The sequence below is a fragment of the Brachybacterium subflavum genome (assembly GCF_009299795.1).
Taxonomy (GTDB): domain Bacteria; phylum Actinomycetota; class Actinomycetes; order Actinomycetales; family Dermabacteraceae; genus Brachybacterium; species Brachybacterium subflavum.
Map to the genome: position 1 here is coordinate 225418 of NZ_VIGP01000002.1, position 57017 is coordinate 282434.

Annotated in this window: 49 protein-coding genes (2 of these 49 only partly in view); 15 read left to right on the forward strand and 34 right to left on the reverse strand. The window is 73.1% G+C overall.

Going from position 1 to position 57017, the window contains the following annotated elements; genetic code table 11:
• The 6 genes from FHG10_RS04890 to FHG10_RS04915 all read right to left on the reverse strand — a co-directional run.
• Positions 1-1219, reverse strand: the 5' portion of a protein-coding gene (locus FHG10_RS04890) for a pyrophosphatase (protein ID WP_152352208.1). The gene continues 1481 nt to the left of window position 1, outside the view; 1219 of the gene's 2700 nt are visible here — the first part of the coding sequence; it begins with the start codon at positions 1217-1219; the stop codon falls past the left edge of the window.
• A gap of 150 nt (positions 1220-1369) precedes the next feature.
• A complete protein-coding gene (locus tag FHG10_RS04895) occupies positions 1370-3361 on the reverse strand; it encodes a thioredoxin-like domain-containing protein (protein WP_152352209.1) in 1992 nt (663 codons plus the stop codon).
• 180 nt (positions 3362-3541) lie between these two features.
• Positions 3542-4255 (reverse strand): HAD family hydrolase, encoded by a 714-nt coding sequence (locus tag FHG10_RS04900; protein ID WP_152352210.1) that lies wholly within the window; start codon positions 4253-4255, stop codon positions 3542-3544.
• Complete coding sequence (locus FHG10_RS04905) at positions 4252-4956, reverse strand: HAD family hydrolase (RefSeq protein WP_152352211.1); 705 nt, start codon at positions 4954-4956, stop codon at positions 4252-4254. Before FHG10_RS04905 ends, FHG10_RS04900 begins: the two co-directional genes overlap by 4 nt.
• A gap of 180 nt (positions 4957-5136) precedes the next feature.
• Positions 5137-6450, reverse strand: a complete 1314-nt coding sequence (locus FHG10_RS04910) for a bifunctional o-acetylhomoserine/o-acetylserine sulfhydrylase (RefSeq protein ID WP_152352212.1) — start codon at positions 6448-6450, stop codon at positions 5137-5139.
• A gap of 200 nt (positions 6451-6650) precedes the next feature.
• A complete protein-coding gene (locus tag FHG10_RS04915) occupies positions 6651-8330 on the reverse strand; it encodes an ABC-F family ATP-binding cassette domain-containing protein (RefSeq protein WP_152352213.1) in 1680 nt (559 codons plus the stop codon).
• 307 nt (positions 8331-8637) lie between these two features.
• Here FHG10_RS04915 and FHG10_RS04920 point away from each other — a divergent pair, with 307 nt between their 5' ends.
• Complete coding sequence (locus FHG10_RS04920; RefSeq protein WP_152352214.1) at positions 8638-9624, forward strand: aldo/keto reductase; 987 nt, start codon at positions 8638-8640, stop codon at positions 9622-9624.
• Between the two features lie 367 nt (positions 9625-9991).
• Here the strand turns inward: FHG10_RS04920 and FHG10_RS04925 are convergent, their stop codons facing one another.
• From FHG10_RS04925 to FHG10_RS04955, 7 genes are all read right to left on the reverse strand, one after another.
• Positions 9992-10858, reverse strand: a complete 867-nt coding sequence (locus FHG10_RS04925) for a MurR/RpiR family transcriptional regulator (RefSeq protein ID WP_152352215.1) — start codon at positions 10856-10858, stop codon at positions 9992-9994.
• A gap of 34 nt (positions 10859-10892) precedes the next feature.
• Positions 10893-11960, reverse strand: a complete 1068-nt coding sequence (locus FHG10_RS04930) for an N-acetylmuramic acid 6-phosphate etherase (RefSeq protein ID WP_319803202.1) — start codon at positions 11958-11960, stop codon at positions 10893-10895.
• Entirely contained in the window at positions 11957-13360 is a 1404-nt protein-coding gene (locus tag FHG10_RS04935) for an anhydro-N-acetylmuramic acid kinase (RefSeq protein ID WP_227488038.1), read from the reverse strand. Before FHG10_RS04935 ends, FHG10_RS04930 begins: the two co-directional genes overlap by 4 nt.
• Positions 13357-14829: a glycoside hydrolase family 3 N-terminal domain-containing protein gene (locus FHG10_RS04940; RefSeq protein ID WP_152352216.1), complete on the reverse strand. Its 1473-nt coding sequence runs from the start codon at positions 14827-14829 to the stop codon at positions 13357-13359. The genes FHG10_RS04935 and FHG10_RS04940 overlap by 4 nt, the downstream gene beginning before the upstream one ends.
• Entirely contained in the window at positions 14826-15662 is an 837-nt protein-coding gene (locus FHG10_RS04945; protein WP_152352603.1) for a carbohydrate ABC transporter permease, read from the reverse strand. The genes FHG10_RS04940 and FHG10_RS04945 overlap by 4 nt, the downstream gene beginning before the upstream one ends.
• Positions 15663-15748: 86 nt before the next feature.
• The gene (locus FHG10_RS04950; protein ID WP_152352217.1) at positions 15749-16738 is read right to left on the reverse strand and encodes a carbohydrate ABC transporter permease; all 990 of its coding nucleotides are present in this window, start codon (positions 16736-16738) and stop codon (positions 15749-15751) included.
• Positions 16735-18033 (reverse strand): sugar ABC transporter substrate-binding protein, encoded by a 1299-nt coding sequence (locus tag FHG10_RS04955; protein WP_152352218.1) that lies wholly within the window; start codon positions 18031-18033, stop codon positions 16735-16737. Before FHG10_RS04955 ends, FHG10_RS04950 begins: the two co-directional genes overlap by 4 nt.
• A 215-nt stretch (positions 18034-18248) precedes the next feature.
• Here FHG10_RS04955 and FHG10_RS04960 point away from each other — a divergent pair, with 215 nt between their 5' ends.
• From FHG10_RS04960 to FHG10_RS04970, 3 genes are all read left to right on the forward strand, one after another.
• Complete coding sequence (locus FHG10_RS04960) at positions 18249-19283, forward strand: N-acetylglucosamine kinase (RefSeq protein ID WP_227488039.1); 1035 nt, start codon at positions 18249-18251, stop codon at positions 19281-19283.
• Positions 19280-20146, forward strand: coding sequence for a DUF1345 domain-containing protein (locus FHG10_RS04965; protein WP_152352219.1), 867 nt, complete (start codon positions 19280-19282; stop codon positions 20144-20146). Before FHG10_RS04960 ends, FHG10_RS04965 begins: the two co-directional genes overlap by 4 nt.
• 161 nt (positions 20147-20307) lie before the next feature.
• Positions 20308-21777 (forward strand): flavin-containing monooxygenase, encoded by a 1470-nt coding sequence (locus FHG10_RS04970; RefSeq protein ID WP_152352220.1) that lies wholly within the window; start codon positions 20308-20310, stop codon positions 21775-21777.
• Between the two features lie 113 nt (positions 21778-21890).
• On the opposite strand, the gene FHG10_RS04975 is transcribed toward FHG10_RS04970, so the two are convergent.
• The 7 genes from FHG10_RS04975 to FHG10_RS05005 form a co-directional block, all read right to left on the reverse strand.
• The gene (locus tag FHG10_RS04975; RefSeq protein ID WP_152352221.1) at positions 21891-23555 is read right to left on the reverse strand and encodes a CopD family protein; all 1665 of its coding nucleotides are present in this window, start codon (positions 23553-23555) and stop codon (positions 21891-21893) included.
• Complete coding sequence (locus tag FHG10_RS04980) at positions 23552-23989, reverse strand: fluoride efflux transporter FluC (RefSeq protein WP_152352222.1); 438 nt, start codon at positions 23987-23989, stop codon at positions 23552-23554. Before FHG10_RS04980 ends, FHG10_RS04975 begins: the two co-directional genes overlap by 4 nt.
• Positions 23986-24882 carry a fluoride efflux transporter FluC gene (locus FHG10_RS18190; RefSeq protein WP_227488040.1) on the reverse strand — a complete coding sequence of 299 codons (897 nt, stop codon included), beginning with the start codon at positions 24880-24882 and terminating at the stop codon, positions 23986-23988. The genes FHG10_RS04980 and FHG10_RS18190 overlap by 4 nt, the downstream gene beginning before the upstream one ends.
• 34 nt (positions 24883-24916) lie before the next feature.
• Entirely contained in the window at positions 24917-26440 is a 1524-nt protein-coding gene (locus FHG10_RS04990; RefSeq protein ID WP_152352223.1) for a dihydrolipoamide acetyltransferase family protein, read from the reverse strand.
• An 88-nt stretch (positions 26441-26528) separates the two neighbouring features.
• Positions 26529-27512, reverse strand: a complete 984-nt coding sequence (locus FHG10_RS04995) for an alpha-ketoacid dehydrogenase subunit beta (protein ID WP_152352224.1) — start codon at positions 27510-27512, stop codon at positions 26529-26531.
• Entirely contained in the window at positions 27509-28714 is a 1206-nt protein-coding gene (locus tag FHG10_RS05000; RefSeq protein ID WP_152352225.1) for a thiamine pyrophosphate-dependent dehydrogenase E1 component subunit alpha, read from the reverse strand. Before FHG10_RS05000 ends, FHG10_RS04995 begins: the two co-directional genes overlap by 4 nt.
• A gap of 80 nt (positions 28715-28794) precedes the next feature.
• A complete protein-coding gene (locus FHG10_RS05005) occupies positions 28795-30234 on the reverse strand; it encodes a hypothetical protein (RefSeq protein ID WP_152352226.1) in 1440 nt (479 codons plus the stop codon).
• Positions 30235-30296: 62 nt separating this feature from the next.
• On the opposite strand from FHG10_RS05005, the gene FHG10_RS05010 reads away from it, so the two are divergent.
• Entirely contained in the window at positions 30297-31235 is a 939-nt protein-coding gene (locus FHG10_RS05010) for a spermidine synthase (protein ID WP_152352227.1), read from the forward strand.
• Positions 31236-31293: 58 nt separating this feature from the next.
• On the opposite strand, the gene FHG10_RS05015 is transcribed toward FHG10_RS05010, so the two are convergent.
• Together FHG10_RS05015 and FHG10_RS05020 are read right to left on the reverse strand one after the other, a co-directional pair.
• Positions 31294-32421, reverse strand: a complete 1128-nt coding sequence (locus FHG10_RS05015) for a histidinol-phosphate transaminase (RefSeq protein ID WP_152352228.1) — start codon at positions 32419-32421, stop codon at positions 31294-31296.
• A 210-nt stretch (positions 32422-32631) separates the two neighbouring features.
• Positions 32632-33036, reverse strand: coding sequence for a phage holin family protein (locus FHG10_RS05020; protein ID WP_152352229.1), 405 nt, complete (start codon positions 33034-33036; stop codon positions 32632-32634).
• A gap of 193 nt (positions 33037-33229) precedes the next feature.
• Here FHG10_RS05020 and purB point away from each other — a divergent pair, with 193 nt between their 5' ends.
• Together purB and ppdK are read left to right on the forward strand one after the other, a co-directional pair.
• Positions 33230-34636 (forward strand): adenylosuccinate lyase, encoded by a 1407-nt coding sequence (purB, locus tag FHG10_RS05025; protein ID WP_152352230.1) that lies wholly within the window; start codon positions 33230-33232, stop codon positions 34634-34636.
• A gap of 185 nt (positions 34637-34821) precedes the next feature.
• Positions 34822-37521 carry a pyruvate, phosphate dikinase gene (ppdK, locus tag FHG10_RS05030; RefSeq protein WP_152352231.1) on the forward strand — a complete coding sequence of 900 codons (2700 nt, stop codon included), beginning with the start codon at positions 34822-34824 and terminating at the stop codon, positions 37519-37521.
• Between the two features lie 67 nt (positions 37522-37588).
• On the opposite strand, the gene FHG10_RS05035 is transcribed toward ppdK, so the two are convergent.
• Together FHG10_RS05035 and FHG10_RS05040 are read right to left on the reverse strand one after the other, a co-directional pair.
• A complete protein-coding gene (locus FHG10_RS05035) occupies positions 37589-38329 on the reverse strand; it encodes an SDR family oxidoreductase (protein ID WP_152352232.1) in 741 nt (246 codons plus the stop codon).
• Positions 38330-38333: 4 nt separating this feature from the next.
• Complete coding sequence (locus FHG10_RS05040; RefSeq protein WP_227488041.1) at positions 38334-39053, reverse strand: peptidyl-tRNA hydrolase; 720 nt, start codon at positions 39051-39053, stop codon at positions 38334-38336.
• Between the two features lie 91 nt (positions 39054-39144).
• Between FHG10_RS05040 and FHG10_RS05045 the strand changes: the two genes are divergently transcribed.
• Together FHG10_RS05045 and FHG10_RS05050 are read left to right on the forward strand one after the other, a co-directional pair.
• Positions 39145-39936: a CPBP family intramembrane glutamic endopeptidase gene (locus FHG10_RS05045; RefSeq protein ID WP_227488042.1), complete on the forward strand. Its 792-nt coding sequence runs from the start codon at positions 39145-39147 to the stop codon at positions 39934-39936.
• Between the two features lie 81 nt (positions 39937-40017).
• Complete coding sequence (locus FHG10_RS05050; RefSeq protein WP_152352233.1) at positions 40018-41247, forward strand: D-arabinono-1,4-lactone oxidase; 1230 nt, start codon at positions 40018-40020, stop codon at positions 41245-41247.
• 244 nt (positions 41248-41491) lie between these two features.
• On the opposite strand, the gene FHG10_RS05055 is transcribed toward FHG10_RS05050, so the two are convergent.
• The 10 genes from FHG10_RS05055 to mshD all read right to left on the reverse strand — a co-directional run bounded on the left by FHG10_RS05055 (position 41492) and on the right by mshD (position 51728).
• Entirely contained in the window at positions 41492-41818 is a 327-nt protein-coding gene (locus tag FHG10_RS05055; protein WP_152352234.1) for a rhodanese-like domain-containing protein, read from the reverse strand.
• A gap of 128 nt (positions 41819-41946) precedes the next feature.
• Complete coding sequence (locus FHG10_RS05060; protein ID WP_152352235.1) at positions 41947-43305, reverse strand: FtsX-like permease family protein; 1359 nt, start codon at positions 43303-43305, stop codon at positions 41947-41949.
• On the reverse strand, positions 43302-44078 hold the full coding sequence (locus FHG10_RS05065; RefSeq protein ID WP_152352236.1) for an ABC transporter ATP-binding protein: 777 nt from the start codon (positions 44076-44078) through the stop codon (positions 43302-43304). Before FHG10_RS05065 ends, FHG10_RS05060 begins: the two co-directional genes overlap by 4 nt.
• 92 nt (positions 44079-44170) lie before the next feature.
• Complete coding sequence (gene pstB / locus FHG10_RS05070) at positions 44171-44950, reverse strand: phosphate ABC transporter ATP-binding protein PstB (protein ID WP_152352237.1); 780 nt, start codon at positions 44948-44950, stop codon at positions 44171-44173.
• A 158-nt stretch (positions 44951-45108) separates the two neighbouring features.
• Positions 45109-46275 (reverse strand): phosphate ABC transporter permease PstA, encoded by a 1167-nt coding sequence (gene pstA / locus FHG10_RS05075; protein WP_152352238.1) that lies wholly within the window; start codon positions 46273-46275, stop codon positions 45109-45111.
• 19 nt (positions 46276-46294) lie between these two features.
• The gene (gene pstC, locus FHG10_RS05080) at positions 46295-47299 is read right to left on the reverse strand and encodes a phosphate ABC transporter permease subunit PstC (protein WP_152352239.1); all 1005 of its coding nucleotides are present in this window, start codon (positions 47297-47299) and stop codon (positions 46295-46297) included.
• A gap of 124 nt (positions 47300-47423) precedes the next feature.
• Positions 47424-48539 carry a phosphate ABC transporter substrate-binding protein PstS gene (gene pstS / locus FHG10_RS05085; RefSeq protein ID WP_152352240.1) on the reverse strand — a complete coding sequence of 372 codons (1116 nt, stop codon included), beginning with the start codon at positions 48537-48539 and terminating at the stop codon, positions 47424-47426.
• A gap of 322 nt (positions 48540-48861) precedes the next feature.
• Positions 48862-49575 carry a DUF4190 domain-containing protein gene (locus FHG10_RS05090; protein ID WP_152352241.1) on the reverse strand — a complete coding sequence of 238 codons (714 nt, stop codon included), beginning with the start codon at positions 49573-49575 and terminating at the stop codon, positions 48862-48864.
• Positions 49576-49710: 135 nt separating this feature from the next.
• A complete protein-coding gene (locus FHG10_RS05095) occupies positions 49711-50661 on the reverse strand; it encodes an NUDIX hydrolase (protein WP_227488043.1) in 951 nt (316 codons plus the stop codon).
• Positions 50658-51728, reverse strand: coding sequence for a mycothiol synthase (gene mshD, locus FHG10_RS05100; RefSeq protein WP_152352242.1), 1071 nt, complete (start codon positions 51726-51728; stop codon positions 50658-50660). The genes FHG10_RS05095 and mshD overlap by 4 nt, the downstream gene beginning before the upstream one ends.
• Before the next feature lie 243 nt (positions 51729-51971).
• Here mshD and FHG10_RS05105 point away from each other — a divergent pair, with 243 nt between their 5' ends.
• The 6 genes from FHG10_RS05105 to FHG10_RS05130 all read left to right on the forward strand — a co-directional run.
• The gene (locus FHG10_RS05105; RefSeq protein WP_152352243.1) at positions 51972-52721 is read left to right on the forward strand and encodes a hypothetical protein; all 750 of its coding nucleotides are present in this window, start codon (positions 51972-51974) and stop codon (positions 52719-52721) included.
• Positions 52722-52961: 240 nt separating this feature from the next.
• The gene (locus FHG10_RS05110; RefSeq protein ID WP_152352244.1) at positions 52962-53603 is read left to right on the forward strand and encodes an FABP family protein; all 642 of its coding nucleotides are present in this window, start codon (positions 52962-52964) and stop codon (positions 53601-53603) included.
• A gap of 1 nt (position 53604) precedes the next feature.
• A complete protein-coding gene (gene ygfZ / locus FHG10_RS05115) occupies positions 53605-54837 on the forward strand; it encodes a CAF17-like 4Fe-4S cluster assembly/insertion protein YgfZ (RefSeq protein ID WP_227488044.1) in 1233 nt (410 codons plus the stop codon).
• 103 nt (positions 54838-54940) lie between these two features.
• Positions 54941-55423: a hypothetical protein gene (locus FHG10_RS05120; protein WP_227488045.1), complete on the forward strand. Its 483-nt coding sequence runs from the start codon at positions 54941-54943 to the stop codon at positions 55421-55423.
• Positions 55420-56742 (forward strand): FUSC family protein, encoded by a 1323-nt coding sequence (locus FHG10_RS05125; protein WP_152352245.1) that lies wholly within the window; start codon positions 55420-55422, stop codon positions 56740-56742. Before FHG10_RS05120 ends, FHG10_RS05125 begins: the two co-directional genes overlap by 4 nt.
• 75 nt (positions 56743-56817) lie before the next feature.
• Positions 56818-57017, forward strand: the 5' portion of a protein-coding gene (locus tag FHG10_RS05130) for a DUF2516 family protein (protein ID WP_152352246.1). Its footprint extends 127 nt past the window's final position; only the first 200 of its 327 coding nucleotides appear in the window; it begins with the start codon at positions 56818-56820; the stop codon falls past the right edge of the window.

Sequence of the window (57017 nt, forward strand, 5' to 3'; positions counted from 1 at the left end):
TGATCTGGCTCTGCAGGTCGCTGCGCGGCACCGGGGAGTCGGAGCCCGTGAGCGCCTTGTCGGTGAAGCTGCCCATCCCCACGGCGGTGAAGCGCAGGTTCTGGTAGCTCGAGGGCAGCCAGAGGGCGACGCCCGCGATCATCCCGCCGACGCCCAGCAGCGCGGGCACGAGCTGCCCGGCGCGCAGGGCCGTGCGCTCGCGGCCCTCGCGACCGGTGTGCGGGAACAGGGCCACGACGAGCGCGACCGCGACGGCGACCGTGAGGGCGAGGATCGTGATGCCCAGGCCGTGCGTGGCGAAGACCGGCACGGAGACGCGGATGCCGGCGGCCGCGAGGGCCGCCGTGAGGGCGACCAGCGTGGCCGCGCGGGCGGGACCGCGGCGCAGCAGCTGCGCGAGGCGCAGGTGGGGTCCTCCCGGGTTGGTCTCGTCCTCGGCGTGGATCTCGTTCTCGTCGGAGCCGACGAGCATCGTCGCGGCGTGCCCCGTGCCGTGGGCGAGGGAGGCGATCGCATGCAGGGCGAGCGCGTAGAGCGCGGCGCCCGCGGCGTAGGCGATGATCGGCGAGGCCGCGGCCTCGCGCATGAAGTACACGGACAGCACGACGGGGAGTGCGCCGATGCCCAGGGCCGTCGCGACGAACAGCCCGCCGAAGCGGGAGATCGCGCGCGGACGGTCGCTCGGCGCGATCCCGAAGGCGCTCATCATCATCCCGCTCGCGCGCCAGGCGGCGAGCGCACCGGCCATCAGGCCGATGAGGAAGAAGCCGATGCGCAGGATGCGCACATCGGACGAGCCGGGGACGAGCAGCAGCAGGAGTCCCGCGGGCACTCCCACCCAGCCGGCGACGACGGTCGCCGTGGTGACGAGCGAGCCCAGTCGGCGCCCCAGGTTCCGGTCGACCGCGGGGTCGCCGGTGTCCGAGTCCTCCTCGGTGAGCAGGTCCGGGTCGTCCTCGTCGGCCGGGGCGATGCCCTCCTCGTCCTCGTGCACCTCGAGGTCCTCGGCGCTCTCCGTGCTCGCTGCGTCGGACGCGCGAGCCGACCCCTTCCCGCTCGCGCGGGACTCCGCGCGGCGGCGGGCCACGGCCGCACCATGATGGGCGAGCCGCGGCGGGATGATCGCGCCGAGCACGATCGCGGCGACGGCGAGGACGCCGAGCACGACGAGCAGGACGGCGCTGTCCTCTCCGAGAGCGAAATCGGTGATGAACTCCACGGGGTCTCCTGCCTGGTGGGACGGGCCCGGCGGGCGGGCCCGTCGGATCATGCCTGACGGATCGTGCCTGGGGAGGCTGGGGAGGGGCTGGGCCGTGTCGGGCCGGGTCGCGCCGGCTCCGGCCGGCGTGGGCCGGACCGGGTCAGTCCATCAGCCCAGCAGCGAGAGGTCCAGGACGTCCGGGGCGCCGGCGACGACGCGGATCGGGACGCCCCAGTCCTGCTGGTGCATGTGGCAGGCCGGGAACTCGACCGACGGATCCGCGTCGCACGAGGCGGCGCGCGCGTTCACGTGCAGCACGCCGTCCGAGTACGCCGGGTCCAGCACCACCGTCCGCTCGAGAGCGGTCGAGGTGCCCGAGCCGGAGGTGAGCATCGAGGTGGGCGTCGTCGAGATCGACACCTGGGTCGAGGGACCCAGCGAGTCGTCGAGCTTGTGGCCGGGCGGCGGGGTGAACAGCACGCGCACCGTGAGGGCGCCGGGACCCACCTCGGTGACCGGGCGCGAGGTGCGCTGCGCGCCCTCGTCCAGGACGCGCTCGGCGGCGCGCGCCACGGGCACCCAGGTGAGGCGGTGGGCGCCGGACTCGACGACGATGAGCTGGCCGATGCCGTCGATCGGCGCGCCGATCACCGCGCCCGAGGGCTCGGCGAGATCGGTCGCGACGGTCACCACGGTGCCCCTGCCCTCGTCGCCCGTGAGGTCGATGAGGCGGATCGCGCCGTTGTAGGTATCGCAGACGGCGAGGCGGCCGTCGGGCAGCGCGGTCACACCCAGCGGGTGCTGCAGGCGGGCGTGGTCCGCGGGGCCGTCGACGTGCCCGAAGTCGAACAGGCCCTTGCCCACGACGGTGCGCACGGTGAGGGTCTGCGGGTCCAGCAGGCGGATCGCGGAGGACTCGGAGTCGGCGATCGCGAGGGTCCCGTCGTCCATCTCGTCGATCCCGGAGGGCTGCGCCCACCAGGAGGACACCAGGGCGCCGTCGACGAGGCCCTCCTGGGTGGTGCCCGCGAGCACGGCGAGCGAGCCTGTGCGCGGGTCGAACGTCCAGATCTGGTGGATGCCGGCCATGGTGATCACGGCGCGGTCCAGGGCGTGGGACCAGGTGATGTCCCACGGGGTGGAGAGCGCGAAGCCGAGCGGGTCGCCCTCCCCCGTGGGCAGGGCCTGTCCCTGCATCCACTGCGCGCCGCCGCCCGCGACGGTGCCCACGATGCTCGTGGTGCGCGAGCGCAGCAGGCGGCTGCGGCCGAGCTCCACCGAGCGCAGCAGATGGTTGGCGCTGTCGGCGACCAGGACCTCGTAGCCGGCCTCGTCCGCGACCTCCGTCGGGAGGACGAGCACGCCGTTGGGCTCGGCGAAGAGGGCGTCGGGCGCGTCGCCGTCGGCGCGGCCCCGTCGGCCCTCCCCGATGACCTCGGAGACCGTCGAGCCGTCGGGCTCGAAGACCACGAGGCGGTGCTGGCCGGCATCGGAGACGATGAGGCGGCCGTCATCGAGGGTGGAGACCTTCGAGGGGTAGCGCAGGGTCTGGGGGACGCGGTCGGCGATGACCGTCGGCGCGGGGCCGCGGCGCAGGGAGCCATCGGCCTCGCCCTCGGTCACGAGCTGCGCGGCGAGCGCGTCGATGGTGTCCGCATGGCCCTCACCGGAGAGGTTCGCGGCGATGCGGCCGTGGGTGTCCAGCACGGTGAGGGTGGGCCAGGCGCGCGCCCCGTACTCGCTCCAGGTGCTGAGCTCGGGGTCGTCGAGCACAGGGTGGGTGATCTCGTAGCGCTCGATGTTCGCGGCGAGGGCGTCGGCGTCCTTCTCGAACTCGAACTTCGGGGAGTGCACGCCGACGACGACGAGCTCGTCGGCCCACTTCTCCTCGATCGGCCGCAGCTCGTCGAGGACGTGCAGGCAGTTCACGCAGCAGAAGGCCCAGAAGTCCAGGACGACGACCTTGCCGCGCAGATCCTCGAGGTCCAGCTCGACGCCGCCGGTGTTCAGCCAGCCGCGGCCGCGCAGCGCGCTGCCGTGCACGCGGACGTCGCGCGCGGCGCCCCCGACGGGGCCGGACGGGGGGCCGCCCGCTGGCGCTGCGGACGCAGATCCGTCACTGCTGGCAGGTCCGTCGGTCGCTTCGCCTGATGAAGTCATGGGGGCAAGTCAACACCGAGCCGCGGCGCGCGTGCCAGTCAAGCTCGCCATGCCGACGGGTCGGTCACACCCTGAGCGCGCCGACCTGGGCGTACGTCGGAGTGTGACGACGGGGTCGACGGGCCGGCAGAGCCGGCGAGGTCGACGGGCCGGCAGAGCTGTCGAGGCCGACGGACCGGCTCACCAGCTCTCGATCCAGCTCAGCAGGCCGGGGTCGGCGAGGGTGCGCAGGGAGAGGTCGGCGGGCGGGGCCTCGCCGTCCTGCGGGATCGTGATCAGGCGCAGGCCCGCCGAGCGCGCGGCCTGAGCGCCCGTGTGGGAGTCCTCGAAGGCGAGGGCCTGGGCGGGCTGGGCGCCGAGCGCGCGCGCTCCCGCCTCGTACATGTCGGGGAACGGCTTGCCGCGCTCCACGGTGTCGGCCGACTCGAGCACCCGGAAGTAGTCGCGCAGACCGGCGCGGCCCAGCTTGTCCTCGAGCATCTCGTGCCAGGAGTTCGAGGCGCACGCGATCGGCACCCGCGCGCTCGTGGCCGCGAGGACCTCGTGGACGCCCGGCAGCACGTCCAGGTCGCCGGCGACGTCGGCGCTGAAGCGCTCGCGGGTGGCGGCGAGGACCTCCTCGTAGGGGGCGTCCGCGAGGTCGGCGATCACGCGGGAGGCGTCCTCGACCGTGAGGCCCAGCGGCAGGGCGCCCTCGGCGGCCGCCGGGTCCACGCCGTAGCGGGCGAGGATCGCGGGCTGGGTGCGGTGGCTCCACGCGGTCTCGGTGTCCAGGAGCATCCCGTCGCAGTCGAAGACGACGGCACGCGGCGTCCAGTCGCCGAAGGCCTCGCGGAAGCGGTCGAGGCCGGTGGCGGCGGCCGAAGGGGTGGGCGTCGGGGCAGGGGTGGTCATCGGGCTCTCTCCCAGGTGCGGATCCAGGCATGCAGGGCGGTGTCCTCGAGGCTCGCCAGGGTGCGGTCGGCGACGGGTCGCTGCCCGGGGATCGAGGGGACGGCGATGAGGGGCAGCCCGGCCGCACGGGCGGCCGTCGCTCCGGTCTCGGAGTCCTCGAAGGCGAGGGTGTCGGCGACGCCGGCGCCCAGCCGCCGGGCGGCCTCGACGTAGATGTCGGGCGCGGGCTTTCCCTCGGCGACGTCGTCGACGCTCACGGCGGTGAGGACGACGTCCGCGATCCCCAGGCCCTCGAGGGCGTCGTCCAGGAGGTCGCGCGGGGAGTTCGAGGCGATCGCCACCGGCACACGCGCGGCGACCGCGCGCACGGTCTCTACGGCGCCGGGCAGGACGGCGACGGCATCGGTGAGCGCCTCGCGGTGCAGGACCATGAGCTCGTCGGCCGCTGCATAGGGGTCCTGGCCGGTGCGGGCCGAGAGCGCGCGCACGACGGTCTCGATGCTGCGACCCGTGAGCGACCTGCGCGTCTCCTCGTCGATCGTCGCGTGGTGCGCGGCGAGGTAGCGGGCCTGGGTCGCGAGCCATTCGGACTCGGTGTCCACGAGCAGCCCGTCGCAGTCGAAGACGACGGCGCGCGGGCTCCAGCGCGGCGGCCAGGTCGCCAGCGGGCCGGTGTCAGGAGCGGAGGGGGTGGGACTCACCCCTCAAGGCTCTCACGTCCCTGCCCGCACGGACGATGCGAACCCGGCGTCCGCGGGCCGTGGGAGCAGGTCGTGACCAGGCAGAGAACCGGATGTTCACGCGTTGTTCCGGGCCCCGTTCACCTGGCCGTCAGGAGTGGGCGGGGCGGGCCGGACGGAGGCGACCGGCCCGCCTCCGTCTCAGAGCTCGGCGACCGCCGCGAAGCCCTTCTCGAGGTCGGCGAGGATGTCGTCGATGTGCTCGAGGCCCACCGAGAGCCGCACGAAGCCGGGCTCCACGCCCGCGGCGCGCTGCTCCTCCACCGTGAGCTGCGAGTGGGTGGTCGAGGCCGGGTGGATGACGAGGCTGCGCACATCGCCGATGTTCGCCACGTGCGAGTGCAGCTCGAGGGCGTCGACGAAGGCCACGCCCGCCTCGCGCCCGCCCTCGAGCACGAAGCCCAGCACGGAGCCGGCGCCCTTCGGGAGGTACTTCTGCGCACGGTCGTAGTAGGGCGAGTCGGGCAGGCCCGCGTAGGCGACGGAGACGACGCCGGGCCGGGCCTTGAGGTGGTCCGCGACCTTCCGGGCGTTCTCGACGTGCCGCTCGAGGCGCAGCGGGAGGGTCTCCAGCCCCTGCGCGATGAGGAAGGCGTTGTGGGGCGAGACTGCGGGCCCCAGGTCGCGCAGCAGAGCCACCCGGGCGCGGATCGCATACGGGGGCAGGTCGGGTGCGAGCGAGGAGTAGACGAGCCCGTGGTAGGCGGGATCGGGCTCGTTCAGCAGCGGGAACTTCTCGGAATCGGTCGAGAAGTCGAAGCCCCCGCCGTCCACGATCACGCCGGCGATCGCGGTGCCGTGGCCGCCCAGGAACTTGGTCGCCGAGTGCACGACCACGTCGGCCCCGTGCTCGAGCGGCCGCAGCAGGTATGGGGTCGCGATGGTGTTGTCGACGATGAGCGGGACGCCCGCCTCGTGCGCGATCGCGGAGACGTTCTCGATGTCCAGGATGTCCTGGCGCGGGTTCGGGACGGACTCGGCGAAGAACGCCTTGGTGTTCGGGCGGACCGCCGCCCGCCAGGAGTCGAGGTCGTCGGGGTCCTCGACGAAGACCGTCTCGATGCCCAGCTTGCTGAGGGTGTGCTTGAGCAGCGAGTAGGCGCCGCCGTAGAGGCTCGGGGAGGCGACGATGCTGTCGCCGGCCTGCGCGACGTTGAGGATCGACAGCGTGATCGCGCTCTGCCCCGAGGCGACGAGGAGCGCGGCGACGCCGCCCTCGAGCGCGGCGATGCGGTTCTCGACGGCCTCCTGCGTGGGGTTCGTCAGACGCGTGTAGATCGGCCCGAGCTCGGCCAGGCCGAAGCGGTCGGCGGCCGACTGCGCGCTCGGGAACACGAAGCTCGTGGTCTGGTAGATCGGCAGGGCGCGGGCGCCGGTATCGGAGTCGGGCGCCTGACCGGCGTGGATCGCGAGGGTCTCGAAGTGCGGGGCGGGGGCGGTGTCGTTGTCGGGCATGGGGACACCGTCGGCGAGCGCCCTGTCCGAGCGCAAGGCTCGCGCGCGAACGTGAACGGGTGTGACGCGGCGACGGGCGGGTGATGGCCCCGTGCGGGAAGTGCCGCCAGGTGCTCCACGACATCGACCCGGGCATCCGCCTCGTGGTGCGCGACGCCTCCAGCGCACGCGATGCCCCCGCCTCACGCGATGCCCCCGCCTCACCCCAGCTCGAGCGTCCGCCCCGTCCAGCGCCTACGCAGCCAGCGGTCGTGGGAGGCGATGACCACGGTGCCCTCCCACTGCCCGATGGCGCGCTCGAGGCGGGTGGCGAGGTCGAGGCTCAGGTGGTTCGTCGGCTCGTCGAGCAGCAGGAGCGCGGGCGGGTTCGCGAGCAGGGAGGCGAGCGCCGCGCGGCGCTGCTGGCCCCGGGACAGCTCGCCGAGCGGCCGGTCCAGATCGCGCGGATGGACGAGCCCCATGAGGTCCGGGACGCTGTCGCCCTCCGGGGTGCCGCCGAGCATCCGGCGCACGCTCGTGCGCTCGTCGATCTCCTCGTCCTGGGCGAGCAGAGCGCGGTCCCGGGTCACCGAGACCGTTCCCCGATCGGGTGCGAGGAGCCCTGCGAGCAGGGACAGCAGCGTCGACTTTCCCGAGCCGTTGGGCCCGGTGATCAGCAGCTTCTCCCCCGCCGAGACGCTCAGCGACGTCGCGGGCAGACGGCTTCCGAGCCCGGCTCCGGCGACCGAGACGAGCACCTCGCCGGCGGCACGGCGCCTCGCCGCGTCCGGCAAGCCGGTGAAGTGCAGCTCTGCCGGGGGCTTGCGGATCTGGTTCTCCTCGAGCTCGGCGAGGCGCCGCTCGGCGTCGCGCACCCGCCGCGAGACGACGGCGGCGTTGCGGTCCGCGTAGAACTTCTTCGACGCGCGGGCCTCGGTGCGCGGACCGCGACCCTCGTGGCCGACGCTGTGGCTGGACGCCACGGTCTCCCGCAGCCGGTCCAGCTCCTCCTGCTCGTCGCGGAACTGCTTCTCCCAGCGCTCGCGCGCGTCGAGGCGCGCATGCAGGTAGTCGGTGAAGGTGCCGGTGTACGCCGTGAGGCCGCCGACCTCCTCCCCCAGCGGCGTCGGCGAGGGATCGAGGTCGAGCTGGGCGCCCGTGGCCTGGTCGAGGAAGGCGCGATCATGGCTGGCCACGAGCACCGGGCCCGGGTGCTCGGCGAGCAGGCGCGCGAGGAAGTCGGCGCCCGCGTCGTCGAGATGGTTCGTCGGCTCGTCGAGCAGCAGGGTCGTCGGCCGCGTGATGAGCAGATGCGCCAGGGCGAGGCGCCCGCGCTGTCCGCCGGAGATCTCGGCGAGCAGCCGGTCCGACGGGACGTCGGCCAGGCCGAGTCCCGCGAGGACCTCGGCGGCGCGCGTCTCGGCGTTCCAGACGTCGGCCAGCGTCGCGCGGGCGAGCAGGGCGTCGTAGCGGGCCGCAGCACGCGGCGAGTCGTCGACCGCGAGCTCAGCGCCCGCCTCGGTGAGCGACTCCTCGAGCCGGCGCGCATGGGTGAGCGCCTCCTCGACGACCTCGGCGAGCGTCGTCGCGGTCGGATCGTGCGGGAGCTCCTGGCGCAGCAGGCCGACGGGGCCGGGCGCCTGCACCTCGCCGGATTCCGGCTCCTCCTCGCTCGCGAGGATCCGCAGCAGCGTGGACTTGCCCGATCCGTTCTCCCCGAGCAGCCCGGTGGGCGTGCCGACAGGGACGGTGAGCGAGATGTCGGTGAGCACCCGGCGGGCGCCGTAGCGGTGGGAGATCCCGTCGGCCCGCAGGTGGAGGGCGGAATCGGCACGGGGGACCGCGAAGGCGGAATCGGTGGCGGTGTCAGTGGCGGCGGTGCGCGGGGTGGATGAGGTCATGGATCGGCTCCGGGGTGTCGTCGGGACGCGGACGGGGATGCCGATCAGATGCTCATGGCGATCACGCTAGCCCGGGGCGGGCGGCGGCGACAGGGATTTTCCGCGCGCGGAGGCCGGGCGTGAGGGCGGGGACCGGGCGTGGGGGCGGGGACCGGGTGTGTGGGCGGGGACCGGGAGTGGGGCGCCGCGGGGGTACTGCCAGGGACTGCCAGGAGCCGGCCGACGGGCGGAGCATGGATATCGCGGACGGCGTCGGCGCCCACGTGGCCGGCGCCCGCCGCACCCGCTCATCCACGAGGAGGATCAGATGCACACCAGGACACTGGGACAGGGACTCGAGGTCTCCGCGATCGGACTGGGGGCGATGGGCATGTCGCAGTCCTACGGCCCGAACCCCGGCAGCCGCGAGGACATGATCGGCGTGCTGCGGTTCGCCGTCGAGCACGGGGTCACCTTCATCGACACCGCCGAGGTCTACGGGCCGTACGACAACGAGCGCCTGGTGGGAGAGGCCATCGCCCCGATCCGCGACCAGGTCGTGGTCGCCACGAAGTTCGGCTGGAACATCGTGGACGGGACGATGCAGGGCACCGATTCGCGTCCGCAGCAGATCCGGAAGGTCGCCGAGGAGTCCCTGGAGCGGCTCGGCATCGAGCGGCTCGACCTCTTCTACCAGCACCGCGTCGACCCGGACGTGCCGATCGAGGAGGTCGCGGGGACCGTCGGCGAGCTGATCGCCGAGGGGAAGGTCGCCCACTTCGGCCTCTCCGAGGCCGGCGCCGAGACCATCCGCCGCGCCCACGCGGTCCAGCCCGTGACCGCCGTGCAGAGCGAGTACTCCCTGTGGACCCGCGACCCCGAGCCGGAGGTGCTGCCCGCCTGCCACGAGCTCGGCATCGGCTTCGTGCCGTTCAGCCCGCTCGGCAAGGGATTCTTCACCGGCACCGTCACCGCGGACCAGGACTTCGGCGACGGCGAGATCCGCGCTCGCGTCCCGCGCTTCGAGGCCGAGAACCTGCGTCGCAACCAGGCGCTCCTGGACCACGTCACCCGGCTGGCCGACGAGCGCGACGCCTCCCCCGCCCAGATCGCGTTGGCCTGGCTGCTGGCGCAGTCCCCGTCGATCGTCCCGATCCCGGGCACGCGCCGCCGCGAGCGGGTCGTCGAGAACGCGGGCTCGACGCAGGTGCGGCTCTCGGCCGACGACGTCGCCGCGCTCGACGCCCTGGCCGCGCACGTGGGCGTCGCCGGCGACCGCTACGACGAGAACGGGATGCGCATGGTCGGGCTGTGAGCGGCGCGGCGCCGGCACCTCGGTGACGGACCTGTGCCCGGTCCCGTGCGGTCCCCGATCCTCAGCGGGTTCCTTTGCCGTGCAGACCCCCTGTCCTGAGCGGGTTCGCTGTCTTCCGTCGGCCTATGCGCGACATCCGTGTCTCATACGGCACGGATGTCGCGCATACGCCGTTCCATGACCGCCGCCCTTGGCCTCGCGGGACGGGAGTTCGGCAAGCGCGGGGGTCGGCGGGCCGATCATCCGGGGGCCGGGAGGCTCGCAACCGGACCGATCGGCGGGGCCGCCGACCGGTGGGGCCGCGTGCTGCGCCGCGTGCCGCGTGCCGCGTGCAGCGGGTCGGCGGACGGTGCAGGCCGGGACCGGGTCAGTGCACGCGGCGGTCGTCGACGGCGGCGCGGGTGCGGCGCAGGGCCTCGCGGCCCAGGTCCGGCACGCGCGTCGCGACGGCGACGAAGATGCAGTCCACGACCGTGAGCTGGGCGATCCTGGAGGCGGTCGCCCCCGAGCGCAGCTCAGACTCGACGGCGGCGGTGAGCAGGACGTCGTCGGCCGCCTTCGCGAGCGGGGAGCCCGCGGCGCCGGTGACGGCGACCACCCGGACGCCCGCCTCGCGGGCGATGCGCGTCGCGTCCAGCAGCTCCGCGGTGCGGCCCGAGTGGGAGAAGGCGATGAGCACGTCGTCCGAGTCGAGCAGGGCGACCGCGGGCAGACCGTTGTGGGCCTCGGTGTGCACGACGGCCGGCAGGCCGAGCCGGGCGAGCTTCTGCTGCTCGTCCGTGGCCGCGAGCCCCGAGGCGCCGACGCCGAAGAGGACGATGCGGCGCGCGGGGGCGACGGCGTCGGCCACCCGGGTGAGCGCCTCGAGGTCCAGTCCGCGCACGGTGTCGTGCACCGCGCGGGAGTCCGCCGCCGCGATCTTCCCGGTCATCGTGGCGATGTCGTCCGAGGGGTCGATGTCGCCGTCGCTGCTGTGGTCCTCCCCGGCGGTCGCCGCGGCGACGGCCTCCTCATGGAGGCGGAAGCGCAGGTCACGGTAGCCGCGGAAGCCGAGCTGGCGCGCGAAGCGCACGACGCTCGCCTCCGAGCAGTCGGCCTCCCGGGCGAGGTCGCCGATGGTCATCGAGGCGACGCCCGCCGGATCGGAGAGGATGAGATCGGCGATGCGGGCGAGGGCCGGCTTGAGGTCGCCGCGCAGGCTGCGCAGCCTCAGCAGGAGCGGCGGCGTGCTCATCGCCGGTCCGTGGACGGACTGTCCGGCTGCAGGCTCATGGTGACTCCTTCGTCGTGAGGCTCGCGACCGCGCTGCGGATGCCCGCCGGGTCGCCCCGTCTCCCGGGATCCTTCCCGAAGCGTACTGCGGCGACCTCCGCATCCGTGACATCCGCATGCGCGAGGAGCGCCACCAGGGCGACGCGCACGCGGCCGCCCGCCTCCTCCAGCACCCCGGCGGCCCGCTCGGGCGACTCGCCGGTGGCCTGGACGAGCATCCGCACGGTGCGCGCGACGAGCTTCGCGTTCGTCGGCCGCACGTCGATCATGAGGTTCTGGAAGGTGGTGCCGAGCCGCACCATCGTCGCCGTCGACAGGGCGTTGAGCACGAGCTTCTGGGCGGTCGCGGCCTTCATGCGGGTCGAGCCGGTGACCGCCTCGGGGCCGACGTCCACGAGCACCGCGACGTCCGCGAGGCGCGCGAGGGGCGCCTGCGGATTGGCCGCGACCAGGCCCGTGGACAGGCCCCGCTCGCGGGCGGCGGCGAGGGATCCGCGCACGAACGGCGTGCGACCGCTCGCGGCCAGGCCGATCACCACGTCTCCCTCGCCGCACTGCTCGGCGACCAGGTCGGCGCCCGCGTCGGCGTCGTCCTCCGCCCCCTCGACGGCGCGGGTCATCGCGGCGATGCCGCCCGCGAGGTGCGCGGTGACCATCTGCTCGGTCGCGCTGTAGGTGGGGAGGAGCTCGACGGCGTCGAGCACGCCCAGGCGGCCCGAGGTGCCCGCGCCCATGTAGTGCACGGTGCTGCCGGCGGCGATGGCCTCGACGCACAGGTCGACGAGGCGGGCGATGGGCGCGGAGACGGCCTGCACGGCGCCGGCCACGCGGGCGTCCTCCGCGAGGATCGTGTCGACGAGCTCGGGGGCGTCCAGGGTGTCGAGCTCGTGCGTGCGCGGGTTCCGCTCCTCCGTGGGCGAGGCGAGCGCGATGAGGTCCTGCCAGCGCTCGGCGGGCTCAGCACGGACGGCCGGCTCGGTGGGGGCGGCCGGCTCGGTGGGGACGGCCGGCTCTGCGTGCGCGGCCGGCTCGGTGGGGGCGTCGGGCTCGGTCTGCTCGGTCAACGGGCACCTCCCGGGGTGCGGTGGTCGGGTCCGAGCAGCCGCAGGCGCCGGGGGCGCGGGCGCGCGGCGGGAGCGTCGGACGGATCGGACGTGCCGCGCGGGGCGGCGCGGCACGGATCGAGGCCGGTGACGGGCACCGGCGGGGTGAGGGAGCCCAGCACGGCGGCGCCGCGGGCGCCGGTGACGGGCCCTCCGTCGGGGCCGACGGGCAGGGCGGGGATGCCGTGGACGGAGAACCAGCCGATGACGGCCATCAGCAGCGCCTCCTTGGCATCGGAGGGGACGCCCAGGTCATCGCTCGGGCGCAGCGGGACCGGGGCGAGGAGGGCGGCGAGGCGAGCGCGCAGCACGGGGTTGCGCATGCCGCCTCCGGAGGCGAAGACGACGGATGCGCCGGAGTCGTGCACGATGTCGGCGACGGTGCGGGCCGTGAGCTCGGTGAGCGTGGCCAGCAGGTCCGGCAGGTCGAGCCGGGCGGCGCGGGGGCTCATGCGTTCGACGTACGCGGCGTCGAAGTGCTCGCGGCCCGTCGAGCGCGGCAGCGGGAGCGCGAAGAAGGGGTCCGCGAGCAGCTCGGCGAGCGCGCGCTGGTCGACCGTGCCGGAGGCGGCGAGGCGGCCGTCCTCGTCGCAGTGCATGCGCCCGCCCGTCGCCCGGCGCACGGCAGAGTCGAGGAGGGCGTTGGCAGGGCCGACGTCGCCGGCGCGCACGGTCGGCTCGGTGGTCCCGGCGGTCCCCCCGGTCCCGGAGGTGCCGTCGGCCTCGGAGGAGCCGCCCGACCCGGCGGCCTCGACGAGCGTCACGTTCGCGATCCCGCCGAGGTTGAGCACGGCTCCGCCCTCCGCCCCCGCGAGCATCACATCGAGGACCGGGGCGAAGGGGGCGCCCTGACCGCCGCGGGCGACGTCCGCGCTGCGCAGGTCGTGCAGGACGCTCGTCCCCGTCGCCTCCGCGATGCGGGCGGCGTCCCCGATCTGGAGGGTGCCCTGCACGCGTCCGTCCGCAGCGGCCCAGTGGTGCAGGGTCTGGCCGTGGGAGACGACGAGGTCGGCGCCCGCGCGGTCCGCTCCGTCAGCGCCGCCCGTGCGCCCGAGCACCCGCGCGGCGACCTCGCCGAGATGGGCGCCGATCTGCGCGTGCAGCATGTCCCAGGCGGCGACGTCGCTGACCGCGGGCGGGAGCACGTCCAGGATCGCCTCGCGCAGCGGGCCCGGCCAGGGATGCTCGTCGACGTCCAGCAGCCGTGCCGTGAGCACGTCGGGGTCCGACGGGTGGCGCGCGAGGTCCACCAGGACGGTGTCGACCGCGTCGGCCGAGGTGCCGGACATCATGCCCAGGACGCGCATCGTGACGGGCTCGCTCAGCGTGCTGGGCTCGCGCATCGTGACGGGCTCGCTCATCGCGGCTCCCGCCCGGCGCGCAGCAGCAGGTCGACGGCGGCGCGCATCATCGTCAGCGAGCTGCCCAGGGTGCTCACGCTCCCCCGGTGCTCGAGGGCGGCGTCCGGGACGCCGGTGTGGACGAGGATCGCGTCGGGCCGCTCGCGCAGCGCCTCGGCGACGCGCTGGGACTCCGCGGCGTCGGAGCGCGGGAGCCGGGTGACCACGAGGACCTCGGCGGCACCGGAGAGATCGCCGGGGCACTGGGCCTCGGTGACGTCCACCCCGCGCTCCCGCAGGGCGGTGACCAGGTGCGGGCTGCGGGAGCCGGAGGCGTGGTCGGCGCGCACGCGGGCGTCCGCGACCACCACCGGTCCCCCGCTGAGAGCGGCATGGCGGGCGGTGACCGCGCGGCGCGCGGCATCGGCCCCGATCTCGTCGAGGTCGCGCAGGGTCTCCGGGATGCTCCGGCGCGGCTCGACGCCGCGGCGGATCCGCAGCGAGCGGATGGCGGCGCGGGTCTGCGCGGCCCGTCGGCCGATCTCCTCCTGGTCCAGACGCCCGCTCTCGAGCGCGGTGAGGATCGCGTCGTGCGCTTCGCGGACCATCTGCGCGGCGTCGCGGCGCAGCGAGGTGCCCAGGCACAGCAGGTGCGCGCCCGCCTCGAGCGCGCGCACGGCTGCCTCCCCGAATCCGGGATCGGCGGCGACGGCGGCCATGTCCAGGGCGTCGGTGATCACGAGCCCGTGGAAGCCGTTCCCGGAGACCTCGTCGAGCAGCGTCGTCGACCAGCGTGAGAGCGAGGCGGGGCCCTCACCCAGGGAGGGCACGAGGATGTGGGCGGTCATCACCGCATCGAGCCACGGGGCGATCTGGAAGGGGGCGAGGTGCTCGCGGCGCACGTCGCGCGCGGCGAGGTCGATGCGGGGCAGGGCGGTGTGGGAGTCGACGGAGGTCGCGCCGTGCCCCGGGAAGTGCTTGCCGGTCACGCCCAGTCCGGCGCTGCGCAGGCCGCTGGCCATGGCCCGGCCGTGGCGCGAGACGCGGTCGGGGTCGTCGCCGTACGAGCGGGTGCCGATCACGGGGTTCGCCGGGTCCGTCGAGACGTCGAGCACCGGGGAGAGCACGAGGTCCATGTCGCAGGCGGCGAGGAGCTCGCCGAGGGCCTCGCCCGCACGGGTCGTGAGCGCGACCTCGTCGATCTGCCCGAAGGCCCAGGCGCTGGGCAGGGACGAACCGGTCGCGGCCTGCAGGCGGGAGACGTCCCCGCCCTCCTCGTCGATCGCCACGAGCACCTCGTCGCGGCGCTCGTGGATCGAGGCGGCGAGCGCGGCCGCGGTCTCGGGATCCGGCGTGTTGTACCCGAACAGGATGATCGAGCCGAGGCCCGCGTCGAGTGCCTCGCCCGCCCAGTCCGGGAGCGTCGTGCCCTCGAGCGGGGCCATCAGCAGGGTGAGGACGTCGCGGTCCCAGGCGGGCGTCCCACTCATCCCTTCACCGCGCCCTGGGTGAGGCCGCTCGCGAGGTTGCGCTGGACCAGGACGAAGAAGATCACCACGGGCAGGGCGATGATCGTCGAGGCGGCCATCACGGCGCCCCAGTTCGCCGTGTTCTGGGTGAAGAAGCTGCGCAGCCCCACGCCCACGGTGTACTTCGAGCTGTCCTGCATGAAGGTCAGCGCGAAGATGAACTCGTTCCAGGCGGTGATGAAGCTGAACACGCTGGTCGCGACGAGGCCCGGGGCGACCAGCGGGAAGAGGATCGAGCGGAACATGCGCAGCCAGTTCGCGCCGTCCACGTAGGCGGCCTCCTCGAGCTCCTTCGGGACTGCCGCGACGAAGCCCCGCAGGTTCCAGATCGCGAAGGGCAGGGAGAACGCGAGGTAGACGATGATCAGGCCCAGCATCGAGTTCAGCAGGTGCAGGTTGCGGGCCTGCAGGAACAGGGGGATCACGAGCGCCTCGAGCGGCACCATCTGCACGAGCAGCACGAGGATCAGCACCTGGGTGCGCAGGCGGAAGCGGAAGCGGGCCACCGCCACGGCGGCCAGAAGCGCGATCGCCCCGGAGATCAGCACGGTGCCCAGCGCCACGATCGCCGAGTTCTTCACGTAGTCCAGGAATCCGGCATTGACCAGCACGAAGCGGAAGTTCTTCAGGGTGAACCCGGTGGGCAGCCAGCTCGCGCCGCGCCCCAGCGGATTCGGGTCCACGGCCGTGGAGAGCATCCAGTAGAAGGGGAACAGCGAGAACATGAGCACCGCCGCGATGCCGACGACCTTGCCGATGGCGGCCGCGATGCGGCGCGGGCTGCGGCGACGGATCGCCGCGCGCTGCGCGGTGCGCTCGGCGGCGCTCGGCGCGGGGCCGACGGGGGCCGCGGGGGCGGTGCGGGCGGAGGGGGCGGTGCTCACAGCTCGTCCTCCTTCATGAGCGAGCGCATGTAGATCACGGAGATCACCAGCAGCAGGAGTGTCAGCAGTACGGCGATCGCCGAGCCGCGTCCGTACAGCCCCTGGGCGAAGGACTCCGAGTAGGACCACACGCCCAGGTTCATCACGTCGCGGTTGGTGCCGTTGCCGCCGGGCATCAGGTAGATCTGCGTGAAGACCTTGAAGTCCCAGATGGTCGACAGGATGATGCAGACCGCGAGGATCGGCCGGATGCCGGGGATGGTCACGCTGCGGAAGCGGGACAGGGGGCCGGCGCCGTCGAGCGCCGCGGCCTCGTAGAGCTCCTTGGGCACGGTGCCGAGCCCGGCCAGCACGGTGACGGCGATGAACGGGAACCCGTGGTAGACGACGTTCGCGGTCGCGATGGCGTAGAACGCCCAGCGGTTGGCGAACCAGTTCCAGGAGCCGGCCTCCATGATTCCCAGCTGGTCCAGGGTGCTCGCGACCAGCCCGTTCAGGGGGTCGAAGAGCCAGACGAACACATAGGTGCCGGTGATCGCGGGCACCGCCCAGGCGACCATGATCGCGGTGGTGCAGATACTGCGCCACCAGGTGCCCAGGGTGTTCAGGAACAGGGCGACCACGATCCCGACGACCATCGTGAGCACCACGCACACGATCGCGAAACCCACCGTGTTGGGCAGCACCGTGCCCCACAGGAACGGATCGGAGAGGATCTCGGTAAAGTTCGTCAGGCCCGTGTAGTTCGAGTCCCCGCGGATGAGGTTGCGCAGCCGGTAGTCCTGCACCGACAGGTTCAGCACCCGCACCAGCGGCCAGAGCAGCAGGACCGCGAGGGTCACCAGTCCCGGGGCGAGCAGCAGCCAGGGAGCGGAGCCGCGCTGGAGGCGTCGGCGCACCGGGACCCGTCGGCGTGCGAGGGTCCCGGTGGCGTGCGCGGTGTTCTCGTGCGCGGTGTTCTTCGGGGAAGAGGTGCCAGCGCTCATCCGCCGAAGATCTTGTCCATCTCGGTGGCGGCGGCGTCGGCGGCCTTCTGCGGATCGGTGCCGCCGAGGATGTCGCTGAACAGGGTGGACAGGGTCTTCTTGCCCTCGATCTGACCCCAGGCCGGGGTCACGGGAACGGTGGTGCCGCCCTCGGTCATCTGCTGGGCGAAGACCTTGGTGAGGTCATCGCCGTCGGAGACGACCTGGTCCAGCGCCTTCTGCTCGCCCGGGAAGTAGTTCGTGTCCTTGGCCCACTGGGTCGCGAACTCACCGGTGGACATGAGCTTGATGAGCTCGAAGGCGAGCTCGGGCTCCTCGGTCTCGGTGAAGCGGCACAGGAGCGAGCCGCCCAGGAAGGAGGGCGCGACGGCCTTGTCCTTCGCGGGGATCGTGAAGGCGACGAGGCGCTTGTAGAGGTCCTCGTCGTCGGCCTTGATCGTCGCGGGCACCCACGAGCCGGTGATGAACATGGCGACCTTGCCCTGCTGGAAGGCGGCCAGGGAGTCCGTCTCGAGCCAGCTCGAGGCGGCAGCGGTCGACGAGTCGTGCTTCAGCGCGAGATCCGTGTACCAGGTGATGCCCTCGACCGACTCGGTGGAGTCGATCGCGGCCTTCCACGTCCCGCCGGACTCGGTGGCGATGTCGCCGCCCGCGCCCCAGACGAAGGGCATGCCGGCGAAGGTCGAGCCGCCCGCGATGGGGAACGGGATGATGTCGGGGTTCTTCTTCTTGAGCGTCTCGATCATGGACAGCAGGTCGTCCCAGCTGCCGGGCTGCTCGGTCACGCCCGCGTCCTCGAGGATCTTCTTGTCCGCGAGGATCGAGCGGACGCCCGCGTACCAGGGCATGCCGTAGAGCTCGTCGTCCAGGGTGCCGGCGTCCACGAGGCCCTGCACGAGGCCGTCGCCGATGCCCGCCTTCTCGACGTCCTCGGTGAGGGGGTCGAGGCCGCCGGCGTCGGCGAACTCGGGGACCCAGGTGGTGCCGACCTCGGCCACGTCCGGGCCGGTGCCGCCGCTCATGGCGGTCACGAACTTGTCGTGCGCGCCGTCCCAGGGCTGGACCTCGACCTTGAGGGTCGCCCCGGTCTTGTCCTTGAAGGCCTTGCTGATCGCGTCGACGTACTCGTCGGTCTTCGCGTTCGTGCCCTGCATGATCCACAGGGTGATGGTCTTGTCGGCGTTGGCCTCGGTGTCGGTCGGGTCGCTGCCGCCCGAGCCGCCCGAGCAGGCGGCAAGGCCCAGTGCGGCGGAGCCGGCGGCTCCGGCGGAGAGAACACCTCGTCGTGAGATCATCGGAACTCCTCACAGCTGTCGGGTCGGCACGTGCCGGGCGGCACTGTGGATATCGTCTCGTCGTCGAGCGATGCGGGAACCGCGTCGAGAAGCAGCGTCATCGAGGATCCGGGGATCCGGGATGACACCCTCCGGGATCGCTCCCGGAGCCGAACGTCAAGAAAACTTCCCTCGCCGATCTTCTATGCTGAAGTTACCACGATGAAGGAGGTCCCGTGCAGGCTCCCCAGGACCGTGACCGAGCTGTGACGTCGCCCGTCGTGCTGGTGGCGGACGTCGGCGGCACCCGCAGCAGACTCCTCGTCGCGCCGGTCGATCCGGACGATCCGCCGCTGATGGCCGAGCCCGTCACGGGGCCCGGTGCGAACCTGCGCTCGAGCGGCCCCGGAGCGCTCGCGGCGCTCGCCGAGCCGGCCCGTCGCGCCCTCGAGGCGGCAGGGATCGACGGTCCCGCGGCCGCGCAGGAGCGCGTGGGCGCCGCGGTGCTCGGCCTCGCGGGCAACGGCGCGGCCCGCCGGCGGGAGATCACCGCCGCAGTGGCCGAGACGCTCGCTCCGCTCGGCATCGAGCCGGGCCGCCTCACGGCGACCGACGACCATCTCACCGCCTTCCTCAGCGCGGGCGTGGGCGAGGACGGCCTGCTGCTGCTCGCCGGCACCGGTTCGGTGTGCGTGCGCTTCGAGGGCCGCCATCCCGCGGAGCGCTGCGACGGGATGGGGTGGCTGCTCGGGGACGTGGGCTCCGCGGTCTGGCTGGGGCGCGCCGTGCTGCAGGCCGTCGCCGCGGACATCGACGGCCGCGGACCGCGCACCGGCCTCACCGAGGCGCTCGGCGACGTGCTCGAGCTCGATCTGCGCGACGGGCTCGTGCCGCGCTCCGCCACCGGCGATCCGCGACAGGACCTGGTCGCGGCGATCGATCCCCTCTCCCCCGCCGACCTGGGGCGCTTCGCTCCGCTGCCCGGATCGCTGTGCGAGGACCAGTTCGACGAGGTCGCGCGAGGGATCCTCGATGGCGCGGGCCGGCATTTCTCCCGCACCGTGCAGCGTCTGGACCCCGAGGCTGCGCTGCCCGTGGTGCTCGCCGGCGGCGTGCTCACGACCCCTGGGCCCATCCACGACGACCTCGTGACCTGGCTCGAGTCGGCGGGGCGCACCGTGGCCCCGGTCCAGGACGGTCTCGCCGGGGCGCTCCTCCTGGCGCGCGAGGCGGCGGGCGGGCCGGGCGGTCCCATCGGCCCGATCCGATGAACGCTCCCGCGGAGGACTCGGCGCGCGATGACTCCCGTGCGCCCGACGACCCCCGTGCAGAGGCTCGCGCACGCGCGAGGGATGCCGCAGAGGCCTCGGCGCGCCGCCGACGCGAGCGTCTGGCCCGCGCGCGGGAGCGACGTGCCCGGCGGGTCGACCGCGCGGCGGATCTCGCGCTCCGTCTGCGTTCCGAGGATCGCCGCAACACGATCGCCCTCACCGTCACCGTCGTCCTGTCCCTGGCCGCCACCTTCGCGCTGAGCGCGCTGTTCCCGAGCGAGCGGGAGCGTGAGGCGATCTCCCTCCCCGGTGCCTTCGCCGTCATCGCGATCACCGTGTACACGGCGAGCTTCGCGCTGCTCACGCACTGGTCCTTCCACCGCCTCCCCCGGCGGGACGTCGTGATCGCCGCGCGCCTGGCGCGGGCGCGGCGCGCCTCCGCCTGGCTGCGGTGGGTGTCGGGGCGCGGATCGGTCGGCGCCGAAGCACTGGGGCTCGTGCTGCTCGCGGTGCTCGCGATCGTGCTGCTCCTGCTCAGCGAGTCCGGCCCCTACCGCGTGGTGCTCCTGGTGACGACGATCGCCGCGATCCTGTGCACCTGGTACTCGACGGCGGTCACCCTCGCCGTCGAGTACGCGGCGGAGGACGGCCATGGCGACGCCATCGAGCTGTCCGCCCCGCAGCGCGGCTTCGACGAGTACCTCTACGTCTCCATGATCGTGCAGGTCTCGGGCTCGGCGAACGAGAGCGTCCCGCTCACCAGCAGAGCCCGCCGACTGGTGCGGCTGCAGGCCCTCCTCGGGCACGTGATGACCTCGGTGGTCGTCGCGCTCGGGATCTCCGTGGTGATCACGGTCGTGTGATCGCCGCAGGATGATCGCCGCGCGCTGGGACCCCGCGGACGGGGTCGCGGATAGGATGGCCGCGCCCCACGGCGTCGGCGCCCCGCCCGGACCCTCGCGTCCGACGGGACCGGTGCGCCGGGGGCCACGTTCCGCAAGCCCCGATCGGAAGGCCCTCCGCGATGTCCCACGCCTCCGCCACGCAGCAGACCTCCGTCGAGGACGCCGGCGTCGACGTCCCCAGTCGCGAGAAGGTCCTGGTCGTCGGCGCGGGCCCCGCAGGCCTCGCCGCGGCGGCCGCCCTGAAGGCGCTCCGCGTGCCCTTCGACCTGGTGGACGCGGGCAAGGACGTCGGCGGCATCTGGAGCACCTCGCGCGAGGACTCCCCCGTCTGGCCGGCGATGGAGATGATCTCCTCGACGCAGTTCACGCAGTACGAGGACATGATCCAGCCGGTCTCCTTCCCGAGCTTCCTGCGCCCCGCGCAGATGTCGAAGTACCTGCGCGCCTACGCCGCCCGCTACGAGCTCACCGACCATTTCCTGCCGCGCCTCGCGGTGCGCACCGCCGCGCCCTTCGAGGAGGGCGTGTGGCAGGTCGAGTTCTCCGACGGCCGCGTCACGATCTACCGCGCGATCATCGCCGCCCATGGCGTCTCCTCACGCCCGCACCTGCCGGAATGGGCCGGTGACGTGCCCGGGAGCATCCGCACCCTGCACTCCTCGGAGTGGACGGGCAGCGATGGGCTCGAGGGCAGGCGGGTGCTCGTGGTCGGCTCCGGCCAGTCCGCGGCCGACATCGCCGTGGACGCCGCCCGCCGCGCGCTCGAGGTGCGCTGGTCGGTGCGCACCGGCCACTGGATCGTCCCGCGCACGATCGGCGGACAGCCGGGCGACGTCGCCGCGTCCCGCGAGCCCTCCGTGCTGGGCTCCCTGAACGAGAAGATCGCCGAGCAGGTCGTCCGCCGCGCCGTCGGCGCCCCGGAGTCGCTGGGCCTGCCCAGGCCCGCCGCTCCCCTGCTCGAGGACGCCGTGATCGTCTCCGACGAGATCGCCCCGCGCATCCGCGACGGGCGCGTTACCCCCACGGGCGACGTCGAGGCGATCGACGAGGACGGCACGGTGTCCTTCACCGGCGGGAACCGCGCCCACGCGGACTTCGCGCCCGACGTCGTCGTCTTCGCGACGGGCTACGAGCAGGGCGCCGACTACCTCCCCGACGACGTGGTGCCCCGCACCGCGAGCGGCGGCCTCGACCTGTTCCTCGGCGCCTTCCCGCGAGGTCGCGGCGACCTCGTGCTGCTGGGCCAGCAGCGCGTGAACGGCGGCGTGCTGCCCCTGCTCGTCGAGCAGGCCGACGTCGCCGCCTACGCCCTGCACGCCGAGCGCGAGGGCACTGCGCAGGCCGCGCAGTTCCGGCGTCTGCGCGAGGGCTCGGACGCCCAGGTGCCGCTGCCCGGCGAGTCAGGTCTGCGCGGCCGCCTCGGCGCGCTGCTGCCGCCGCGCCGGGAGGACCGTCGCAGCGCGGGGGCGGGCGCGTCGGGCTCCGGTGCATCGGGCTCCGCGGCGGCCGAGGATAGCGCCCTCGTCCCCTTCGTGGATCGCGACCTGCTGCTCGCCCGCCTGCGGTCCGTGCGCGCGCTCTTCGACTGATCGGCCGGGACGACTGAACGGTCAAGACGACTGATCAGTCAAGACGACTGATCGGTCGGGGCGACTGATCTGCCCGGTGCTCGGCCGACGGGCCGGATCGCAGGACGACCCGGTCAACCGCCCGTGCGGGCACCGAGGCGCGCCGCCCGGGACGCGACGCCCCGGGCTGCGACGCCCCGGGCCGCGAGCGCGATCCCTGCGAGCACGGCGAGACCCACGAGGATCCAGCCGCCCGTCTGCTGGTCCGCGAGGGCGTCGGCCCGCCAGGTGCGCCCCGTCGCGCCGAAGCGGTCCGAGGCCAGCAGCGTGCTGCCGAGCGCGACGGCCAGGCCGCTCGCCGCGAGCCCCGCGACGGGCAGGGCGAGAAGAACGACGCGCCACGCGCGGAGGCGACCGACGGGCTCCCCGGGATCTGCGCCCTCGCCTCCGTCCCGCCACGCACCTGCGCCCGGGTCCACGGTCCACCAGGTGAGGGCACCCAGCACCACCGGGGCCAGGAGCAGCAGCTCGTGCCCGGGGATCGTCGCGAGCGCCGGGCCCAGCATCCACGGCGTGGCATGCACGAGGACGAGCAGGCCCGTCGGCCCGAGCGCGAGCAGCGGGGCGACCCACGGGTCGCGGTGCAGCAGACGGGCGAGACCGCCGGGCGTGGGCACGGCGCCGGCGAGGAGGGGCCCGACGACCACGAGCAGGAGGCCCTGCTGCAGCAGGTGCGCCGAGCTCAGCACCGGGCCGTAGACACCGAGAGGTCCGCAGACGACGAGCGCGAGGAGCACGGCCCCGACGACGATCCGCGCCCCGACCGTGCGCGCAGGTCGCGCCGAGCGGGGTCCTGTGCGCGGGAAGCGGAGCGCCCACACGAGGCCGAGGGCGAGGGCGATCACCAGGGCGTCGGGCCGCCAGGACGTCAGCAGCGCGGCCGCGCTCGGGGCGGGCGGCAGGGCGTGGCCGGTGAGCTCCGCCGCCGGGCCCGTCGCCGCCGCGCCGCCGAGGGGGCCGGGGGCCGGCAGGAGCGCGAGGAGCCCGCCGAGGGTCACGGCGACCACCATCAGCACGAGCTCGATGCCGGCGAGGCGGACGAGCGGACGCCCCGGCCCGTCGGCCCCCATCCCCGTCGCCAGACGCCTCCGCTGGAGCGCGCCGAGGACGCCGAGCGCGAGCAGGAGAACGATCTTCGCGAGCCCCACGAGCCCGAAGGACGTGGTCACGAGATCCAGCGGCGAGCCGAGGCGGGTCAGCAGCGCCCACAGCCCGCTGAGCGCGAGCACGCACCACGCGAGCTGCGCCAGATGGGAGAAGCGGGCGATGACGGTCGGCGCGTCCGCGAGCGGGGCGCGGGCGCGCAGCAGCAGGATCGCGCCGAGTCCGCCCAGCCACACGGACATCGCGAGGACGTGCACGAGCACCGGCACGGCCGCCCCCGCCTGGGGGAGCAGGAATCCCTGGTCGCCGAGCACCCGGATCGTGATGCCGAGGACTGCGAGCACGCCCGTGAGCAGGCCGACGCTCCGGGCACGGGCGCCGGCGCCGAGGCCCGCCGCGAGCAGCGTGATGAGGGCGGCGACGGCGGCGACGAGCGCGGGCAGCAGGCGCGGGGCGGGCAGGAGGACCAGCAGCTGGGTGAGGGTCCAGACGCCGCCGAGCACCGCGATCGGGGTCATCGGGCGCGCACGATCCGCGGGCGCGACCAGCAGCAGGCCGACGAGCAGGGAGGCGCCGAGCGCGCCGGCGGCGGCGAGGTCCTCGATCGCCCCCAGGAGGACAGCGAGTGCGCTCACGCGCCCGCCGAGCCCATGCCCTGGGTGACGAGCACGCCGACCCAGAGCGCCGCCATGCCGAGCGCCGCGGTCACCAGCAGGTAGCCGACCGTGATCACCGGGGTGCCGCGACGCGCGAGCTGGACGGCGTCGAGGGCGGCGCCCGCGAGGGTCGACAGTCCGCCGCACACGCCGGCTCCGAGCAGCAGGAACAGATAGCGCACGGCACCCGTCGGCTCCGCGCCGATCCGGGTGACGACGATGCCCAGCAGGAAGCACGCGACGACGTTCGCGATCATCGTCGGCCACGGCACGACCTCGAGGAGGATCGAGGGGCTCTCACGCCGATCGATGGCACGCGAGAAGCTCTCGCGCACGGCCCAGCGCGCGGCTGCGCCGATGCCGCATCCGGCGCCGACGGCGAGCACGGAGAGGATGCCCAGCAGGATCGTCATCGTCCCTCCCCCTCGCCCGGGCGACGGGGCGGTGGCGCGGCCGACCGCGGGCTCGGGCGCGAGGGCGAGCGGGGGCTCGGGGCCGCGGGCGTCGCGGAGGAGAGCGTCGTGTGCACCTCGGCGTCGCCCGGGGCGTCGAGAGCGGGCACTGGCGCGGGGGCGTCGGACGCGTCGGACTCGGGCGTCAGGGCCTCGGCGCTCCCGCTCCCGGGGCCCGCGTCGCCTCCCGCTCCGGTCCCGGAGGCGGATCCGGTGGCGGTGGCGGATGCGGCGGCGCCCACGCGGGAGAAGCGGCGCGCACGGGCCGGGGCCGGGGCGTGCGCGGCGCGGACGCCTCCGAAGAGCCGCTCACCGAGCCGGATCCCGCGACGGTGCAGCAGTCCGGCGAGGCCCAGCCCGAGCAGCACCCCGCAGATCGCGCCGAACAGCGTGATCGCTCCGTACACGAACGCGAGCGCCGGGAAGTCGGCGCCGATCATCGCGGAGCCCTCGAGCACCACTCCGGAGTAGATGGTGAAGCCCTCGAGGAAGCCGATGCCCAGCAGCGGGCGCATCCAGCGCGGTGCGTCGGGCTGGCGCTCGAGCAGGCCCGTGAGGATCCCGAGGCCCACGCAGCCCAGCACGTTCACCAGCAGCGTCGAGCGCGGCACCTCGATCAGCGTGGGCGTCTGGATCGTGGGCATGAGCAGCGTGAACAGTTCGCGCAGCACTCCGCCGGCGACGCCGCCGCAGGCCACGAGCAGCATCGTGCGCTGCCAGGACAGCGGAGGCAGCCCGGGGCCCGAGCTGAGGGTCTCGCCGTCCTCCTCCTCGGCGGTGACGCTGACGGCCTCCATCTCGACGGTGCGCATGCGCGGATCGTCGCGGCGGCGCGGTGCGGGAGACGTGGTCACCGCACCAGGGTACCGAGGAGAAGGCGGCCGGGGCTCAGCCCCACACGAGGCCCAGCTGGGGCTGCTCGAGCACGGCGGAGATGTCGCGCAGCAGCTCCGAGCCGAGCGCACCGTCGATGAGGCGGTGGTCGAAGCTCAGGGCGAGCTGGGTCACCTCGCGGATCTCGATCCTCCCGTCGACCGCCCAGGGCTTCTGCTTGACCGCGCCCATGCCCAGGATCACGGACTCGCCCGGGTTCAGGATCGGTGTGCCCGAGTCGATGCCGAAGACGCCGAAGTTCGTCACCGTGATGGTGCCGTGGCGGGTCGCGGACAGCGGCGTCGACCCGGAGCGCGCGGTCTTGGCGAGGTCGTTGATGCCCTCGGCGAGCTCCTTGAGGGTGAGCAGGTGGGCGTCCTTGATGTTGGGCACGATGAGGCCGCGCGGGGTGGCCGCGGCGATGCCCAGATTCACGAAGTGCTTGTAGACGATCTCCTGCGCCGCCTCGTCCCACGAGGCGTTGACCTCGGGGTTCCGGCGGATCGCGACGAGCAGTGCCTTCGCGACGATCGCGAGCGGGGAGATCTTCACGTCGGCCCACTCGCGGGAGGCGCGCAGCGAGCGCACGAGATCCATGGTCGCGGTCATGTCGACCTCGTTGAACACGGTCACGTGCGGGGCGGTGAAGGCGCTCGAGACCATCGCCTCGGCGGTGCGCTTGCGCACCGAGCGGATAGGGACCCGCGTGGTGCGGTCGTCGCTGGTCACGCCCGAGAACGACTGCTGGTCCATGGGCTGGCTCGTCGCCGACTTCATGGTGCCGTGCAGCGAGGCGGGCGCCTGCGGGGACTCGTCCGGGAAGTAGTCCCCGTCGCCGGGCATCTCGTCGCCGATCGCGCGCTGCTGCGCGGCGAGCACGTCCTCGCGGGTGACGGTCCCGCCGGGGCCCGTCGCGAAGACGTCGGCGAGCGCGATGCCGAGGTCGCGGGCGAGCTTGCGCACGGGCGGCTTGGCGAGGATGCGGTCGATCGGGACCTGCGGGTCCCCGCCCTCCTGCGCGGCGGCGCGGCGCCGACGGCGGGCGCTCGCCGGGCGCGCGCCGTAGCCCACGAGGTTCTTGGGCTGCTCGTCCTCGGCGGCGGGGGCGGTGGCAGTGGCAGTGGCGGATACGGTGTCGCCGACGGGCTCGGCGGTCTCGCCGGTCGCCTCCTGGGCCTGGATCGCGAGCTCCTCGGCCGACGGGTCCGGCTCGGCGGCGGCGCCGTCGGGCGATGCGGCAGCAGCGGGACTCGCACCGTCGGCCGATCCGGCGGGCGCGGGGCTCGCACCGTCGGCATCGGTGTCCACCTCGATGAGCGGGGCGCCCACCTGCACCTCGTCGCCCACGGCGACGAGCACGCGGGTGACGCGGCCGGCGATGTGGCTGGGCAGCTCGACGGCGGACTTCGCGGTCTCGACCTCGATGACGGGATCGTTGATGGCGACCGCGTCGCCCACGCTCACCTTGATGTCGAGGATCTCGGCCTCGGTGAGTCCTTCGCCGGGGTCGGTGAGGGTGATCATGACGAGAGTGCTCATCGTCGGGTCCTTCCGTGCACGCCGCTGTCGGGGCGCTGGTCAGTGGGCGAAGGGGACATCGCAGGGAGGCGGAGGCGGCGGGGCGCCGTCAGTATGCGAGGGAACGGTCGACGGCGTCGAGCACGCGGTCGAGGTCGGGCAGGTAGGCCTCCTCCATCCGCGCCGGCGGGTAGGGCGTGTGATAGCCGCCCACGCGCAGCACGGGGGCCTCGAGGTGGAAGAAGCACTGCTCGGAGACGCGGGCGGCGACCTCGCCGCCCATCGCCCCGAAGACGGGGGCCTCGTGGACGATCACCAGACGGCCGGTGCGCTTCACCGACTCGACGACCGTGGGGACGTCGAAGGGCGAGATCGAGCGGGCGTCGATCACCTCGAGGTCCAGGCCGTCCTCGGTCGCGGCCTCGGCGGCCTCACGGGCCACGGAGACCGAGGGACCCCAGGCCAGCAGCGTCGCGTCGTTCCCGGGGCGCACGATCTTCGCGCTGTGCATGCCGGTCGCGGGCCGCACGTCGGTGTCGACGTCGCCCTTGATCCAGTACTGCTTCTTGGGCTCGAAGACGATCACCGGGTCGTCGGACTCGATGGCCTCGCGGGTCATCCAGTAGCCGTCCTGCGCGTTCGACGGGGTGACGATGCGCAGGCCCGCGGTGTGGGCGAACAGCGCCTCGGGGCTCTCCGAATGGTGCTCGACCGCGCCGATGCCGCCGCCGTAGGGGATGCGGATGACCATCGGCACCCGCACCTGCCCGCGGGTGCGGTAGTGCATCTTCGCCAGCTGCGTGGTGATCTGGTTGAAGGCGGGGAAGACGAAGCCGTCGAACTGGATCTCGACGACGGGCCGGTAGCCGCGGTAGCACAGACCGATGCCGGTGCCCACGATGCCCGCCTCGCCCAGCGGGGTGTCCACGACGCGGTCGCCGCCGAACTCGGCGTGCAGCCCGTCGGTGACGCGGAAGACACCGCCCAGCAGACCGATGTCCTCGCCCATCAGCATGACCTTCTCGTCGGCCCGCATGGCGTCGCGCAGGCCCGCGGTGATCGCCTTCGCGATCGGAAGCTTCACGGTGCTCATCGACGGCCCTCCTCGGCGGCGGAATCAGCAGCGGCGGAGTCGGCGGCGGACACCGCATCGGCCTGGTCGCCAGAGTCCTCGAACTGGGAGCGGTAGCGCTCGAACTCCTCGCGCTCGGCCTCGACCAGCGGGTGCGGATCGGCGTAGACGTGGCTGAAGATCTCGATCGGGTCGGGATCGGCCATCGCATGGATCTCGTGGTGCAGGGCCATCGCCAGATCGTGGCCCTCCTCCTCGCAGCGGCCGACGAACTCCTCGTCGACCTCGTCCCGCGCCTCGAGGTAGCGGCGCAGACGGTCGATCGGGTCCTTCGCCGCCCACTCCTCCTCCTCGGTGCGGGCGCGGTAGCGCGTGGGGTCGTCGCTCGTGGTGTGCGCGGCCATCCGATAGGTGAGCGCCTCGATGTAGCGCGGCCCCTCCCCCTCGCGGGCGGCATCGAGCGCGAGGCGCACGGCGCCGTAGACGGCCAGCACGTCGTTGCCGTCGATGCGGACGCTGGGGATGCCCCATCCGCGCGAGCGCTGGGCGAGCGGCACCCGGGACTGCACGGTGGTGGGCACGGAGATCGCCCACTGGTTGTTCTGCGTGAAGAAGACCGTCGGCGCCTGGAAGGAGGCGGCGAAGGTGAAGCCCTCGCTGACCTCGCCCTCCGAGGAGCTGCCGTCGCCGAAAAGGGTGAGCACCGCGGTGTCGGACTCGAGGTCGCCGGTGCCCACGAGCCCGTCGCGCTGCAGTCCCATCGCGTAGCCGACGGCCTGCGGGACCTGTGCGCCGAGCACGAGCATGTAGGGGTGGGTGCGCAGCTCGTAGGGGTCGTAGCTGCCGTGGGCGATGCCGCGCCAGACGTCCAGCAGGCGCCAGGGCTCGATGCCGCGCGCCCAGGCGATGCCGTGCTCGCGGTAGGTGGGGACCAGGTAGTCCTGGGTGCGGGCCGCATGGCCGGCACCGATCTGCGCGGCCTCCTGCCCCAGGGCGCTCGCCCACAGGCCCAGCTGCCCCTGGCGCTGCAGGGAGGTGGCCTCGAGGTCCGCGGCGCGGATCATCACCATGTCGCGGTAGTAGCGGCGCAGGTCCTCGCCCGTGAGGTGGGCGACGGCGGCGTCGAGCTCCTCGTGCGGGGTGCGGGTGCCGTCGGGCGCGACGAGCTGGATCAGGGGCTCGTCGTCGGCGTGCTCGGGAATGGTCGTGCGGAAGACGCTCACGGGGACGAGGTTAACCTACGGAGCCGTAAGTTCCAACGGGATCGCCGTGAGCGGGTCGCCACGACGACGAACGGGCCGCGTCAGTCCCAGGTCACCGGGCGCTTGTCGTCTGCCAGGTCGACAGAGGGCGTGCCCAGGCTGCCGCCGTAGAGCAGGTCGCAGGTGCCCGTCTGACCGCCCTTGGTGCACTCCATCTTCGTGTCCACTCCGCCGATGGAGTCCTTCGCGGTCACGTAGGTGACCTCGTCGTACCCCGGCTCGGCCGTGAGCTTGTCGAGCTTGCGCTTCGTGGACCCGGGCAGGGAGCGCTCGACCGTCTTGTCCTTGGCCTTCCAGCCGTCCGAGGACGTGCCCTGGATCTTCTGGAGGCCGCAACCGGCCTTGAGCGTGTTCTGCTCCACGCACGTGTCGACCGACTTCTTCACGGCCTCGCGGAACGCCTTCTGGCCGTCGTCCGAGAGCTTCGCCTTCGGCCAGTCCGGGTAGTCGTCGCCCCGGCCGTAGACCAGGGTCTTCTCCCCGTCGAGGCCGAACAGCTCCTCGTCCATGCCCACCGTGTACGAGCCCGGCAGCGCGGAGTACTCCGTGCCCGGCTCCACCTCGGCGCCGTTGACCGTGAGGCCCAGGCCGGAGAAGCCCTCCGGCACGTCCATGTACGACTCGAGACCGGTGACCACCTCGTAGGTGCCGTCGTCGTCGTAGTCCTGCATCGAGATCTCGCCGCTCGCGGGCTCGCCGCCCACCGTGTAGTCGACCATCACCTTCCCCGAGAGCGACGACATCTGCGGCTCGCCGATGGTCACGTCGGCGACCGGCGCCACCTTGAGCGCCTTCGCGTAGGCGTCCTCCTCGAGGGTCTCCTGGTTCGAGTGGTCCTGGGCCTGGATCACCTCGAGCGCGGGCTGGGGATCCCCGTCGACCAGGGAGTCCATGTACTCCTTGCCGAGCGCGCTCACCTGCTCCTCGGGCGAGGCGGTCTTCGCGGCGCCCCCGCCGCCTCCCGCGTCGTCGCGCCTGCCCAGGCCGACGACGACCGCGATCACCACCACGAGCACGATCACGAGGACGAAGGCGACGGCGGCGATGACCAGACCGATGATCAGTCCGGTGCGGCTCTTCCGGGGCGGCTGGTTCGGGTCGCCCGGGCCGCCGAATCCGCCCGGCTGACCTGGCCCTCCGGGGCCGGTCGGCCCTTCGGGACCCGAGCCGCCGTACGGCGCACCTGCGCCGCTCGCCCCGGCGGCGCCCTGCGCGCCCGGGTACTGCGGCGCCGGGGAGCTCGGGCCCGACGGCCACGAGGCGGAGGACTGCGGCGAGCCGCCCTGGTTCTGCGAGAAGTCCTGGCTCTGCGAGAAGTCCTGGCTCTGCGAGAAGTCCTGGTTCTGGGAGAAGTCCTGACTCTGCGCACTCCCCTGCCCCTGCGCGGGATCGGGGTACTGCTGCCGCCAGGGCGAGGCCTCACCCTGTCCGTCCTGGTGCGGCTGGCCGTTCTGCGGGCCCTCGGGCATAGGTCCGGTCATGGTCTCCCCCTCCGCCGCGTCCGTGATCCGCGGCACTCCTCACCTGAGTCTAGGCTGAACGCGTGACCCACCGCGCGCCGCGTCCAGCCGCCAGGAGCGCGCGTCTGTCGCACTCGGACCTCCTCGCCAGGATCCGCCCCGACGGCTACAGCGAGCACGGCTTCGCGCTCGACGTCGGGGGCATCGAGCAATCGCACGTGGACATCGAGGATCCGACCGCGATCCGCCACGAGTACCTGCGGCGCATCGCCCACGTGGTCGACTCCGGGGCAGAGCCCGGAGCGCCGGTGCGCGTGCTGCACCTCGGGGCGGGCGCACTCACGCTGGCGCGGTACGTGCAGGCCACGCGTCCCGGCTCCCCGCAGGTGGTGGTCGAGATCGAGCGGGAGCTCCCGGACCTCGTGATCTCCGCGCTGCCCCTGCCGCGCGGCACGGACCTCGAGGTCCGGATCGGCGATGCGGCCGAGGAGCTCGCGGCGATGGGGTCGGACGGATCGGTCGGGCCGGTCGGGCCGGGAGGATCGGTCGGGCCGGACGGGTCAGTCGGGTCGGGCGGATCGGCCGGGCCGGACGGGTCGGGCGACAGGGGCGGGTTCGACGTGATCGTCGTCGACGTGTTCAGCGGGCAGAGCACGCCGGCGCACCTCACCCGCGAGGGATTCTTCGCCGACGCCCTGGAGCACCTGTCCGAGCTCGGGGTGATGGCGGTGAACGTGGGCGACGACGCGGGCCTGCGCTTCTTCGCGGCGCAGGCCCGGGCTCTCGATGCCGCGACCGAGGCGGCGGGTCTCGCGGGTGTGTGGACCCTGGCGGACGAGCACGTGGTGCGCGCGCTCGACGAGGGGAACCTGGTGCTGGCCGCGGGGCCCGGGCTGGAGCGATCGGGCGGCGCGGATCCCGAGCGTCTGCGCGAGCGCTGGCGCGCGGGCGGCCCGCATCCGGTCGTCGTGCTGGACCCGGCAGAGACGAGCCGCCTGATCGGGAGGATCGAGGGCGGGTAGTGCGCGACCCGGGGGCGAGGAAAGGGCCCGCTCTCGCGCGGCCCCGCTCCCCGCCGCGTCACTCGCCGGACGCGTCCTCCTGCGCCTCCCGCCATTCCTGGGCGATCGAGAGGAGCAGGTCGTTCGCCTCGCGCTCCCCCACGGTGACGCGCACGCCGTCGGCCCCATAGGCGCGGACCACGAGGCCGCGGGCATCGGCGAAGGCGGCGAACTCCGCGCTGCGCTCCCCGAGCGGGAAGTAGACGAAGTTCCCCTGCGAGACGGGCAGCTCCCAGCCCTGGGCGGCGAGGACCTGCTCGAGGCGCACTCGCTGCTCGCGGATCCAGGCGGCACGGTGCTCGAGCTCGGCCGCGGCATCGGGCTCGAAGGTCGACAGCGCCGCGGCCTGTGCGATCGAGCTCGCACCGAAGGGCACCGTGACCTGGCCGAGCGCCGCCGCCAGGCGCGGGTGCGCGACCGCGTACCCCACGCGCAGCCCGGCGATGCCCTGCATCTTGGAGAAGGTGCGCAGCAGCACCACGTTGCCGTGCTCGGCGAAGAGACGAGCGGTGTCGGCGAGGCGCACGGGGTCGACGAACTCGCGGTAGGCCTCGTCGAGGGCGACGACCACGCGGTCGGGCACGCGCGCGAGGAAGTCCTCGATCTGCGCGGTGGTCAGCGCCGGTCCGGTGGGATTGTTCGGGGTGCACAGGATGACCAGCCTGGTGCGATCGGTGATCGCGTCGGCCATCGCTGGCAGGTCGTGCTCGAAGGCGGGGGTGAGCGGGACCTGGACGTCGACGCCGCCATGGCTGCGCACCAGGATCGGGTAGGCCTCGAAGGACCGCCAGGCGAAGACGACCTCGTCGCCCTGATCGACGAGCGCGCGCACCAGGTCGCCGGAGACGGCCACGGATCCGGTGGACAGGGCGATGCTCTCCGGGCCGACGGCGCGGTGCGGCGTGCTGTGGTGGTGGGCGATCGCCTCGCGCAGGGCGAGGGCGCCCATGTCCGGGTAGAGGTTGGCGTGCAGGGTGGCCCGGTTGACGGCCTCGATCACCTGCGGCAGCGGCTCGAACGGCGACTCGTTCGAGGAGACCTTGAAGCGGCGCACGCCGTCGTCGGCCGCGGGCTTCCCGGGCACGTAGGCGGGCAGCGCATCGAGGGCGGAGCGCAGGCGGATGTTCTCGGCGGGGGTTTCGGGCATGCCCCCAGGCTAGGCCGACGGGGGCTCCGTGCGCCGAACCATCGACGCGCGCGAGACCCACGCACAGGATTCTGGGCTGGTTTCCGGACCTTTGCCCGTGGTGAAAGGTCCGGAAACCCGCCCAGATCGTCGCCCGAACCGGTCGCCCGAACTGGTCGTCGCCTGAACCCGTCGTCGCCCGAACCGATCGTCGCCCGAACCGGTCGCCCCTCAGGCGGGCTCGCGGTCCCGGTCGCCGTCCACGCCGAGGATCGCCTCGAAGATCGAGGAGAGGATGCCCACGATCACGCCGGCGAGCAGGGCCCACCAGAAGCTGTCGAACTCCAGGGGCAGACCGAACAGCCCCGCGAGCCACGCGGTGAGCAGCAGCATGAGCGCGTTGATGACCAGCATGAACAGGCCCAGCGTGAGGCACGTCAGCGGCAGCGCGAAGAACGAGAGGATCGGCTTCACGATCGCATCGACGATCGCGAAGATCAGGGCGATGCCGGCGACGGTGAGGACCTGGCCGAGGATCGTGCCGTCCCCCTCGCCCAGGTGCATGCCCGGCAGCAGGAGGGAGGTGAGCCAGAGTGCGACGCCCACGATGATGAGGTGCCCGATGAACCTGAACATGGGGGAAGTCTTCCAGAGCCGCCCGCGAGCGACCAGGGGGATATCCCGAGCGTCGGCCCGGCACTGCCTCCCCGTCGGGCCGCGGCACCGCCTCGCCGCCCGCCGGCGGCACCGCCTCGCCGCCCGCCCGCGGCACCGCCTCGCCATCCGGCCGACGGCGCGTGCTCGCGCGGCGCTCTGGAACAATGGGCCCATGCCGCAGAGCCTCGCCGACCTGACGCCCCCGATCGCCCTCACGCCGCTGGACGGCCGCTACCGCGACCAGGTCGCGCCGCTGGTCGACCACCTCTCCGAGGCCGCCCTGAACCGCGCGCGCCTCGTCGTGGAGACCGAATGGGTCATCCACCTCCTGGACAACGAGGCCATCCCCGGCCTGCGCACCCTCACCGAGGACGAGCGCGCCCTGCTGCGCGCGATCCCCGAGGACTTCGGCGCCGAGGGCATCGCCGAGCACAAGGAGATCGAGCGGGAGACCGTGCACGACGTCAAGGCCGTCGAGTACTACATCAAGCGCCGCCTGCAGGGCACCTCCCTCGAGCCGCTCGCCGAGATCGTGCACATCTACTGCACGAGCGAGGACGTCAACAACCTCGCCTACGCCCTCATGATCAAGGGCGCCGTCCACGAGGTCTGGCTCCCCGCCTTCGAGGGCGTCATCGACCAGATCGCCGCGCTCGCCCGCGAGAACTCCGAGGTCCCGATGCTCTCGCGCACCCACGGCCAGCCGGCGACGCCCACGACGCTGGGCAAGGAGCTCGCGGTGTTCGCGCACCGTCTGCAGCGTCAGGCACGGCGGATCCCCTCCAACCTGATCCTCGGGAAGATCAACGGCGCGACCGGCACGTACGCGGCGCACGCGATCTCCGTGCCCGGCACCGACTGGGAGGAGGTCTCGCGCAGCTTCGTCGAGCACCTCGACCTCACGTGGAACCCGCTGACCACGCAGATCGAGTCCCACGACTGGCAGGCCGAGCTGTACGCGGACATGGCTCGCGCGGGCCGGATCCTCCACAACGTCGCGACCGACGTGTGGACCTACATCTCACTGGGCTACTTCCGTCAGCGCCTGTCCGCGCAGGGCGGCACGGGCTCCTCGACGATGCCGCACAAGGTGAACCCGATCCGGTTCGAGAACGCCGAGGCGAACCTCGAGATCTCCGGTGCGCTGCTCGACGTGCTCAGCCAGACCCTCGTCACCTCGCGCATGCAGCGCGACCTCACCGACTCCACGACGCAGCGCAACGTGGCCCCGGCGATCGGGCACTCGCTGCTGGCGATCCAGAACATCGCCAAGGGCCTCGCGGGGCTCGACGTGGACGCCGAGGCGATGGCCGCCGATCTCGAGGGCAACTGGGAGGTGCTCGGCGAGGCCGTCCAGTCCGTCATGCGCACCCTGGGCGTCCAGGGCCACGAGGGCCTGGACAACCCCTACGAGCGACTCAAGGAGCTCACCCGCGGCCACCGCGTGACCGGCGAGGACATGCGGACCTTCATCGGAGATCTGGGCCTGCCCGATGCCGAGCGGGATCGTCTGCTGGCCCTCACCCCGGCGTCGTACGTCGGGTACGCGCCGCGGCTCGTGGAGCATCTGGACGACTGACGGCTCCCGTCCCGGGGCGGGAGGCTGCGGGACCTGCGAATCGCGCACTCCGGGCGGGCCGACGGTTCCGCTCGGCGCGGCGCGTGCCTAGAGTGGTCCCAGGTGCGAGGACGCACCGGACGGTCCGGCCGTCCCGGGCCGTCGCCTCGCTCCCCGCCGCGGGGAGAGGTCGAGAGGTGATGGGGATGAGCACGCTCGTCCACCCGTTCCGCGAGGGCTCGAAGGAGCAGAAGGACCTGCTGGGCGGCAAGGGGGCGAACCTCGCCGAGATGACCCGGCTGGGCCTGCCCGTCCCGCCCGGCTTCACGATCACCACCGACGCCTGCCGTCACGTCATGCACCACGGGCAGAACCCGCCCGAGCTCGCCGAGCAGGTGACCGCTGCGCTCGAGGACGTCGAGCAGCAGATCGGCAGGCGGTTCGGAGACCCGCAGGACCCGCTGCTGGTCTCCGTGCGCTCGGGCGCCGCGATCTCCATGCCCGGGATGATGGAGACGGTGCTGAACGTGGGCCTGAACGACGAAACCGTCCAGGGGCTCGCCGCGCAGTCCGGCTCCGAGCGCTTCGCCCAGGACTCCTACCGCCGCCTGCTGCAGATGTACGGGGCGACCGTGCTCGGCATCGGGGCGGATCAGTTCGAGGACGAGCTCGAGGCGGTGCGCGAGGAGCGCGGCGCGGCCGACGACGCGGGGCTGGACGCCGACGCCCTGCAGGAGATCGTCGGCCGTTACCAGGGGATCATCGAGCGCGAGACCGGCAGTCCCTTCCCCCAGGATCCGCGCGAGCAGCTGCGCGGCTCGATCAGCGCGGTCTTCGAGTCCTGGAACGCGCCGCGCGCCGTCGTCTACCGCAACGCCGAGCACATCGACCACGAGCTCGGCACCGCCGTCAACGTGGTCGCGATGGTGTTCGGCAACCTCGATGAGCGCTCGGCGACCGGCGTCGCCTTCACGCGCGACCCCTCGACCGGCGAGCACGGCGTCTACGGGGACTTCCTGGTGGGCGCGCAGGGCGAGGACGTCGTCGCGGGCATCCGCAACACGCGCTCCCTCGAGGAGCTCGGCGAGGTGCTGCCCGACGCCTACCAGGAGCTGCTGCGCACCATGGACGTGCTCGAGGAGCACTACCGGGACCTGTGCGACATCGAGTTCACGATCGAGTCCGGGAAGCTGTGGATGCTGCAGACCCGCGTGGGCAAGCGCACCGCCGCCGCGGCCTTCCTCATCGCCACGACCCTCGTGGACGAGGGCGCGATCGACGAGCGCGAGGCCCTCACCCGCGTCTCCGGCGCGCAGCTGACCCGACTGATGTTCCCCCGCTTCGCGAGCGGCGAGCGCAAAGCGCTCGCCCGCGGGATGGGCGCCTCCCCCGGCGCCGCCGTCGGCGAGGTCGTCTTCGACTCGGAGACCGTGATCGCCCGCGCCCAGGAAGGGCACGACTGCCTGCTGGTGCGGCGCGAGACCAACCCCGACGACCTCGGCGGCATGCTCGCCGCCGAGGGCGTGCTGACCTCCCGCGGCGGCAAGACCTCCCATGCGGCCGTGGTCGCCCGCGGGCTCGGCAAGACCTGCGTGTGCGGGGCCGAGTCCCTCGACGTCGACCCGAAGGCGCGGGAGATCCGCATGGGCGGGGAGGTCGTCGCCCGGGAGGGCGACGTGCTCTCGATCGACGGCGCGACCGGCGAGGTCTTCGCCGGCCGCATCCCCGTCGAGCCCAGCGAGGTCGCCCAGTACCTCGAGGGGGATCTGGCGGCCGACGACCCCTCGGCCTCCGCCCTGGTCCGGGCCGTGGACCGGCTCATGCGGGTGGCCGACGAGGTGCGGCGCATGCAGGTGCGCGCCAACGCCGACACCGCGGCCGACGCCCAGCGGGCCCGGCAGATGGGTGCGCAGGGCATCGGCCTCGCGCGGACCGAGCACATGTTCCTCGGCGAGCGCCGCGCGCAGGTCGAGAAGCTGATCCTCGCGGGCGATCCGGCCGAGCGCGAGGAGGCCCTCGCCGAGCTGCGCCCCGCCCAGCGGGAGGACTTCGCGGGCCTGCTGCGGGCCATGGGCGAGCTGCCGGTGACGATCCGGCTGCTGGACCCGCCGCTGCACGAGTTCCTGCCGGACCTCACCGACCTCTCGGTGCGCATCGCCCGCGCCGAGGAGGCCGGACGCAGGATCGAGCCGCACGAGCGCAAGGTGCTCGCGGCCGTCGAGCGGCTGCACGAGCAGAACCCGATGCTGGGGCTGCGCGGCGTGCGCCTGGGCCTGACCATCCCGGGACTGTTCGGGATGCAGGTGCGGGCGATCCTCGAGGCCGAGCTCGAGGTGCGCGCAGAGGGCGGGAACCCGCACGTGGAGATCATGATCCCGCTGGTGGGATCGGTGCGCGAACTGCGCGCCATCCGCCACGAGATCGACGACGTGACCGACGAGGTCGTCGCCGGCACCGACGAGGAGCTGACCACCCGCATCGGCACCATGATCGAGCTGCCGCGCGCCGCCCTGCGGGCCGGGGAGATCGCCGAGGCCGCCGAATTCTTCAGCTTCGGCACGAACGACCTCACGCAGACCACGTGGGGCTTCTCGCGCGACGACGTCGAGGCCGGCTTCTTCTTCACCTACAAGGAGCGCGGCATCCTCTCCGACAGCCCCTTCGAGTCCCTCGACCAGTTCGGGGTGGGCGAGCTGGTGCGGATCGCCGCCGAGCGCGGACGCGCCACGAACCCGGACCTCACGCTCGGGGTGTGCGGGGAGCACGGCGGCGACCCCGCCTCGATCCACTTCTTCCACTCGCTGGGCCTGGACTACGTCTCGTGTTCCCCGTTCCGGGTGCCGGTGGCGCGGCTCGAGTCCGGCCGGGCGACGCTGCTCGAGGAGGGGTTCACGCCGCAGCCGTGAGGGGCGCTGACGAGTGCGGCCGCGCTGGGCGGGCCGGGCGGCTCACCCCATCCGCGGGCCGGTGCCTTCAGCCCATGCGCGGGCGCACGGAGATGACGTCCATGCTGGCCTCGTCGGTCGCGCGGATCGCGAGGGCGACCGCGGAGGCGACTGAGGTGGGCTCGAGGTACTTCTCGATCTCGTAGGGGCCGTTCTCCAGCCCCCGCAGCTCGTGCTGCATGTCGGTGTCCACGCGGCCGGCGTGCACGGAGCTGACGCGCACGCCGTGCGGGCGCTCCTCGAGGCGGAGGGCGTCGGTGAAGGCGCGCAGGGCGAACTTCGAGGCGCAGTAGGCGCCGCGTCCGCCGATGGAGTTGAAGCCGCTGCCGGAGTTCAGGGCGACGACCGTGCCGCGTGCCGTCCGCAGCGCGGGCAGCAGCAGCCGGGTGAGCTCGACGACGGCGGTCACGTTGACCTCCATCGAGCGGTTCCACTCCGAGACCGCCATCTCCTCGGTGGTGCCGCCGACCAGCACGCCCGCGCTGTGCACGACGCCGGCGAGGCCGTCCGGCAGGTCGAGCGCGGCGACCGCGCGGCCCATGGCCTCGTAGTCGGTGACGTCGACGGCGAAGGGCTCCGCCTCGGGGTAGGTCGCGGCGAGCTCTGCGAGCGCCGCGGCGTCGCGGCCGCCGAGGATCAGGCGGTGATCGCCGGCGAGCTCGTCGGCGACGGCGCGACCGATGCCGCGGGAGGCGCCGGTGATGAGGACGGCGGGCCGGCGGGCAGGGGTGCCGGACGCGGATGCGGAGACGGTCTCGGGAGTGCTCATGCGGTCATTCTCCCAGGGCGCGGTGACGGTGCGCCCGGGCGGTCTCCGTCGGCCCGTCGACCTCGGTGAGCCCCGCGTCGATCACGCGGACGGCATCGCCCGGGTCCTCCCAGGCGGCCTCGTCGGCCGGGAGCAGATGGACGCGGAAATCGTCGGCCCGCCAGTCCGTGCGCTCCTCCTGCCCCATCCGCTCGTACAGCAGCTGCGCAGCATGGCCCGCCTGCGCAGCGGTCTTCCCGGTGGAGATGTCCTCGAGCGGGGTGATCTCGACGTCGACGAGGGCTGCGGGGGCTGCGGGGGGCGCGGTGACCGCGGGGACCGCAGGGGCATCCTCGCGATCGCCACGGGGGAACTCGGTCCCGCCCACCTGCAGCTTCGCGAGCTCCTTGGGCAGCGGGTGCAGCGGCCCCGGAACGAAGGCGCGCACCTGCGCGGTGCCGTGGGCGACGGTGACGCCGGGCAGGGACTGGACCGCGTCCCAGCGGGCGCCGTCGGCCCGTCGCACGACCTTGCGGATCCAGCCCGCGCGCCAGTGCTCGACCTGCTCGGCCCACTCGCCCGTGCGGGAGCGCTCGTCGTCCAGGAGCTGGACGACGGCCTGGGCCGCGGCCTCGACGACGTCCTCGTGGTGCGCGGGGTCCGCCCTCACGCGGTGCACCACGAGCTGCATCGCCCAGGGGTTCTCATGGTCGGGTCGGTCGGGTCTCTGCACGTTCTCGGTCACGACAGGGAGCAACGGGTCCGGGAGGCTCGGCATTCCCGCGGGGCGGGCATCGTCCCGGAGCGCGCGCACCCGGCGGTGGCACCATGTGTCCGTGGACGAGAGCACACCTGAAGCGCGGACGCCCCGGGCCGTCGACCTGCCATCGGCGTTCCTGGTGGCGGAGATCGTGATCGTGCTGGCGCTCTCGCTGGGGCGCTCGGGCGTGTACTCGATCGTCTCCCTCGCGAGGTCGCTCGCCGCCGGCCCGCTGAGCGGCCAGCAGGCGACGCTGAACAGCTCGCAGGACACGAACCCGTGGTTCGATCTGCTGCAGCAGCTCCTCGGGATCGCCTTCACCCTCGCGCCGGTCGCCCTGGTGATCCTGCTGCTGAGCGTGAGCGCCGGCAGTCTGCGGGGCGCCCTCGCCGGCCTCGGACTCGAGCCCGTGCGACCTCTCGGCGACTCCGTGCGCGGCCTCGTGATCGCCGCGTGCATCGGCATCCCTGGACTCGCCGTCTACTATGCGGGCCGGGCGATCGGGGCGACCCTCGAGGTGATTCCCGCGGCCCTCGACACGCACTGGTGGACGGTCCCCGTGCTGATCCTGCAGGCGGCGAAGAATGCCGTGCTCGAAGAGGTGATCGTCTCCGGCTACCTCGTGCAGAGGCTCGAGCGGTTGGGCGTGGGCACGGCGGGGATCCTCGCGATCACGGCGGTGCTGCGCGGCAGCTACCACCTCTACCAGGGCATCGGCCCCGGCATCGCGAATCTCGCGATGGGCCTGGTCTTCACCGAGTGCTTCCGGCGCACGCGACGCGTGGGCCCGCTGGTCATCGCCCACACGCTGCTGGATGTGGTGGCGTTCGTGGGGTATGCGCTGCTGAAGGACGTGCTGGAGCTGTAGCGCAAGGGCGTCGACGTGCGCTCGGGCCGGGGCGCACCCAGCCCCATGCCCCTCGTCACCTCCTGCCGATAGCCTGGGCGCATGGTCTTCTCCCTGCCTCCGCACGCCACGATCGAGCAGCGCTCCAACAACTGGGGCGGCAACCACCGCTTCACCCCGCAGGCGGTGGTCCAACCGGAGACCGAGGGCGAGGTCGTCGAGGCCGTGCGCTGGGCGATCGGGCGCCGCCTGCCGGTGCGCACGATGGGCGCCGGGCACTCGTTCTCCCCGCTGATCCCCACCGGCGGCGTGCTCGTGAAGCTCGGCGCGATGAGCGGTCTGACCGGCGTGGACACCGCGAGCGGGCGGGTGCGTGCGCACGCGGGCACTCCCCTGTCCCAGCTGTTCGAGGAGCTGTGGGCGAAGGGCCTCTCGCTGCCCGTGCAGGGAGATCACGACGCCCAGTCGGTCGCGGGTGCGCTCGCGACCGGCACCCACGGGTCCGGCGTCGACTCGCAGATCATGAGCGAGGCGATCACGGGTCTGCGGCTCGTCGACGGACGCGGCGAGATCGTGGAGATCGACGCGGACGAGGTGGATCGCCTGCGCGCGGCACGCGTGTCCCTGGGTGCGCTGGGCGTGATCCTCGAGATCGAGCTGCAGACGGTCCCCGCGTACCACCTGCGAGATCGCCGCGAGCTGGTGGATCTCGACCCCGCGACCGCGGATCTGGCCGCGCTCGGCGACAGCGCCCGCCACGTGCAGGTGCACTGGTTCCCCTCCGACGCCTCCCCCGCGCTGCTGCAGCTGGACGTCGAGGAGGGTGCGAGTGCCGCAGGGAAGGCGCTCGTGCGGCGCCTCGATGTCGCCGAGGAGGGCGAGGAGGGCGCCGCGCCCGCCTACCAGGTGTTCACGGGCCGCTCCACGAAGCCGTTCCACGAGATGGAGCTCGCGTTCCCCGCGGATCGGGCCGACGAGGCCTTCTCTCGTCTGACCTCGCTGAACGTGGAGGACTTCCCCGAGCACCAGTACCCCATCGAGCTGCGATGGGTCGCGGGGGACGACGCCCCGCTCTCGATCGCGCAGGGCGGGCCGCGGGTGACGATCGCGCTGACGGCGAAGACCAGCTCGGACTACTGGCCGCTGCTCACCGCAGCCGACGCGATCGGCGAGGAGCTCGGCGCGCGCCCCCACTGGGGCAAGCTGCACCTGCTCGACCGCGGCCGGGCGGAGGAGCTCTACCCGCAGCTGGGCGTCTTCGACGAGGTGCGCGCGGAGCTGGACCCCCACGGCCTGTTCCTCAACGACCACCTGCGCGCGCTGCTGGGCTGAGCCGCGCCGGCTCGTCCCGCGCCGGCCTGTCTCACGCCGGCCTGTCTCACGCCGGCCCGTCTCACGCTGGCCTGCCCCGGAAACGGGGACGCGCTCGGTGACTCCTCACCGAGAGGTGAGTTGTGGTCCCACAACGCGCGAATGACGACATCAACTCACCTCTCGCGGGGGTGATGCCGCATCAACTCACCTCTCGCGGGGAGAGTGGCAACGGGACGAGCGGCGAGTCGGCTTCGGAGGCGCCTCAGAGCACGTAGGGCTCGGCGTCGGTCTCGCTGACCATCGGCAGCGAGGACTCGTACCAGATGTCCATGCCTCCGGCGACGTTGACCGCCTCGAAGCCGTTCTGGTTCAGCCACTGGGTGACCTGGAAGCTGCGACCGCCGGAGCGGCACACGATGAAGAGCGGGTCGTCGTCCTCGGGCAGCTCGCCCAGGTGCTCCATGAAGGAGCTCGCCGGCACGTGCTGCGCGTGCGGAGCGTGTCCCGCCTTCCATTCGTCGTCCTCGCGCACGTCGATCAGGTGCGCGCCCTCGGGGATCTCGGTGGGGGCCACGGATTCGATGTCCATGCCTCCCAGCCTACGAGCCGACGGCCGGCGCATGCTGCTCGCGCGTCGACCCGGCGGGCCCGTCCCGCTCACGCGTCGGACCGGGCGACCCGCCCCGCTCACGCATCGGACCGGGCGACCCGCCCCGCTCACGCGTCGGACCGGGCTACCCGTCCCACGAGGGGCGCGCTGACCACGACGCTGAGGGCGACCAGGCCGAGCGCGCCGAGCGCAGAACCGATGTACTGCACGACCGCTGCCAGGGCGAAGCCGCCGCTCATCACGGGGGCGAGGAGCCCCGCGGCACTCAGGCCCGCGACGATCGCGGCGAGCGCGAGGGGGATCGCGATCTCGGCGATGCGGGCGCGCTGGAGGGCGCTCACTGTCGCGCCCGCCACGTGCTGCGAGCGGTAGACGCGCGCCTGGTCGAGCACGCGGGCGGTCTGCGTGACCCCGGTCGAGACGGCGGCGAGCACGGCGGCGATGCCCAGGGTGAGCAGTCCGCCGGTGTGCAGGGCGGTGCCCAGCGCCCGCTCCGCGGGCGTGGAATCCATGCCGTCCAGGAGGCTGGTCAGCGTCAGGAAACCTGCGATGACGAGGCCGAAGGTGATGCCGGAGACTGCACGCCATCCGGCGCGGGGGTCGGCCGCGAGTCGGCGCGCTCCCACCAGCAGGGCGGGTCCGGGCGCGATGGCGGCGATGATCCGCGCGACCACCCACACCACGAACGGGCCGACGATGTTCACGCTGCCGAGCACGAGCGCCATGAGGATCGCGAGCACGGCGATCAGCACGCCGATCCCGTTCGGGATTCCGCCCACGACCTGGGGAAGGATCTGGAAGGTGGCGATGAACAGCACGATCAGCGCCGCCCAGACGATCAGTCGCACGACGGACATGCGCACGATCCGCGAGTCCCGGGCGACCCCGAGCGGTGAGATCGCGACGCCTGCGAGCCCGATGCCGGCGGAGATGCCCGCGAGCAGCGTCGCCGCGATCACCAGGACCGGATATGCCCAGAGCGGCATCAGCAGCTCGCTGAAGGTGAAGGGCGCCATCCCGAAGTCGAGCGCGGTGAGGGCCGGGGTGACGGCGAGGTGCGCGAGCAGGCCGAGCAGGGAGCCGATGAGCGCCTGGGCGAGGACGTCGGCCACGGCGAGCGCGCCGACCTGCGCGGTGGTGCCGCCCACCAGGCGCACCGCGGCGAGGTCCCGCTCGCGGCGGGACAGGCTGAGCTTCGCGGCGGCGCTTCCCAGACCCATGGCGCTGGGCACGAGGAGGACGGTCGCGACGATCGCACAGGACATGAGGAAGGAGGCGTTGGAGGCCTCGGCCGTGGGCGGGCCGTCGCCGACGGGCGAGGCGGCGGCGCGGGAGGCGAAGGCGCCGAGCCCGCCGAGCACGGTCGCGAGGATCCCGGTGGAGGCCGTGAAGCCGATGATCGGGAGGGCGGTGGCGATCCCGCCGCGGCGCCGCAGGACGAGCGGGGCGGTGTGCAGGAGGCTCATCGCGCGCCTCCCTCGCGGTGGAACTGCTGGGCGATGCGGCCGTCGCGCATGGCGATGGTCCGCTCGCAGGTCGCGGCGACCGAGGGGTCGTGGGTGACCATCACGAGCGCCGCGCCCGCGTCCTGGCAGGCCTCGGCGAGCACCTGGAGGACGCTGTGGCCGGTGGTCTGGTCGAGCGCGCCGGTGGGCTCGTCGGCGAAGACCACCGACGGCCGGCCGGCGAGGGCGCGGGCGATCGCGACGCGCTGGGCCTGGCCTCCGGAGAGCTGACCCGGCCGCCGCTCGTGCATGCCCGCGAGGCCCAGACGATCGAGCCAGGCCGATGCCTCGGCGCTCGCGGAGCGCCGCGAGGCGCCGCCGAGCATGCGCGGGAGCACCACGTTCTCCAGGGCGGTCAGCTCGGGAAGGAGCTGGCCGTCCTGGAAGACGAATCCGAAGCTCGTGCGGCGCAGGCGGGTGCGCGCGGCATCGGAGAGGGAGTCCAGGGAGGCGCCGGCATGGACGACGCTCCCGGAGGTGGGCGGCAGGATGCCGGCGAGCACGTGCAGCAGGGTCGTCTTCCCGCAGCCGGAGGGGCCCATCACCGCGACCGACTCCGCGGCGCGGATGTCGAGGTCCACACCGTCCAGCGCGAGGGTCGCGCCGGCCTTCTCCCCGTAGGAGTGGCGCAGGGCCCGGGCCTGGAGCACCGGGGCGGGGCCGGAGGGGCCCGGGACGCAGGGCTGGGGCGAGGACTGGGGTGCGGGCTGTGAGGGCAGAGGTGTCGAGGTCATGGGTCCACCCTCCGCCGCCCGCCCTGGGACGCGCATCGGCCCCGGGAACGGATTCCCGGGGCCGATGTCGGACCGTGGTCTGACCCCGGCGCTCAGCCGAAGCGACCGGAGATGTAGTCCTCCGTCTGCGTGTCGGAGGGGTTGGTGAACATCTTCTCGGTCTCGTCGATCTCGATGAGGTGCCCGGGCTTGCCGGTCCCCGCGATGTTGAAGAAGCCGGTGCGGTCGGAGACGCGCGAGGCCTGCTGCATGTTGTGCGTGACGATGACGATCGTGAAGTCCTGCTTCATCTCGTGGATGAGGTCCTCGATCGCGAGCGTGGAGATCGGGTCGAGCGCCGAGCAGGGCTCGTCCATGAGGATCACCTCGGGCTTCACGGCGATCGCGCGGGCGATGCACAGGCGCTGCTGCTGCCCGCCGGAGAGGCCCAGGCCCGGCTTGTCGAGGCGGTCCTTGACCTCCTCCCAGAGGTTCGCGCCCTTCAGCGAGGTCTCCACGAGCTCCTCGGACGCGGAGCGGGAGATGCGCCTGTTGTTGAGCTTGACCCCGGCCAGCACGTTGTCCTTGATGGACATGGTGGGGAACGGGTTGGGCTTCTGGAAGACCATGCCGACGCGGCGGCGGACGTTCACGGGATCGACGCCCGGGCCGTAGATGTCCGAGCCCTCGATCTCGACGCGGCCCTTCGCGTAGGCGCCGGGGATGACCTCGTGCATCCGGTTCAGGGTGCGCAGGAACGTCGACTTCCCGCAGCCCGACGGGCCGATGAGGGCCGTGACCGAGCGGGGCTGGAGGGTGACGGTCACGTCCTCCACGGCGAGGAAGTCGCCGTAGTAGATGTTGAGGTCCTCCACGTTGATGGCCTGGGCCATGGGGCGTCCTTTCGGTGCGGGGCTGCGGGGCTGCGGGGCTGCGGGGCCGACCGGCCGGCCGGTCGGGTCGACGGGGTCTCTGCGCCCGACGGGCGGGTGGGGTTCGACGGGCGGGCAGGGGCCGGCGGGCGTGCGGCGCCGGGCCGCGCGCCGCCGGCTCAGCGGCCGAGTTTGGGGGCGAAGAGGCGGCTGACGAGGCGGGCGACGATGTTCAGGATCATCACCATGAGGATGAGCGTGAGGGCTGCGGCCCAGGCGCGGTCGTAGTTGATCGTCGTCGAGCATGCGTACTGCATGTGCGTGATCGGGTTGGTGATGGCGTCCGAGTTGCAGACGGCGTTGCCCGAACGGTACTGGCTGTTGATGAAGGTCGGCAGGGTCTGCATGCGTCCGCTGAACAGGTTGCCGTTCATCATGGGCAGCGCGCCGACGGTCAGCAGCAGGGGCGCGGTCTCGCCGATCACGCGGGCGATGGCGAGGGTGACGCCCGTAGTGAGGCCCGCGATCGAGGTGCGCAGCACGACCTTCATGATCGTGAGCCATTTGGGCACGCCGAGACCGTAGGCGGCCTCGCGCAGCTCGAGGGGCACCAGGCGCAGCATCTCCTCGCTCGAGCGCACCACGGTCGGGATCATGAGCACGCTGAGCGCGACCGAGCCCATCAGGCCGATGCGGATGCCGGGGTCGTTCGTGATGGTGATGAACAGGGCCAGGCCGAACAGGCCCGCGACGATCGAGGGGATGCCCGTCATCACGTCGACCAGGAAGGTGATGCCGCGACCCAGGACCCGGAGCGCGCCGTAGCGCGCGTACTCGACGAGGAAGATCGCGGTGAGCAGGCCGATGGGCACCGAGATGATGCTCGCGCCGAGCGTGATCAGCAGGGTGCCGACGATCGCGTGGGCGATGCCGCCGGAGACCATGCCGCCGACGACGCCCGCCATGTCGGCGCTCCAGAAGTACCCGGGGTACGGGCTGATGAGCTTGCCGAGGCCGCGGTGCAGGACCTCCCACAGCAGGGAGAGCAGCGGGATCATGGCGACGGCGAAGGCGCCGAAGACGAGCAGGGTGGCGAAGCGGTCGTTCGCCCAGCGCCGGCCCTCGCGGATCCGCGAGTAGCCGTACCCGATGAGCAGGTGCAGGACGTAGCCGAGCACCACGAGCCCGCCGATCGAGAAGCTGTCGAACAGCACCAGCACGATCGCGGCGAGCACGATCGCGATCGCCGCGGTGAGCAGCAGGTGGTACCAGGGCAGGCGTCGCTCGGACGCTCCCGAACCGGTGATCAGCCCGGAGGATGCGGTGCGTGCGGGGGTGGCGCTCATGGTGTTCCCTCCCGGCCCCTCACGCCTTCGCCGAGCGCGAGACGATCCCGCGGGCGAGGGCGTTGATGACGAAGGTGATGATGAACAGGACCAGGCCGGTGAAGATCAGCCGGGCCATGACGTCGGGCGTGGCCTCGGCGCTCTGGGAGGCGATGTTCGCGGCGATGGTGTTGTGCTTGCCGACCTCGAGGATGTGCAGGGAGAACGTGGCTCCCGGGGAGAGCACCATGAGCACGGCCATGGTCTCTCCGAGCGCGCGCCCCAGGCCCAGCATCGAGGCGGAGACGACGCCCGAGCGGCCGAAGGGCAGCACGACGGCGCGGATCATCTCCCAGCGGGTCGCGCCGAGCGCGAGGGCCGCCTCCTCCTGCAGCCGCGGGGTCTGCAGGAAGACCTCGCGGGAGACTGCGGTGATGATCGGCAGGATCATCACGGCGAGCACGATCGAGGCGGTCGCGAGGTTGCGCATCGGCGTGCTCGGCTCGCCGCCGAACAGCGGGAACCAGCCCAGGTACGTGTTGAGCAGCTCGTACAGCGGCTGCATCTTCGGCACCAGCCACACGCCGCCCCAGAGGCCGAAGACGACCGAGGGCACGGCGGCCAGCAGGTCGATCATGAAGCCCAGCGGGGTGGCCAGTCGACGCGGCGCGAAGTGGGAGATGAACAGGGCGATCCCGATGGAGACGGGCACGGCCATGATGAGTGCGAGCAGAGCGGCGAAGACCGTGCCGAACACGAGCGGCGCGGCGAAGGACCACAGCGAGATCGCGTCGGGCCCGCCGCCGAGCTCCTTGCTGTCGCGGATCGCCGGGATCGAGCGGACGGTGAGGAAGATCGCGACCAGCGCGAGCGTGACGAAGATGAGCAGACCGGAGCCGACGCTCAGGCCGGTGAAGATCACGTCGCCCGGTCGGCGCTTGGAGCGGCGGCCGGCCACGGCCGCGGAGCCGCCGGGCTCGGGGCTCTGCGCGGGGTCCTGCTCCGGTGCCGTGGACGCGGGGTCTGCGGCGGCGGGGGTGCTCATGGGGCGCCTTCCTGTGGGCGGGCCGGTGAGGGGGCCGACGGCCGGGTGCGCCGCACGCGGGAGTCGTTCCCCGTGCGGCGCACCCGAGCGCCCGTCGGCCGTGCGCTCATCGATCGGTCGGGACTCAGCCCTTCGCCTTGATCTTCTCGATGGAGGCGGTGGCGTCCTTGGAGAGCGTGTCGGACAGCGGCGCGTTGCCGGCGACCTCGCCCGCGGCCTTCTGGCCGTCCGAGGAGACCACGTAGGAGGCGTAGGACTTCACGAGGTCCGCGGTCTCCTGGTCCTCGTAGGTGTCGCACAGGGCCATGTAGGAGACGAGGACCAGCGGGTAGGTCGAGGGATCGTCCAGGGTGCGGTCCAGCTGGACGACGATGTCGCCGTCCTCGCGGTCCTTCTCGCGCGGGGAGTCCTCGACGGCCTGGGCTGCGGCCTCGGGCGAGTACTCGACGTACTCGTCGCCGACCTTGATCTTGGCGATGCCGAGGTTCCCGGCCTTCGAGGCGTCGGCGTAGCCGATGGTGCCGTCGCCGCCCTCGACCACGGAGATCAGGCCGGAGGTGCCGTCTCCGGACTGGCCGCCCTCGACGGGCCAGTCCTCGACCTCGCCGTGCTTCCACGCCTTGGGCGCGGTCTTCTCGAGGTACTGGGTGAAGTTCTCGGTGGTGCCGGAGGAGTCCGAGCGGTGCACCGGGGTGATCTTGGTCGACGGCAGGTCGGCGTCCGGGTTGTCCTTCTTGATCGCGGCGTCGTCCCAGGTGGTGATGTCGCCGGCGAAGATCCCGGCGATGGTCTCCGGGGAGAGCTGCAGGTCGTCGACGCCCTTGAGGTTGAAGACGACGGCGATCGGGGAGATGTAGATCGGCACGTCGAAGGCCTTGCCGCCCTGGCAGGCGTCGGCCGACTGCTTGATCTCGTCCTTCGTGAGAGCGGCGTCCGTGCCGGCGAACTGGACACCCGAGTTCAGGAACTGCTCGCGGCCCGCTCCGGAGCCGACGGAGTCGTAGGTCACCTGGGCGTCGGGGTTCACGGCCTGGAAGCTCTGGGTCCAGGCGCTCTCGGCCGACTCGGCCGAGGAGGCGCCGGCACCGGCGAGCTTGCCGGAGACGCTGCCGGATGCGGCCGCGCCGCCCCCGTCCGACGCGGGTGTGCCCCCGTCGGAGCCGCCGCAGGCGGACAGGGCGAGTGCGGCGGTGAGTCCGAGCGCGGCGAGAGGGGCGAGCGTGGTCTTGCGAACGATCACTGCGATTCCTTCCGGGGCAGGGCCCACGAGTACGAGGAGCGCGCCTCAGGAGTGCCGGGCGGGATACCCGGCGGGGGCGACATGCTCGACGCTAGGGAGCCGAGGTGTCCGCTCTCCCGCCGCCGTGTGAACGTCAGATGAACGGGCGGCGCACGCCCGCGCCTGACCATCGGAAGCGCAGGTCAGGGTGCGGGTACAGGTGCATCACACCGAGATCACGGTCCTGTCACAGTTCGGCCTGCGGCAGCGGTCCGGGATCGGGTCAGCAGGCCCGGGATCGGGTGAGCAGGCCCGGGATCGGGTGAGCAGGTCCGGGATCGGGTCAGTAGGCCCGGGACGAGGACTCCGCCAGGGAGCCGAGCACGAACCCGCCGACGACGAGGAGCAGGAGGAGGGTGCCGATGATCGAGATGATCAGACCCGCGATCGCGAAGCCGCGCCCGCCGTGGGTGCTGTTCTCCCCGGTGGCCTGCATGCCGATGACGGAGAAGATGACGCCGAGCGGCGAGAGGGCGCCGCAGGCCACCACGAGCCCCACGAGGCCCAGGACGAAGCCGGCGATCGCCATCCCCGACGTCGGCCGGGGCGCGTACCCGGCGCCGGGCATCCCGCCGGGGTGCGCCGTCGAGGCCTGGTACGACGGCTGGGAGGTGGGCCGGTAGGACGGCTGCTGACTCGGTGTCCCGTCGGGCCGGGGCGCCTGCTCCGGCGACCCGAAGGGCCCTCCCGAAGGGGCCGAGGAGCCGGTGGCGTAGGGGTCCGTCGGACCGTGTCCGCTGCCCGAGCCGTACGGATCGTGGGAGCCGTACGAGCCGTATGAGCCGCCCGAGCTGTACGCGTCGGCCGAGCCGTACGAGTCGCCCGAACCGTACGAGTCGCCCGAACCGTAGGGGGAACCCAAGCCGTAGGGGGAACCCGATCCGTAGGAATCGCCGGCACCGGTGGACTCGCCCGCGCCGTAGGGTGACGGTGCGGAGCCCTGAGGGTCCTGGGGTCCGGGGGCGCTGAAGCCGCCGTAGCCGCTGCTGTCACTCATCGGATCGTGTTCTCCTGCATGGTCTCGTCGGGGCTCGCCGCCCCACGTGCTTCATTCTCCCGGTCGGGAGCCTGCCTCGCGGGGAGCCTGCCGGGGGCGTCCCCGCCCATTGCCGTCGGCCTCGTCGGCCTCGGATCATTCGATGCGCGGCTGATGGCGTTCGACGGCGACGATCCGGCCCCCGGGGACGGCGTGCACGATGAGCGCCTCGCCGGCCGAGAGATACGGGTCCGAGCGCGGCAGCTCGAGGGCGGCCTCCCGGCTCGCGAACTCGCGCACGGTGGCGATGACGGTGGGGAGCACGGGCCGGTGGGTGCACAGGATCGTCGGCCGGGCCTCGCGCAGCACGCGCTCGACGACCGCGGCGGTGCGCGAGGGCTCGGACGCATGCCCGGCCTCGGTGAGCGACTCCTTGGTGGCGATGTCCAGGCCCGAGAGCCGCGCGTACGGCTGGACCGTCGCCCGGCAGCGCTTCCAGGGGCTGGAGACCACGGAGTCCGGCGCGAAGGCGTCGATCATCGGCGGCAGGGCCTTGGCCTGCTTCTTCCCCTTCGAGTTCAGGGGGCGGCTCTTCTCGCCGTCGCGCCACTTCGAGCGGGAGACGGCCGCGGCATGGCGCTGGATGATGATCGGCCGGGTGCGCGCGGTGTCCTCGGCGAGCTGCTCGGAGAGCGCGGTGAGGGTGACGCGGTCGGTCTGCCGGGTGAGCAGCTGCTCGGCCTCGGAGATCTGCACCCAGCGGGTCTCGTCGATCTCCTTGGGATTCTTCGGGCCGGGCCCGATGCGCGAGCGCACGGCCGCGGTCCAGTACTGGACGATCTTCGAGCGGCCGTCGGGCAGCAGATAGACGGAGGCGGGCAACGGACGGTGCAGCCGCACCCGGTACCCGGTCTCCTCCCCCACCTCGCGGACGGCCGCGGCGGGGAAGGTCTCCTTCGCCTCGAGCTTCCCCTTGGGGATCGACCAGTCGTCGTAGCGGGGGCGGTGCACGAGCAGCACCTGCACCGTGCCGTGCTTCTCGCGCCAGATCAGCGCGCCCGCCGCGAGCACGGCGGGCTGGGCGCCGGGGACCGCCATCGTGCTCATGCGTTCGTCGCGTCCGACGGCGCGGAGCTCGGGGCCGCGGAGTCCGACGCCTCGGCGGGGCCCGACGAGCCGACCTCGCGGGCGCGGCGGAACTGGAGGTCACGGCCGGAGACGTCGAAGCCCAGGTGCTCGTAGAGGCCGAGCGCGGCGGTGTTGTCCCCTTCGACGTAGAGGGTCGCGGCGCCGACGCCGTCGACGGCGAGAACGCGCAGGGCGCGGCTGAGCAGGGCTCCGGCCACGCCCTGACCGGCGGCCTCGGGGTCGGTGCCGACGGCGTAGATCTCGGCGTCCGATGCGCCCTGGGAGCCCGACGTCCCCTCGGGGCCCTCGGCCTCCTCGCGCTTGACCCACACGAAGCCCAGCAGCTCGTCGCCGCGGCGGGCCACGTGGAGATCCTCGGCCCGGAACCAGGACTGGGCCATGCGCTCGTCGAGGTCCGCACGGGTCAGGCGGCCCTGCTCAGGATGGTCGGCGAAGGCGCGCGCGTTCACCCGCACCCAGGCGTCGGCGTCGCGCGCCGGGTCGAAGGCGTCCAGCTCGATGGCGGAGTCCCGGGGCTCGCGCGCCGGGATCGCCGCGGCGGCGTCGGCGCCCTGTCCCAGCACACGGCGCATCGTGAGCAGCTCGCGCACGGGCTCGAGACCGCGCTCGCGCAGGAAGGCGACCGAGGCGTCGAGCGCTCCGTGGGCCCAGATCCCGGCGTCGGGGCGACGCTCGAGGACCGCGTCCAGCAGCTGCGAGCCCAGGCCGCGGCGGCGGGCCCCGGGTTCGACGGCGCCCTGGGCGGTGCCGTCGCGCAGCACGGAGGCGTAGGCGAGGACGCGCGGCGAGTCCGACGAGTCCGATGAGCCCGGCGAGTCGGGTGAGACCGGGGAGCCGGGTGAGACCGGGGAGTCCGACGAGGGGTCGGAGAGCAGCAGGTGCAGCGTCCCGTCGGCACGCTCGGCGTGCAGGGCGAACAGCGCGGCCTCGTCCAGTGCGGCGACGCCGTCGTGGGCGCGGGTCCGCTCGAGGAGGAGGTCGACCGCCGGGCGCTGCGCAGGGCGCAGCTCGTCCGTGACGATCATGCGGGGGTGTCCTTATGGTCCGTGGCAGGGCTCCGCCGTCGGCGGCTCGTAGACTGCCACTGTAGCGTTCCCCCGAGCGGTCCCGGGACGCCCTCCCGCGGCGCGGGAGCGGGCGTCGCACCGGATGTCCCGGAGGGCGCGCGGACCCGCGGACGATCGGCGACGAGCCGGCCACGGCCACGGGTCCGGACCAGGGCAGGACGAACGCGGACGACGACGGCGAGACGAGTGCGAGGTGGGCGGATGACCGCATCGGAACGGGCCCCTCTGGGAGCCGTCCTGGCGGTCCTGCTGAGCCTGGTGACGCTCACCGGCGGCGCCTCGGTCCCGCTGATGGCGGCGCTGCTGTGCGTGCTGGCCCTGCTCGTGGGCATCGGCTGGCCGGACCTGCTCGAGCTGCCCAGCGCGCTCGGCTCGCGCATCGTGATCGTCGCCACGGGCATGCTCGCCGCCCTGCTCAGCGTGCGCACCGCGGAGAGCGGGGAGCCGCTGTGGAGCGTCGTGGTCGCCTGCGCGCTCGGCATCTTCGGCGCCTTCGTCCACCAGATGGTGCGTCGCAGCCGCGAGGAGCTCTCCGCCTCCCTGACCGGCACCGTGGGCGGCGTGATGCTCACCGGGATCTCCGCGACCTGGGTGGTCGCCCAGGCCGACGCCGCGACACCGGCCGAGGTGGGCCTGCTCGCCGCCTCCGGCGCGGGTCTCGCCGTGACGCTGCTGGTGACGGCCCTCGGCCTGCCGCGCACACCCCGGCTGATCCTCGCGATCGTGCTGGGCGCGGGCACCACCGCGCTGATGATGCACGAGATGTCCGCGATCGCCTGGCCGATCGCGCTGCTCGTGGGCGCGGTGCTCGCGATCGGCGCGAGCGGGGTGCACCTGCTGCTGGGGTCGGTGCTCGCCGCGCGCGAGCCCCTGCCCTCCCTCGCCGTCGCCGCCGGGCCCGTCGCCACGATCGGCGTCGTGGCACTGCTCACCCAGCGCCTGCTCGGCTGAGACGGGCCGGGACGCGCGCCTGCCCGTCCCGTCGGACGGTGCGCCCGCCCGCACCATCGACCCGGCCCGTCGGCCCGGCTCGTCGCCCGCCCCGTCGGCCCCGCCGGTGCCCTTCCGGCCGGTAGAGTGGGGGCATGTCTGTTCTGTCCCTCGTGTTCACCGCTCTCGTCGGCGTCGTCGGGCTCGGCACCGCCGGATTCGCCGTCCTCGTGGTCACCCGCCTGTTCGGCCGCTGATCCGATGCCGATCGTCCTGGACCCCTCGCTCCCCGAGAGCCTCTTCCCGCTGGCCTGGCTCGTCGGCTCCTGGAACGGCGACGGCGCCGCTCAGCTCCCCGACGAGGACGGCGAGCTGATCGGCCGCCGCATCGAGCAGAAGCTCGTGACCTCTGCGAACGAGGACGGCACCCTGGCCTGGGCGATGTCGACGGACCTCGTCGACGCCCCCGCCCCGCTGCCGCCCACGAGCGCGTTCGTCGACCCCGAGAAGGTCCCCCAGCAGGAGGCCGGCACGGGCGAGCGCAGCCTGCTGGTGCGCGAGAAGGGCTCCTGGCGCGTCGGCGATCCTCTGCCCGGACAGGACCTCGAGGCCGCCCGCGCCGCCAAGCCCGGCGACCCCGCGGGCGTCGTCTCGTACGGCGTCGAGCTCGTGATCGCCCGCGAGGACGGCGAGGAGATCTGGGCCGGCGAGGTGCGCGGACCGCGCATCCAGCTGGGACTGCGCACCTCCCCCACCGCCCGCGCGGCCGACGGCTCGATCGCCGCGACCCGCATGTTCGGGCTCGTCGGCGGCCGCCTCATGTGGCTGTGGGAGCGCACGACCGATCCCGCCGCGCCGAACGCGCTCTCCCCCTACCTCTCCGTCGAGCTCGACCGTGGCTGACATGGCCGACATGACCGAGCAGCCCGCTCACCCGCAGCGCCCCGTCCACCCGCCCCTGCTGGCGGGCTCCGGCGCCGTGCTCGCCGAGGACGGACCCGACCGCGGCATGCCCGCCCACTACGGAGCCCCGCTCAGGGAGCAGCGCCGTCTGCTCGCGCGCCGCGCCGTCGTCGACCTCGGCGGCCACGAGATCCTCGAGCTGAGCGGGGCCGACGCCCGCAGCTGGCTCACCACAGTCACCTCGCAGATGCTCACCGACGCCCCCGTGGGCGCCTCGCGCTCCCTCGCCGTGCTGAGCCCGCAGGGGCGCGTCGAACACCTGGCCTCCGCCACCGTCACCGGCGAGGAGACGATTCTGCTGGTCACCGACCCCGGTGCCCGGGCGGGTCTGCGCCGCTACCTCGAGATGATGCGCTTCGCCGCGCGCGTCGAGATCACGGACCGCGACGACCTGCGCCTGCTGGGCGGCCTCGCGCCCGCCGGGAACATCCTCGGCACCGCGGCGCTCGGGGCGACGGGCCTCGACCTCCCCGAGCCCGCCTTCGTGTGGACCGACCCGCACCCCGCGGTCGCCCCGGGCCATGTCGCCTACGGGCCCGACCCCGAGGACGGCACCGACTGGGTGCTCACCGCCGTCGATGCCGACGCCGCTGCGGCGCTCCCCTGGCGCGTCGAGCACCTCGCCGGCAGCGAGGCGGCCGAGGCTCTGCGCATCGCCTCCCACCGTGCACGCCAGGCCTCCGAGGTCGACGAGCGCAGCATCCCGCACGAGCTCGACCTGCTGCGCACCGCCGTCCACACGGCCAAGGGCTGCTACCGCGGCCAGGAGACCGTCGCCAAGGTGCTGAACCTGGGCCAGCCCCCGCGCCGGCTCACGATGCTGCTGGTCGACGGGTCGCAGAACGTCATGCCCCGGCACGGCGACCCCGTGCGCCTGGGCGGGAGCGAGGGAAAGCTCGTGGGGACCGTGACCTCTGCCGCCACCCACGCGGACCTCGGCCCGATCGCCCTGGCCGTCCTCAAGCGCGCCGCTCCGCTCGATGCGCCGCTCGTCATCGGATCCCGGATCAGCGCGGGCCCGTGGGAAGAAGGCGACGGGGCCGACGGGTCCGACGGTTCCGACGGTTCCGACGCGGCGCCCGAGGACGTCGAGATCACCTGGCTCGATGCGACGCAGGAGCCCATCGTGATCACCCGCGAGCACGGCGAGAGGCCCCGCACGGCGCGGCTCTGAATCGCCGGTGCCGCGTTCCGGCCGCGTTCCGGCCCACAGCGGCCCACACCGGCCCGGAGCACATGCCGAGAGCCGCGAGGCCTGACACAATGGGGCCATGGGCATGAGCGCGCAGAGTGAGCGGCACGATGCGCCCCAGGGCGCGGCCCCGGGAAGACCACAGGGCCAGTCGCTGTCCTGGTCGCAGCAGCGCGCAGAGGTGATCGCCGCGCAGGAGCAGGCGCTCGAGCACGCCCGTCGGACCGAGCACGAGAAGGCCACCGCGATCCTGCGGGAGTACGTCGAGCGCTTCGAGACCGCGGGCATCGCCCCGCGTCCGCTGCGCGCGCTCCCCTTCAAGGGCTCCGGGACCATCCGCACCCCGCTGCACGGCTGGTACCTCAAGCAGGACCGCACGATCGGCATCGACACCCGGGCCCGCTATTTCATCCTGCGGGCCGACGGCGGACTGCTCACGAGATTGCGGGGGGCGGAGATCGAACCCGTCGACGCCCCGCTGGTGGTGGGCCGCGGCGGCCGCGACGGTGAGACCTTCGACCTCAGGGAGCTGCTCGAGATGCGACTGAAGGATCCGGTGGTCGCATGAGCAGGACCGAGCCCCGGACCACCACCACGGACATCGACACCCCCAAGCCGCCGCTGGGCGACCGCGTGCGCGCGGCGATCTCCAGCCGCATCGGCGAGGGCCTCGAACGCGATCGCAAGGGCCTGGGCAGCATCGCCCGCGCGGGCATCGCGACCGCGGTCGCCTACCTCTTCGCCCACTTCGTGTGGGGCCACCAGTTCCCCTTCTTCGCGGCCATCGCCGCCTTCGTGATCATCGGGGTCTCCAGCACGGAGAAGAAGGTCCGCAAGGTGCTGGAGATGTCCACGGGCGTGATGTGCGGCGTGCTGCTGGGCGAGCTCGCGCGCGCGACGATCGGCTCGGGCACGTGGCAGATCGCGGTCGTCGTGGTCACGGCCGGGCTGCTGGCACGGCTCATCGACTCCGGGATCGTCTTCACGATGCAGATGTCGATCCAGTCGCTGCTGGTCACGGTCATGCCCCTCACCCCGTCGATGAGTCCGGGCGGCCGCATCCTCGACGCCCTCACGGGCGTGGTCGTGGGCATCCTCGTCCACCTGCTGACCTCGGGCGATCCCCGTCGAGGACAGCAGGCGGCCGCGCACTCGCTGTACCGGGCCCTCGAGGACTCGCTCACGCAGATGTCCCTCGCCGCCCGCACGGGGGACGTGAAGGTCGCGAGCGCCGCCCTCTCGCAGATCCGCACCACCTCCCAGGAGCTGGTGGACGAGTGGCGCATCGCGAACAACGCGGCCGAGGAGATCGCCACCTTCTCCCCCACCCACCTGCGCCGCGCGGGTGACGTCGGGCGCCTGCAGCACCTGCTCATCGGCTCCGATCGCGCCGTGCGCAACGTGCGCGTGATCGCCCGGCACGAGGTCGCCTTCCTCGAGTCGGTGAAGGGCCGCAGCTCCCATGCGCGTCTGGCCGACGCCCTGCTCGCCGCCCACGACGCCGCCGTCGCCCTGCGCGAGGCCGTCGACTCCGACGGCGACTTCACCGATGCACGCCGCGCGCTGCGGATCTTCTGCTCCTACCTCACGCCCGAGACGATGCTGCGCAGCGACGACGGCACGCGCCTGGGCCGGGTCGACCACTTCGAGGGCGTCGCCCTCGTGATCCAGCTGCGCTCGCTCGCGATCGACCTGCTCGAGGCCACCGGCCTGGACCACAAGGACGCGCAGCGCTTCCTGCCCAGCCTGCTCATCGCGGCCGACGGCGACACCATCGGGCCGCGTCCGCTCACGCGCGAGATGTCGGCCGTCGAACCGCCCGCCACCACCGAGGCGCTCGAGCTGCTGATCACCGACCGCTCCGACCCCGACCGCCGACGGGCATAGACCCTCAGCACGCCGACCCCGCGCCCCCGGGGCGCCTCCCATCCCGCGCCCGAGCTGTGCCGTTATCCTGGCCGCATGCTCTGGCTCCACGTCGCCCAGTACTGGATCTTCGCCGTGATCGCGGTGGTGCTCTTCGCGATCGAGATCTGGGCGCTGGTCAACGCTCTGCGCTTCCGCCCCGACGCCTACACCGCGGCGGGCAAGCGCACGAAGCTGTTCTGGGGCCTGCTCACGGGCCTCGCTCTGCTGCTCGGCTTCCTCTCCCTCCCCTACCC

Coding starts and splice junctions, on each gene's coding strand:
- FHG10_RS05095 (WP_227488043.1), bottom strand. CDS start 50,661: ATGAGCACGATGGCGGTCCCCGGCGCCCAGCCCGCCGTGCTCGCGGCG.
- FHG10_RS05060 (WP_152352235.1), bottom strand. CDS start 43,305: ATGAGCCTCCTGCACACCGCCCCGCTCGTCCTGCGGCGCCGCGGCGGG.
- FHG10_RS05015 (WP_152352228.1), bottom strand. CDS start 32,421: ATGCCCGAAACCCCCGCCGAGAACATCCGCCTGCGCTCCGCCCTCGAT.
- FHG10_RS04950 (WP_152352217.1), bottom strand. CDS start 16,738: ATGAGCGCTGGCACCTCTTCCCCGAAGAACACCGCGCACGAGAACACC.
- FHG10_RS04995 (WP_152352224.1), bottom strand. CDS start 27,512: ATGAGCACCGTGAAGCTTCCGATCGCGAAGGCGATCACCGCGGGCCTG.
- FHG10_RS04970 (WP_152352220.1), top strand. CDS start 20,308: ATGTCCCACGCCTCCGCCACGCAGCAGACCTCCGTCGAGGACGCCGGC.
- pstA (WP_152352238.1), bottom strand. CDS start 46,275: ATGAGCGCCACCCCCGCACGCACCGCATCCTCCGGGCTGATCACCGGT.
- FHG10_RS05035 (WP_152352232.1), bottom strand. CDS start 38,329: ATGAGCACTCCCGAGACCGTCTCCGCATCCGCGTCCGGCACCCCTGCC.
- FHG10_RS05065 (WP_152352236.1), bottom strand. CDS start 44,078: ATGACCTCGACACCTCTGCCCTCACAGCCCGCACCCCAGTCCTCGCCC.
- mshD (WP_152352242.1), bottom strand. CDS start 51,728: ATGATCGTCACGGACGAGCTGCGCCCTGCGCAGCGCCCGGCGGTCGAC.
- FHG10_RS04920 (WP_152352214.1), top strand. CDS start 8,638: ATGCACACCAGGACACTGGGACAGGGACTCGAGGTCTCCGCGATCGGA.
- FHG10_RS04990 (WP_152352223.1), bottom strand. CDS start 26,440: ATGAGCACTCTCGTCATGATCACCCTCACCGACCCCGGCGAAGGACTC.
- FHG10_RS05055 (WP_152352234.1), bottom strand. CDS start 41,818: ATGGACATCGAATCCGTGGCCCCCACCGAGATCCCCGAGGGCGCGCAC.
- FHG10_RS04955 (WP_152352218.1), bottom strand. CDS start 18,033: ATGATCTCACGACGAGGTGTTCTCTCCGCCGGAGCCGCCGGCTCCGCC.
- FHG10_RS05090 (WP_152352241.1), bottom strand. CDS start 49,575: ATGAGTGACAGCAGCGGCTACGGCGGCTTCAGCGCCCCCGGACCCCAG.
- FHG10_RS04965 (WP_152352219.1), top strand. CDS start 19,280: ATGAACGCTCCCGCGGAGGACTCGGCGCGCGATGACTCCCGTGCGCCC.
- pstB (WP_152352237.1), bottom strand. CDS start 44,950: ATGGCCCAGGCCATCAACGTGGAGGACCTCAACATCTACTACGGCGAC.
- FHG10_RS04910 (WP_152352212.1), bottom strand. CDS start 6,450: ATGCCCGACAACGACACCGCCCCCGCCCCGCACTTCGAGACCCTCGCG.
- ppdK (WP_152352231.1), top strand. CDS start 34,822: ATGAGCACGCTCGTCCACCCGTTCCGCGAGGGCTCGAAGGAGCAGAAG.
- FHG10_RS05005 (WP_152352226.1), bottom strand. CDS start 30,234: ATGACCGGACCTATGCCCGAGGGCCCGCAGAACGGCCAGCCGCACCAG.
- pstC (WP_152352239.1), bottom strand. CDS start 47,299: ATGAGCACCCCCGCCGCCGCAGACCCCGCGTCCACGGCACCGGAGCAG.
- FHG10_RS04895 (WP_152352209.1), bottom strand. CDS start 3,361: ATGACTTCATCAGGCGAAGCGACCGACGGACCTGCCAGCAGTGACGGA.
- purB (WP_152352230.1), top strand. CDS start 33,230: ATGCCGCAGAGCCTCGCCGACCTGACGCCCCCGATCGCCCTCACGCCG.
- ygfZ (WP_227488044.1), top strand. CDS start 53,605: ATGGCCGACATGACCGAGCAGCCCGCTCACCCGCAGCGCCCCGTCCAC.
- FHG10_RS05120 (WP_227488045.1), top strand. CDS start 54,941: ATGAGCGCGCAGAGTGAGCGGCACGATGCGCCCCAGGGCGCGGCCCCG.
- FHG10_RS04935 (WP_227488038.1), bottom strand. CDS start 13,360: ATGAGCGAGCCCGTCACGATGCGCGAGCCCAGCACGCTGAGCGAGCCC.
- FHG10_RS05050 (WP_152352233.1), top strand. CDS start 40,018: ATGGTCTTCTCCCTGCCTCCGCACGCCACGATCGAGCAGCGCTCCAAC.
- FHG10_RS05110 (WP_152352244.1), top strand. CDS start 52,962: ATGCCGATCGTCCTGGACCCCTCGCTCCCCGAGAGCCTCTTCCCGCTG.
- FHG10_RS05020 (WP_152352229.1), bottom strand. CDS start 33,036: ATGTTCAGGTTCATCGGGCACCTCATCATCGTGGGCGTCGCACTCTGG.
- FHG10_RS05125 (WP_152352245.1), top strand. CDS start 55,420: ATGAGCAGGACCGAGCCCCGGACCACCACCACGGACATCGACACCCCC.
- FHG10_RS04900 (WP_152352210.1), bottom strand. CDS start 4,255: ATGACCACCCCTGCCCCGACGCCCACCCCTTCGGCCGCCGCCACCGGC.
- FHG10_RS04915 (WP_152352213.1), bottom strand. CDS start 8,330: ATGACCTCATCCACCCCGCGCACCGCCGCCACTGACACCGCCACCGAT.
- FHG10_RS04980 (WP_152352222.1), bottom strand. CDS start 23,989: ATGACGATCCTGCTGGGCATCCTCTCCGTGCTCGCCGTCGGCGCCGGA.
- FHG10_RS05105 (WP_152352243.1), top strand. CDS start 51,972: ATGACCGCATCGGAACGGGCCCCTCTGGGAGCCGTCCTGGCGGTCCTG.
- FHG10_RS04940 (WP_152352216.1), bottom strand. CDS start 14,829: ATGAGTGGGACGCCCGCCTGGGACCGCGACGTCCTCACCCTGCTGATG.
- FHG10_RS04925 (WP_152352215.1), bottom strand. CDS start 10,858: ATGAGCACGCCGCCGCTCCTGCTGAGGCTGCGCAGCCTGCGCGGCGAC.